We start from the raw sequence: 57,547 nt of genomic DNA on the forward strand, positions 1-57,547 counted from the left end.
CCGAGGCGTTAATAAGGTGCCCTTCCTTTCACTTCAGGGTGAGGGCCTGGAGGGCGACGTTGCCGCAGTGCGGGGTGAAGGTCTCCTCGACGGTCCAGGTGAGCGAGAGGCGGGTGCCGGCCGGCGCCTGGAAGCCGACCGTGACCGCGGTGGACTGGGTGGTGTGGCGTTCCTCGAGGCGCAGGGTGCGACTCGGGCCACCGTCGGAGAGCGCGACGTCCAGCCGGCCCCGGGCCATCCAGACGCCGAGGTAGACGGTGGCGGTACGCGGCTGGCCGTCGGCGACCACGGCGAGGGTGAAGCCGTTGCCCACGCCGCAGGTGAAGACGCCGTCGGGCGTGGGGTCGGCCGACTCGACCGGCGCGCCGTCGCGCCACCCGAAGAGTTCCTGGTTGCCGTCCCAGCCGCTGCGCTCGCCCCGGCCACCCAGATCGCGGATCTCGGCGGAACCGTCGCGTTTGCGCACCGTCGTCCCGGCGCCGCCCAGCCCCCAGTGCACCCAGTCACGCCCGCCCAGTTCGGTGAGGTCCACGGTGGCCGGAATGTCGGCTCGGCGCACGGTGAGCGTCACCGGCGCGGCCGGCGCGACCGGCACCATCGGCGCGGTACCGGGCGTCGAGCTGCTGGGGCTGGGGCTGGGACTCGGCGACCGGTCGCGGGGCCGCAGCCCGGGCACGGCCGGTGCCGTGGCAACCGGGCTCGGCAGGCTCGGTCGCCCGACCACAGCCGGCAGACCGTCGGACTCCGCCGGGGCCTCCGGGGCCGGCTCCGACCACCAGTTCACGAACCCGACCAGGGCCAGCAGACCGGTGAAGGCGGCGACCGCGTCGACCGCGTAGCGGCGGCGCTGACGGGCCCGGGCCAGCCGGCGGGCATCGGCGCGACTCTCGCCCGGTGCCCCGGGCGGCTGCCGGTGGGTCGCCGCCCGGCGGTGCAGGCGGTCCCGGAGGCCACCGAGACGTCTCGAGCGGTGCCGGGCGGATCCACCGTGGCGGGCGGCCCGGCCGGGGCGGGACGGCGAGCCACCCTTCGGCGCGGCATGCTTCTCGGCCACCGACTCTCCACTTCTGCCGGACCGGACTCGCACCGGCACATCTCGACCCGGATGCGGGGGCGACTCACATTGGCATCAAGGACGCCCTCCGCGCCAGTGCGCGGTGTCGCGTTCGAACTCGGGGAGGTCAGTCCCGGATGTCGAAGCCGAGCGCCCGGGCCAGCGTCCCGGCCTGAAAGACGTCGATGACCGTACCGGCCCGCTGCACCGCCGTCGGATCCAGCCCGGTCAGGTCGCTGCCGCGAAGGTCCGCACGGGACAGTCGGGTGCCCCGCCACTGCACGTCCGACAGGTCGGCACCGCGGAGTGTCGCCCCGGTCAGGTCCGCGCCGCTGAGGTCGGCCTCCCGCATGCGTACGTCGGTGAACCGCACCCCGCGCAGGTCGGCACCGGCCAGCGTGACGAAGGACCAGTCGCCGCCGGTGACCGTCAACGGCCGCAGGTCGCACCGGTCGAAGGTGCTGCCGATGACCTTGCACCCGGCGAACTCCGCCTCGAACAGGTTGCACCGGATGAAGGTGCAGCGGGTGAAGGCCGAGTCGGTGTGCCGGGAGACGTTGAACCGCACGTCGCCGAAGGTGCAGCTGGTGAAGATCGCGCCTCGGCTGGTCGCCTCGGTCAGGTCGACCCGGTGGAAGGCGCAGCCGACGTAGTGCCGGTCGGCCAGCTCTTCGGCGTACCAGTCCTCGTCGTGGAAGGTGACGTCCTCGATCGGCTCCGGCATGACCGCAGGCTAACCGGCGACACCGACACCGCACGTCTTCCCCGGTGCGCGTACCGGCCGGTAGGTTCGGTCGGGTGAGCACGATACGCAGCACCGACGCGGCCCAGCTCGGCTTCGACCCGGTTCGACTGGCCCGGATCGACGAGCACTTCGGCAGGTACGTCGACGACGGCCGGCTGCCCGGCTGGCAGCTCGTCGTCACCCGGCGCGGTGAGATCGCGCACGCCTCGACGTACGGGCTGCGCGACCGGGAGGCCGGCGCGCCGGTGGCGGACGACACCCTCTGGCGGATCTACTCGATGACCAAGCCGATCACCTCGGTGGCGGCGATGATCCTCTGGGAGGAGGGTCGGTTCGAGCTGACCGACGAGATCGGCCGCTGGCTGCCCGAGTTCGCCGACATGCGGGTCTACTCGAAGGGGTCGACGCTCAAGCCGTACACGGTGCCGGCGATCGAGCCGATCCGGGTCTGGCACCTGCTCACCCACACCGCCGGGCTGACCTACGGCTGGATGCAGACCTCAGTGGTCGACGGCCTCTACCGGGCCGCCGGCTACGACCTCTACCCACCGGCGGACGTCGACCTGGCCGAGGCCAGCCGGGCCTTCGGTGCCCTGCCGTTGCTCTTCCAGCCCGGCACCGCCTGGGGATACTCGGTCGCCACCGACGTGCTCGGTCGGCTGATCGAGGTGGTCTCCGGGCAGAGCCTGGACACCTTCCTAACCGAGCGCGTCCTGCGCCCGCTCGGCATGGACGACACCCGCTGGTACGTCGACGGCGCCGACACCGCCCGGCTCGCCGCGCTCTACGTGCCCGACCCGGCGACCGGCCGCGCGGTACGCCACGACGCGATCGGCGATCTGGCGTACGAGAAGCCGACCCTGCTCTCCGGCGGCGGTGGGCTGATCTCCTCGGCCGCGGACTACCACCGGTTCACCCAGGCGCTGCTGCGCGGCGGTGAACTGGACGGGGTACGCCTGCTCGCCCCCCGCACGGTGCGCTTCATGGCCCGCAACCACCTGCCCGGCGGGCAGGATCTGGGGACGCTCTCGACCGGCGGCTTCGCCGAGACGACCCTGGACGGGATCGGCTTCGGCCTCGGCTTCGCGGTGGTGGACGACCCGATTCCCGGCCGGCTGCCGAGCAGCGTCGGCGAGTACTACTGGGGCGGGGTGGCCAGCACCGCCTTCTGGGTCGACCCGACCGAGGAGATCACCGCCCTGTTCTTCACCCAGCTGATGCCGTCGAGCACCTGGCCGATCCGGCCGCAACTGCGGCAGTTGGTCTACTCCGCGCTGCTCGACTGAGGACCCGGCGCGGCCCGGTCAGGGTCCCGTGCGGCCCGGTCAGGGTCCCGTGCGGCCCGGTCAGGGTCCCGTGCGGCCCGGTCAGGGTCCCGTGCGGCCCGGTCAGGGTCCCGTGCGGCCCGGTCAGGGTCCCGTGCGGCTTGACCAGGCCCCGCGCTGTTCGACCGAAACCGCGCGGGATCGCCGTTCCGCCGACGCCCGCCCGCTGCGCTCCATAGCCTGGGACCGTGAGCGACATCGTCGTGTTCGGAGCGGGTGGCACCGCAGGCTCGCGGATCGCCGTCGAGGCGTTCAACCGGGGGCACCGGGTGGTTGCCGCGGTACGCCGGCCGGAGGCCACGTCGTACCTGCCGGCCGGCATCCGGGTGGTCACCGGGGATGCCACAAGCGAGCGCAGCGTGCGGGAGTTGGCGCCGGCGGCGGATGTGCTGGTGGTGGCGATCGGCGGCGGCGAGCGTACGCTCTGGTCCGACGCGGTCCGGGCGCTGCTCGGCGCGCTGCGCGACATGCCCGCCGCGCCCCGGATCATTCACGTCGGCGGTGGGTCCACCCTGCTCACGCCGGCCGGCACGCCGCTGCTGGACGAGCCGGACTTTCCCGCGGAGTACCGCGACGCGGCGCTGGGCCAGGCGGCTGCCCTGGAGCTCTACCGCTCCTCGGCCGACGGGGTGAGCTGGACGTACCTCTCACCCCCGCCGCTGGAGTTCCACCCGGGCGAACGCACCGGCCATTACCGCACCGGCACCGACCAGCCGGTTACCGACGCCGAGGGCCGCAGCGTCCTGAGCTACGAGGACCTGGCCGTCGCGGTGGTCGACGAGATCGAGCGGCCGCGCCACCGCAACATGCGCTTCACCGCAGCATACTGACCCTGCGATCTTGAGAAGCGGCAGCTCGCGGGTTAGATTCGAGCGGCTGTGACCCGGGCGACACACCCCTGAACACCGGGTCCGACCTCGAATCAGGAGGCGCCGTCTTGTCTTCGCTCGACGACACCGTGACACCCCCGCACGAATCGTCCCCCTCCGTCGGCTCCAGCTTCCTCAACCGGCGACGGATGCTTACCGTCGCCCTCGGTGGTGCCGCCACCGTGGCGCTCCCCGCGCCCGCCTGGGCCGCCGACGACCAGCGCCCGGGCGCGCACAAACCGCCGAAGCTCACGCCGGACGACCGGAAGGTAATCGCCCAGCTGTCGAGCCGGCGGGCGCTGGAGCACCTGAAGGTGCTCTCCGAGAACATCGGGCCGCGGATCGGCGGCACCGAGTCCGAGCGCCGGGCCGCCAACTACATCGCCGGCCAGCTCGACCACTTCGGCTACGACACCACCCTCCAGCCGTTCCCGGTGGCCGACAAGTTCCTCGCGCAGCTCAGCTCGCCGGCCGGCCTGCCCACGGACCTGAACTGGCAGGTCGGGGCGAGCGCCCACGCGGCGCTGGACACAAGCGTCACCGCCTCGGTGATCGACGTCGGCGCGGGTTCGGCGAGCGACTTCACCGCCGAGGTCAGCGGCAAGATCGCGCTGGTGGACTACGTCGCCGGCCAGCGTGAGCAGCTGGCGGCGCGGGCGCTGGCCGCCGGCGCGGTCGGGCTGGTCTTCCTCCCGGCCGACCTGGTGGAGCCCCGTCGGGCGTCGGCGTTCTCCCCCACCCTGCCCGGCTCGGCCGCCTCGCCGCTGCCGATCCCCGTGGTCGGGGTGGCCCAGGCGCAGAAGCACCGGCTCCGGGCGCTGCTCGCCGCCCGGCCGCTGACGCTCACCATCGCCACCACCGCGCACCGGGGGCTGACCTCGTACAACGTGCTGGCCGAGCGGCAGGGGCGGTCGGGTCCGAACGGCCCGGTGGTGATGGTCAGCGCCCACTACGACTCGGTGATCGGCGCGCCGGGTGCCAACGACGACGGCTCCGGCACCGTGCTCTGCCTGGAGCTGGCCCGGGTGCTGAAGGCGATCCCGGTCAACGCCACCGTGCGGTTCGGCCTCTGGGGTTCGGAGGAGCAGGGCCTGATCGGCTCGCGCTACTACGTCCGCGAGCTGCCGCAGGTCGAGCGCGACCGGATCCTCGCCGTCTACCAGAACGACATGGTCGCCACGAGCTGGGACCCGGCGACGCGGTACTGGCTGCTGTCGTTCACCGGCCAGAGCAACCGCGCCACCGACGAGGTCACCGCCGCCGCGCAGCGGCTCGGCTACCAGCCGCAGATCTCCCCGGTCACCCAGCGCGGGGCCAGCGACCACCAGTCGTTCCAGGAGGTCGGCATCGCCAGCGCCAACTTCTCCTGGCGGGGTGAGGAGTCGCCGGCGCTGCTGGAGCCGCCGTACCACAGCCCGGAGGACACCATCGCCAAGAACATCAGCCTGGAGCGGCTCCAGGTGTCGATGGAACTGATCGGCTGCGCCACCTACGCGACGGCCCGGTCCTGATTGACCGAATGGGGCGGGTTACGGCCGATCGCCGTAACCCGCCCCATTTTGGTACGCCGGCCCGTTCAGCCGCCCAGCCGGACCCGGACGACCTTGGCCGGGACGTACCGGGAAGCTCAGCTACCCAGCCGGACCCGGCAGTGGGCCAGCCGGACCCGGTTCAGTCGGCCAGCCGGGCCGGGAAGCCGCCGGTGGCGACGGGGCCCCAACCGGTGATGGTGACCCGGATCAGCGACTTGCCCTGCCGCACCATCGCCGCCCGGTACTCGTCCCAGTCCGGGTGCTCGCCGGAGATGCTGCGGAAGTACTCCACAAGCGGTTCCAGGGCGTCGGGCAGGTCGACCCGGGCGTTGCGTGCGATCGTGCGTGGCATCGTTCGTTTCTATCAGCCCTCAGCCGGACCGGCCGGCGGACGCCTGGCTGGGCACCCGGTGGCGGGCCGGCGGTCGCCACGCCCGGCCGTTCGCGTAGATCACCCGGAAGCCGAGGTACGAGGCGAGCGGCGCCCAGTGTGCCGATCCCATCCGCAACTCGGCGGCGTTGTGGCGCTGGCCGTTGGCGAGCACGTCGAGCAGCACGGTCTCGAACGCGGCCGACTCGACCCAGTCCACCTCGCGGGTGAAGCCGCAGATCAGCGCGGCGCCGGTGACGTCGAGGAAGTCGCGGAGCACCGATTCGGGGGCGCGCAGCACGGAACAGCTGCCGAAGTAGAGCCGCCGCCCCTCGCAGCGCCCGGCCATCCGCTCGGCCACCTCGGTGAGTTCCACCGAGTGCCAGTCGGTCAGGCACAACCGGTTCGGCTCGCCGTGCATCGCGAAGAAGCCGAGCCGGTGGTCCGCGTACTGCTTGAGCAGCCAGCGGTCGATGAAGTAGAACAGCTCGTCGCGGGTGGCCGCGTCCTTGTGGATGAACCGGACCCGGCCCAGCCGTTCGAGCAGTTCGAGGGTGGGCAGCACCGACCCCCGTTCGTTCAGGTCCCGGTGCCACTGGCCCTCGACGCAGAAAATTCCACCGCGCGCCACGCCCGCCTCCCCGTCGTCGCCCGCGCTGACGTTACCGGCCCGGGCTGACCCGGCAACATCACCCTCGGTAAGACTGAATGCGACTTTCGGCACAGTAATTGTCGGGTCGGCGCCCTCTGCGCTCGTACGGCGGTGGATGTCCGATTCGTAAATGCCGGCATTTCCCAGCCGACACTCAGGCACGACCAATTGTGAGGACAATTCTCGTTAATCGCCGCGAATCGGCTTGCCCGGTGCGAGGGTGAATCAGCGGGACGGCTCGGCCGAAGTCCCGGATGTCACCCCATTCGCTCTCTTATCGGGAGGACTACCTGTGCGCGTACACACCTTGAAGCGGGCCGTCGTCGCCCTCGCGCTGGCGCTTCCGGGCGCCGCGATCGCCTCGGTGGTCGCCGCGCCAGCCGCCCACGCCGACGGCTGTTACACCTGGAAACGCAGCCTCTACCAGGGCGCCTCCGGCAGCGACGTGCGCGAACTGCAACTGCGGGTGGCCGGCTGGGCCGGCCGACGCGACATCGTCGAACTGGACGGCAAGTACGGCCCGAAGACCGCCGCCGCGATCCGCCGGTTCCAGAAGGCGTACGGGCTCGGCGTCGACGGGATCGCCGGGCCGGATACCTTCGCGAAGCTGTACGACCTCCAGGACAACGACTGCACGCCCCGGCACTTCATCTACCCGGAGCTGGACAACGGCTGCGGTCAGGGCGGCTGGACGGGCGGCCCGTTGTCGGCCGACCAGACCCGGCAGAACGCCCTACGCACCATGTGGAAGCTGGAGGCGCTGCGCCGCAGCCTCGGCGACCAGCCGTTGATCGTCACCAGCGGTTTCCGTGACCGCAGCTGCAACAGCCGGGTGGGTGGCGCGACGAACAGCCAGCACCTCTACGGCAACGCCGCCGACGTCATCTCCAACGACCGGTCGCTGTGCCAGATCGCCCGTCAGGCCCGCGACCACGGCTTCAGCGGAATCGTCGGCCCCGGCGTGAGCGGGCACAACAACCACGTACACGTCGACTCCCGGCGGGAGAACAACCGGGACGGCGTCACCAACCGCACGTACTGGTCCGCGCCGAACTGCGGGATCTGAGCCGGGACGGTCGCGGGCGAGGTCGCGACGCCGGTCCGGGCGCGGGCGGGGGAACGACCGCGCGCTCCGGACCGGCGTCGTACCGCCGGCGGACGAGTCCCTCTCAGCTCGCCCGCGGCCAGCGCGGCGCGGTGGCGGGGGGTGCCACCGGCCGGCCGGTGCCGGGGGTGCGGGTGCCGGTCCGCGCCGCAGGAGCCGCCACCCGCGGGACCGGGCCCCGCGTCGGGTAGCCGGCGGCACGGTCCGGACGCGCCGGATAGCCGGGCGTACGCTCCGGCCGCGCCGGGTAACCGGCGGCACGATCGCCACGCGGCGGGTAGCCGGGCGTACGGTCACCCCGCGCCGGATAGCCGGTGGCGCCCTGCGGGCGGGCACCCGGGGTACGGCCCGGGTTCGGCCCGTTCACCAGGAACGGGAACGGCACGTGCACGAACGGGTTGCCGTGCCGGATGAGGGCGTCGAGCTGGCGCTCGTTCAACCCGTGGTTCAACAACACCCGCCGGCCCCACCGGTGCAACCGGCAGGGGAACCGGGCACCGTCGTTGCGGCACAGCGCCCCCGAGGGCCACTCCTCGGCCGCATGCACGACCACCGCCCGGACCGCCAGCCGGACGTCCTCGGGGGTCAGCGATGTCGGGACCGGCAACTCGCCCAGAATCTGATCGATGGGATCCGTCGACTGCTCATCAACTCGCACGGCAGGCCTCCCGAAGCTCCGGTAGCGGTGCGCTTGAGCACCGCACCTCGCGCATTGGTACGGCTCCCGGCGCGGGATAGTTCAACCGGGTTTCCGCGCCTGTTTTCGAGCCGGTCAGACCAGCCCGGCATCGTGCACGAGCAGCGCGATCTGCACCCGGTTGTTCAGCCCGAGTCGGGTCAGCAGCCGCGAGACGTACGCCTTGACGGTGGCCACGCTCATGAAAAGCTCACCGGCGATCTCGGCGTTGGTGCGGCCCTGGCCGACGGCGATCGCGACCGCGCGTTCCCGCTCGGCCAGTCCGGCCAGCAGCCCGAGGGCCCGCTCCCGGCGTGGGTCGGTCACCGTCGGCACGGTGACGTGCTCGATGAGGGTCCGGACGACCGTCGGGGAGAGTGTCGCCTCGCCCGCCGCCACCCGGCGTACCGCCCGCACGATCTCGGCCGGCGGGGTGTCCTTCAGCAGGAAGCCGCCCGCCCCGGCCCGCAACGCACGCAACACGTACTCGTCGGCGTCGAAGGTGGTAAGCACGAGCACCTCGGGCGGCCGGGGCGCCGCGCGCAGCGCCTCCGTCGCGGCCAGCCCGTCGACCCGGGGCATCCGGATGTCCATCAGCACCACGTCCGGCCGGCACGCGGCGACCGCGGCCGCGACCTCGCTGCCGTCCGCCGCCTCGCCGACCACCCGCAAATCGGGTGCGCCGCCGAGGATCATCGACAGCCCGGCCCGGACCAGCGCGTCGTCGTCCACGATCAGGATCCGCACGGGCTCGACGGCGTCGCCCGCCGGGCTGCCGGCCGCCGGATCGGGGCCGGTCACGACGCCGGCCAGGGCAGCCAGGCGGCCAGCCGGAAATCGCCGCTGCCGTCCCGACCGTGGGTCAGCCGCCCGCCGGCAAGGTGCACCCGCTCGGCCACGCCGATCAGGCCGGTACCGGAGCCGGGGATCTGTTCGGTCAGTTCACCCACCGGCCACCGGTTACGGATCTCCACGGTCAACCCGTCCGCCGGCGCCCCCCGGAGCCCGACCGTGACGGCGGCACCGGTGGCGTGCTTGCGGGCGTTGGTCAGCCCCTCCTGCACGATCCGGTACGCGGTCCGGCCGAGCGCGGCGGGCAGCGGGTCGACGCCCGACACCTCGTCACGCAGATCGACGCGGACCCCGGCGGCCCGGGACTCGGCGACCAGTGCGGGCAGGTCCGCGATGGTGGGCTGCGGAGGCTCCGGCTCCTCGGCGAGGGAGCCCTCGGCCCGCAGCACCCCGATCACCTCCCGCAGGTCCTGAAGGGCGGCGTGCGCGCTGCCCCGGATCACCCCGGCCGCCCGCGCCACCTCCTGCGGGGTCGCGTCGGGGCGGAACTCAAGCGCCCCGGCGTGCAGGCTGAGCAGCGAGATCCGATGGGCCAGCACGTCGTGCATCTCCCGGGCGATCCGGGTGCGCTCCAGGTGCCGGGCCTGGGCCACCCGCAGCTGCTGCTCGGCCTCGGCCCGCTCGGCCCGCTCGCGCAGCGACAGCACCAGCTGCCGGCGCGCCCGGACGAACATCCCCCAGGCCAGCACCAGCAGGGTGATGACGATGCCCCACACCGCAGCGGGCCAGTAGGAGATGCTGGGATCGGGGCGCAGCAGGGCCATGACCATGTTGGTGAGCAGGCCGGCCGCGGTGACCGCCAGGGCCACCGCCGTGCGCCGGTGCACCACCACCGTGAAGTAGATGACAAGCAGCGGAATCACCGCGGCCATCGAGAACATCCCGAGCGGCAGCGTGGCCAGCGCCAGCCCGAGCGGCCAGCGACGGCGTACCCAGAGCGCCGCCGCGCAGGCCAGGCCGAACAGCGCATCCGCGACGACCATCCAGTCGTACGGGAGCTGTTCGGCGAACGACGGATCCGGCGAGGCGGCGTCGAGCGTGGCCAGCAGCACCCAGCCGATGGAGACGAGAAAACAGAGGCTGTCGACCAGCCAGTCCCGCGTGGTACGGCGGAAGTGCTTGTGGCTCGTGCCGAGCGAGCCGGGCAGCAGGCCCGGGTGTTCGACGACGGCGCTGGTCACAGCCGCAATGGTAGGCAGCCCTCGGTGGCCGGACCAGCTACCAAAGTCGAGACCTCGGTGTCGACCTTGGTATACGGATCGCAGACCGTCGGCCGCTGTGGGCAGCCGGCTGGCTCCGGCAGCCTGGCCGGCATGATCGAGGTAGCTCAACTCACCAAACGGTACGGGCGGCACACCGCCGTCGAGGACGTGTCGTTCCGCTGCGAACCGGGCACGGTCACCGGTTTCCTCGGTCCCAACGGGGCCGGCAAGTCCACCACCATGCGGATGATCTGCGGACTCACGCCACCGACCGCCGGCAGCGCCACCGTCGCCGGGCGGCCCTACCGGCAACTGCCCAACCCGGGCCGGCTGGTCGGCGTGTTGCTGGACGCCTCCGCCCAGCATGCCGGGCGTACCGGCCGGGAGGTGCTGACCGTGGCCGCCGCCACGATGGGGGTGGACCGGCGGGTGGTGGGCGAGGCACTGGACCGGGTCGGGTTGGACGCGGTCGCGGCGAAGCGCCGGGTCCGGGCGTACTCGTTGGGGATGCGGCAGCGGCTCGGGCTGGCGCACGCGCTGCTCGGCGACCCCCGGGTGCTGATCCTGGACGAGCCGGCCAACGGCCTGGACCCGGAGGGGATCTTCTGGATGCGCGGCCTGCTGCGCGACTTCGCCGACCGGGGTGGCACCGTGCTGCTCTCCTCCCACCTGCTGCGCGAGGTGGAGGCGGTCGCGGACCGGCTGGTGGTGATCGGGGGCGGCCGGATCGTGGCCCAGGGCGACAAGGACGAGTTGCTTGCCGGCGGCGGCACGCTGGTGCGGGCCCGGGACCGGGCGGCGCTGCGCGGCGCGCTGGAGCGCGCCGGCCTGCCGGTGAGCGACGGCACCGAGGGGCTGCTGGTCCGCGCCGACAGCGAGGCGGTCGGGTTGGCCGCCACGGCGGCCGGGGTCGCCCTGACCGAACTGCGGCCGGCCGGTGCCGGTGGCCTGGAGCAGCTCTTCCTCACCCTCACCGCCGAGCCGGACGCCACCCACCCCGCCGAGACCGGCGCCATCAAGGAGGCCGCCCGATGACGACCATCACCACCAGCACGCCCGAGGCCACCCGGTCGGCGGAGCGCCAACCGTCGCTGGCCCGGCTGACCGTCGTGGAGGCGCGCAAGCTGGTCGACACCCGGGCCGGCCGCTGGCTGCTGATCACCATCGGGTTGGTCACCGCCGCCGTCGTCGCGCTCCAACTGGTGTACGCCCCCGACGCCGAGCAGACCTTCGTCAACTTCTTCCTGCCGTCGCTGCTCCCGGTCGGGCTGTTGCTGCCGGTGCTGGGCATCCTCTCGATCACCAGCGAGTGGTCGCAGCGCACCGCGTTGGCCACGTTCGCCCTGGTGCCCCGGCGGGAACGGGTGATCGCCGCCAAACTCACCGCGCTGGTCGCGGCGGCGCTGGCGGCGCTGCTGGCGAGCCTCGCCGTCGCCGCCGTCGGCACGCTTATCGCCGGGGCGACCGGCGGCGCGGGCAGCTGGCGGATCGAGGGCACGCTACTGCTGCACACGGCCGTGTTCCAGGTGTCCAACGTGTTGCTTGGCGCCGGCTTCGGCCTGCTGCTCCTGCACACCCCGCTGGCCATCGTGACCTACCTGGTGCTGCCGAACGCCTGGGCGATCGTGGGTGAACTGGTCCGGCCGCTGCGCCGGGCGGCCGAGTGGCTGGACGCCGGACGCACAATGGAGCCACTGTTCACCGCCGAGATGACCGCCGGGCAGTGGGGGCGGCTCGGGGTGTCACTGCTGGTGTGGCTGGTCGTGCCGCTGCTCGCGGGGCTGGTCCGCACGATGCGTCGGGAGGTGGCGTGACGGCGTACGGTACGCCGAGCGTGGTAAGCGGCGGGGCCGGCGAGCTGCTGGTGCTCTGGGCCGGCATTCCGCTCGCCGGTGGCCTGGCGGGTGGGCTGCTGGCGGCCGGCGCCGGTTGGGTGGCCGGCCTGCCCTGGGCACCGGCGCAGGGGCTGTTCCGCTGGGTCGACGGGCTGTCCGACCCGTACGCGCTGGCCGGTGGGGCGGCGGTCGGCCTGCTGGCCGGGCTGGTGATCGGTGCGATCGGCACCGCCGAGCGGGTGCGGGTCACCGTGGACGGCACCCGGGTGCGGCTGCGCTGCGGCAGCGCCGAACGGGAGGTCGGCCGGTCGGCGACCCGGATGGTCTTCGTCGACGGCAAGGACCTGGTGCTGCTCGACGCGGACGAGGGCGAGCTGGCCCGGCAGCCCTCCGACCTGCCGGCCGACCAGTTGGCCGGGGCGTTCCGGGAGCACGGCTGGCCGTGGGCGGAGGCGGACCCGCACCGGGACGCGTACCGACGCTGGGTGCCGGGGCTGCCCGGGCTGCCGGAGGGCGCGGACGCGCTGCTGCGGGCCCGGCAGGAGGCGCTGGAGAAGGATCGGGACGACGAGGCCCGGGAGTTGCGTACCGAACTGGGCCGCTACGGCGTGGTGCTGCGCGACGACGGCAAGCGCCAGTACTGGCGGCTGACCCGCTCGGCCCTCCCACCCGGCTGACCAGCCGGGCCGGGCCCCGAGGTGGGGCCCGGCCCGGTTCAGCGCGGCACCTGGATCATCTCCAGTGCTTGTGACCGTGCTTGTGGCCGTGCGGCTTGCCCTTACCCTTGCCCTTGCCCTTGCCCTTGCCGGGCGTCTTGCCCGGCACGCCGTTCACGGCCGAGGTGTCGTACGCGAACGTGAGCACCGCGGTGGCGATGGCGTCGGCGTTGACGTCGAGCGCGAAGACGTTGACGTTGCCCTTGAGCTTGTACTTCTTGCCCAGCGCCCGGTACAGCTCGGCGTCGGCACCGTCGGCGACCGGGGTACGGCTGTCACAGGCCTGGTGGTAGCAGGGGTCGTACGCCTCCCCGACCAGGCCGCCGAAGAGGGCAGCCTCCTCGGCCGTCTTGAGGCCCTCGGCACCGGTGAAGAGGCCACCGGCCGGGATGTCGACGCCGATGAACGCCCCGTAGTCCGAGCGGCCGGTGAAGTCCGACGGCACGGTGGGCAGCTTCCGGGAGGCGAAGAACTTCTCGAACACCTGCTCGATCTGCGCCGAACCCTCCGGACCCGGGCCGGAACCCTCCTGCGCGGAGTCGTCGCCGTCGTACACCCCGAAGACGTAGTTCGGCGAACCGATCATGTCGAAGTTCAGGTAAAGGGCGATGTCGGCGACCTGCTGCTCGGTAAGCGAGTCCACGTAGTACTGGCTGCCGATCAGGCCGGCCTCCTCCGCGCCCCACCAGGCGAAACGGACCGCGTTGTGCGGCTTCACCTTGGCCATCTGGAGCGCGACCTCGAGCAGCGCGGCGCTGCCGGTGCCGTTGTCGTTGTAGCCCGGACCGGCCGGGTCCGAGTCCAGGTGCGCCCCGGCCACGACCACGTTGTCGGTGCGACCCTGCCTGGTCTGCGCGAAGAGGTTCTCGGTGCTGCGGATCTCCGAGGTGGTGTCGGCCTCGATCCGCAGCGTCAGGCCCGACGTGGCGGCGAACTGCGCCCCGGTGTCGTACGACACGGCCACCGTCGGGATGCCGACCGGCGCGCTCAGCGTGCCAGCGAACAGCTCGTAGCGGTCCGGGTTGGCCTCCGGAGTGCCGTTGCCCTGGTTCATGATGATCGCGCCCGCCGCGCCGGCGGCCTCGGCGTTGGCCGCCTTCTCGCCGAAGCCGCAGGTGCCGCGCTGCATCAGGGCGATCTTGCCGGTCACGTCCACACCGGCGAAGTCGCTCGCCTCGCAGCCGGACGTCGAGTCGCGCGGCGGCGTGAGGGCGAGGTCGATCGGGACCACGGCCCCTTCGGCCACCCCGGCGCCCGAGTACGACATCAGCGCGTAGTCGACGCCGACGGTGTACGTGGTCGGGTTCGGTGCCACCTGCGCGAACGAGGAACCGAACTCCTCGTAGTACGCGAAGTCGAACTGCTGCCGGGTCACCTGGTAGCCGGCCTTCTTCAACAGCCCGGCCACATAGTCGACGCTGGCGTCGTAGCCCGGCGTCCCCGAGGCACGCGTGCCGTCGTTGGCGTTCGCGATGGCCTGGAACTTGTCGAGGTGCTTGAAGACCCCCTCGACGGTGACCGCCTTGGTCAGCTTCTTGACGGTGTTGTTGTTCGGGCTCGCCGACGCCGGGTTCACCAGCCCCACCGTGCCCAGAAGCGTGCCCGCCGCGATACCGGCGAGCACCCTTTTACCGGAGAAAGGCACCACGATGTGCCACGTCCTTCCTCTGCGGGTATCCGGCTCCCCTACCCCCGTGTGCCGGATGTTCGTGCCATCCTCATGCACATCCGAGCCGAAGCAAAGGGTCTGTTCGTCTGAGGACGAACAGCCGCTGAGCTGCTAAGGACCGCCGCCAGGGGCCGGCCGCCGCCTCGCCGGCGGGCGGGCCACCGCGGCCAGCAGTTCGTCGAGCGCGTCCATTTCGGCCCAGCCGTTCACCGCGACCCGCCCGGCGGCATCCACTGTGACCTCCACCCGGTCCGGGCGCTCCGGCAGACCGGTAAGCAGCTCGGGAAAACGGTCGCTGAGCAGTACGAACTCCTGATTGGTCGAGCCGACCCAGGGCCGCCGGGTGTCGATCCGGTCGGCCTCGAACGCGCCGGCCACCAGCAGATCTGTCCCGGCGAGCAACGCGGCGACGTCGTCCCGGCCGGCGTCGACCGCCGTCGCCAACTGGGCGCGGGTGTAGCCGGTGAAGGTCATCACCGAGCGTCCGGCGTCGCGTACCCCGGCGGCCACCTCGGCCAGCGGGGCCGCCTGGTCGAAGGGTTCACCACCGAGCAGGGTCAGCCCCTCGGTGCCGGCGTCGAGCACCCGGCCCACCAACTCGGCCGGGGTGACCTGCTCGCCGCCGCGGAAGCTCCACAGGTGCGGGTTGAAGCAACCGGGGCAGCGGATGGCGCAGCCCTGCACCCAGAGGGCGGTCCGCTCGCCCGGCCCCTCGGCCCGGGTCGCGGCGAGAAACCGGGCCAGCGCGACGGTTCCCGTCGCCCGGCGCGGTGCCGGGCCGGCGGTCCCGACCGCCTGCCGCCCGGCCGTCCCGGCATCCGCTGCCGTACCGGGCGGTGCCGGGCCGAGCAGCGCCGGCTGCTCAGACATCCAGGACGCGGCCGGATGGCGGGTGTTGCAGCGGTCCTGGCCGGGCCGGCGGCGAACACACCAGGTTGTCCCGCAGCCGCGCGTACTCGTGCGGGGCCAGGCCAGCTGCGGCGACGAACTCCGAGACGCTGCCGAACCCACCCCGCCGGTCCCGTTCGGCCAGCACCTGGCGTACCCGCTGCGGGTCGAGTCCGGGCAGCGCCGCGAACTCCTCCGGCCGCGCGGTGTTGACGTCCAGCTGGCCGGCGGTCATGTCCAACGGTCGCGGCCCGCCGCCGGGCGGCACGGGCGCGGCGGCCGGACCGGTGCCGTAGTAGCCGGGCGTCGAGAACTCCGGCGCGGGGCGGCCGGGCCCGACCGCGGAGCTCACACCGGGGCCTGCCGGGTCCACCCCGGAGACCGGCGGAGCGGTCGGGTTCGCGCCGGAGACCGGCGGAGCGGTCGGGTTCGCACCGGGGGGCGGTGCGAGGGTGCCGGGCACCTGTGGTTGGGCGTGCCAGGGACGGTAGCCCGCCCGCCAGCGCAGCCAGGAAGAGTTGATCATGACGGCGTGCGCGATGCTGGTGAACCAGACGGCCAGCACCACGCCGGTCATCCAGTCGGTGAGCGGGTCGCCCTGGCGGGACTCGCCGACCAGGATGAAGGCGGTCCAGCCGACCACGAGGTAGACGATCCCGGCGATCCACCAGGCCGGGCGCTTGGCGCGCAGCCCCACGTAGAGAAAGCCGAACCCACCGAGGCAGCTCATGCCGAGCGCCGGCAGCAGCAGCCACCAGCTGTGCATCAGCCGCCACTTGAGGCTCGCGGCCGGCGACGGCGGCTGCCCCGCCGAGGGATGGCCGGATGGCGACCATCGCGGGTCAGGCGCGTTCGACATCACGGTCCTCCTGTGGCGCGGTCTCGGCGATACGCGTGTGGTCGGCGGTGTAGGCGCTGTCGACCGCGCGGGCCGCCAGCAGGTCCTCCAGGACGGCGACGTAGTCCAGGCAGCGCTCGCCGAGGATGTCCCTGGTCTCGGCGCGCACCACGCCCTCGCTGCTGACCGTGACCACCACCCGTGGCCGGTCGCCCGTCACGACCGGCCCCCGACGGCGAAGACCAGGCGGACGCTGTCGTCCTCGGTGACCTCTTCGGACTCCAACCGCAGCCCGGCGGCGGGAGCCTGCTGCCGCAGCCGCTCCAGGACGGCCCGCTGCACCTGCCGCCCGTACGCGACGTCGATGGCCCGGACCACCTCGACCGCCCGCTCCTCGTCGACCTCGCCGGTGAAGTGCGCCGACCAGATGCCGTCCACGCCGCGCTGGAAACGCGCCCGTACGCCGGACCAGTCCGCGGTGATGGTGTCCCGCTCGACACCGACCACGGCGGCGGTGTCGTGCAGCGCGGCGGCGAGCAGCGTCTCGTCCCGCATCCGGGTCTGCACCTGGCAGACGACCTGGCCCTGCCGGTCGCGGGCCGCGCTGACGCCCTGTGTCGCCGCCACCGCGGCGACGGCCAGCGGCAGTAGTACCAGCGAGATACTCATGCTCGTCCTCCTCTCCCGACGGGTGCGGACATCAGAACTCCACCGCCCGCCCGCCCTGGGCCCGGTGCACGCCGCCACCCGGTCCCCGCTGCGGAAATCCGCTGTCGGCGTACCCCCGGGTGCCGTCGTCGCGGGGGCCGGGCCGCGTTCCCTTGTCCCAGTCCTCGGCGGCGGTGGCGGCGACCGCGCGGGCATCGGCCCACGAGCGGATGGCGTCGATCTTCTCGGCCTGGGTGACGCTCAGCGGCACCATGCTGACCACCGCCTGGGCCAGGTCGTCGCGGCGCAGCGGGCGGCGTTCGGAGAACGCGTCGAAGAGCCCGCCGATGACGGCCTGCTCGATCTCGGCACCCGAGTAGCCCTCGCTCAGTTCCGCCAGCTCGGCGAGGAGGGCGTCGTCGACGGTGAGGGAGCCGGCGACGGCGGGGTTACGCAGCCGTCGGGCGAGGTGGACCCGCCAGATCGAGGAGCGTTCGGCCCGGGTCGGCAGGTCGACGAAGAAGATCTCGTCGAACCGCCCCTTGCGCAGCAGCTCCGGCGGCAGCCCCTCGATGTCGTTTGCGGTGGCGATGACGAAGACGGGTCGGCTCTTCTCCTGCATCCAGGTCAGGAAGGAACCGAAGACCCGGGTGGAGGTGCCGGAGTCGCCGGCACCGCCGGAGAAGCCCTTCTCGATCTCGTCCACCCAGAGCACACAGGGCGCGCTCGCCTCGGCCGTGCGGATGGCGCTGCGCATGTTCTGCTCGCTCGACCCGACCAGCCCGGCGAAGACCCGGCCGATGTCCAGCCGGAGCAACGGCAGCTCCCAGGCCGCCGCGATCGCCTTCGCGGTCAGCGACTTGCCGCACCCCGGCACACCGGTGATCAGTACGCCCCGGGGCGCGGGCAGCCCGTACGCCGCCGCCTCGGCCAACCAGGAGCCGTCCCGCTTGGCCAGCCACCGTTTCAGGTTCTCCAGCCCGCCGACGTCGTCGAGGTTGACGTCGGCGTCGACGAACTCCAGCAGGCCGGACTTGCGGACGGTCTGCCGCTTCTCCTCGTGCACCACCTCGAGGTCGCGCTGGTCGAGCACCCCGTCGTTGACCATGGCTCGGGCGAAGGCGTTCTCCGCCTCGTGCAGGGTCAGGCCGAGAGCGGCCTTGGCGAACCGTTCCCGGCCGAGTTCGTCCAGCCGGATCTGGATCCGGCCACCGGCGCTGTTCGCCTCGATCATCGCGTCCAGCACCCGGCGGATCTCCGCCTCGCTGGGCAGCGGGAAGTCGACGATTGTGATGTCCTTCGTCAGCTCCGTCGGGATCTTAAGCACCGGGGAGACCAGGACGAGGGTGCGCGGCACCGAGCCGGACTTGAACGCCGCCGCCACGTCGCGCAGCCGGCGGATCACCCCGGCGTTGCCCGGCCGGTCGCCGTCGCCGTGCGCCGGATGCAGATCCTTGAAGATCAGCACACTCGGGTGGTCGATCCGCAGGGCGGCGTCCAGCGCGTCCGCCGCCTCGTTCGTGCCGTTGTGCGCGCCGCCCTCGGGGTGCACCAGTCCGGTGGTCGACGACCAGGTCCAGACGGCACGCGGCGTACGCACCAGCGCGGCGTCCTGGGCGACGGCGCTCACCTCGGCGATGACCCGTTGTTCCTCCGACGATTCGAGGTAGAGGATCGGGAAGCGCGCCTTGAGCATCTGCGCCAGCGTCTCCCGGAACGGGATTGCCATCGTCGTCCTCCCCCACCAGCCGTCCGACCTGGCCGACGACTCTAACAGCCATGATCGAGATCGCCGACCTGCATGATCGGCAGGAGATGATCGAAGTCGGCTACCGTTCCCGGTCTGGGGAGGTACGTCGATGTACGTCGTGTCAGTGATCAATTACAAGGGCGGGGTCGGCAAGACCACGGTGACCGCCAATCTCGGCGCCGAGCTGGCCAACCGTGGGATGAAGGTGCTGCTCATCGACCTTGACCCGCAGGCCAGCCTGACGTTCGGTTTCTACGACCCGGACGACTGGCGGGAACGGCTGCGCGACAGCCGGACCGTGAAACGCTGGTACGACGGCCTGCGCGAGGGCAACCCGGCGGTCACCCTGGGTGAGCTGGTGGTGTCGCCCGGTCCGGCGAATTCCCGGCTCTCCGGCGCCGGCCGGCTCGACCTGATCGCCTCGCACCTGCAACTTGTCGACATCGACCTGGCGTTGGCCCGCAGCGTCGCCGGTGGCGAGGAGTACGACGCCGAGCTGTTCCGGGTGCGCGGCTCGCTCGCCGACGGGCTGCTCGCCGACGGGCTCGACCCGTACGACATGGTGCTCATCGACTGCCCGCCGAACTTCAACGTGGTCACCCAGTCGGCCATCATCGCCAGCGACCACCTGGTCATTCCGGCCCGGGCCGACTACCTGTCCACCCTGGGCATCGACTACCTGCACGGCAACGTGCGGGAACTTGTCGACCAGTACAACGCCGACGCCCGCCGGTTCGCCACCGTACGCCGGCACCAGAAGGTCGCCCCCGGCGTGGCCGGCGTGGTCTTCACGATGATCCAGCTCTTGTCGCGGCAGCCCATCGCCACCCACCAGAGCTACATGGACCAGGTGCGCAACCTCGGCCTGCCGGTCTTCCCGACCGCGCTGCGGGAGAACGTCACCCTCTACGCCACGAACACCCCGCGCGGCGTACCGGTGGTGCTGCGCGACCGGGTCACCGTGCCCGCCGTCCGCGACGAGCTGCGCCAACTCACCACCGAGTTCCTCGACCACCTCCAACCGGTGGGACGGCCCACGTGACCGACCCGGAGCACGCCGTCAAGCCGCCCGCCGCCACCGGACCTGTCAGCGAGCCCGCCAGCGACCTGGCTGACGCCGCCGCGCGCCTCACCGCCCTGACCAGCCGGGTCGACGGTACGGCGTACCTGTCGGGCTGGTCGGTGCGCCAGCTGCGGGAGCTGGCGGCGAGCCTTGGGCTGCGCGGCGTCGGCGGGCTGCGCAAGGCGGAGCTGGTCGACCGGATCGTCGACCACACAATCGGCTACCGGCTCGCCTCCACCGCCCTGCGGCAACGCTGACGAACACGAGTGGCGTGAGAACGGGCCGGTCAGCGGGTATGCGGCCAGAATGGCAGGCATGATTCCGGACATCGCGTTGAATGACGGCAGCACCATCCCGCAACTGGGCTTCGGGGTGTTCCAGATCGCCCCGGCGGATACCACCGAGGCGGTCCGCCACGCGCTGAGCGTCGGCTACCGGCACATCGACACCGCCCAGGGATACGGCAACGAGGCCGAGGTCGGGCAGGGCGTACGCACGGCGGGGCTGGCCCGCGAGGACGTCTACATCACGAGCAAGCTCGACAACAAGTCCCACCGTCGCGACGACGCACGGGCCGCGTTCCAGGCGTCGCTGGACGCGCTGCGCACCGACTACCTGGACCTGTTCCTCATCCACTGGCCGCTGCCGACCCGCTACGACGGCGACTTCGTCTCCACCTGGAAGGTGCTGGAGGAGTTCAAGGCCGACGGCCGGGCCCGCTCGATCGGGGTGTCCAACTTCCAGGTGCCGCACCTGGAGCGGCTGGCCGCCGAGACGGACATGGTGCCCGCGGTCAACCAGATCGAGGCGCACCCGTACCTGACCAACGACGAGGTGCGGGCCTACGGCGCGAAGAACGGCATCGTCACCGAGGCGTGGTCGCCGATCGCGCAGGGCGCCGTGCTCGACGACCCGACCATCACCGACATCGCCGAGCAGTTCGGCCGTACGCCGGCCCAGGTGGTGCTGCGCTGGCACATCCAGCGCGGCGACGTGGTCTTCCCGAAGTCGAGCACGCCGAAGCGGATCGAGGAGAACTTCCAGCTCTTCGACTTCGAGCTGGACGAGGCGACGATGGAGCGGATCACCCTGCTGGACCGGGGCGAGGCCGGCCGGACCGGTCCCCACCCGGACACCTTCGGCTGACCGGGACCGATCCCCCGAACCGCTCGACCTCGCCCTGGACCGACGCCCGGAATCGCTCGACCTCGCCCGGGAACGATCCGTCGGAGCGCTTGACCTCGAGTGCGCTCGAAGACGCAGGCTGGTGCCGCGTCCAACGGCGCACGAGAGGAGTTCCCCATGCGGTACCGCACCATCGGCACCGACCCGCGTACCCGACGCGAGGTCAGCGTGCTCAGCCTCGGCGCGATGCTCTTCGGCACGAAAACCGACGAGGCCACGTCGTACGCCATCCTGGACCGGTTCGTCGAGGCGGGCGGCACCTTCATCGACACGTCGAACAACTACGCGTTCTTCATCACCGGTGGCCAGGGCGGTGACAGCGAGGAGTTGCTGGGCCGGTGGCGGCGCAGCCGAGGAGTGGGCGACGAGATCGTCATCGCCACCAAGCTCGGCGCGCGGCCACTGGCCCCCGGCACCAGCTACCTCGACAACCCGGAGGGGCTGTCGGCGAAGGTGATCCGGGAGTCCGCCGAGCGCAGCCGGGAGCGGCTCGGGGTGGCGAAGCTGGACCTGCTCTACGCCCACATCGAGGATCACCGGGTGCCAATCCAGGAGACCGTGGAGGGCTTCGCCGAGTTGGTCGCCGAGGACACGGTGGGACTGTTGGGTGTCAGCAACCACCGGGCCTGGCGGGTGGAGCGGGCCCGCGCGGTGGCCGCCGCGGCCGGCCTGCCCGGGTACGAGGTGCTCCAGTACCACCGCAGTTACCTGCCGAGCCGGCTGGACGGGCCGACCGACCTCGACCCCGACGGCAACGTGGGCGCCGTCGGTGGTGACCTGATGAGCTACCTGCGGGCCGAGCCCGACCTGACCCTGGTGTCGTACGCGTCGCTGCTCCGGGGTGCGTACACCCACCCGGACAAGCCGCTCGGCCCGGAGTACGACCTGCCGAGCGCGCCGGTGCGGCTTGCCGCGCTGCGGGAGGTGGCGAAGCAGACTGGGGCGACAGTCAACCAGGTGGTGCTGGCCTGGCTGATCGACGGGGAGGTGCCCACGATTCCGCTGGTGGGCGCCTCCTCCGTGGCCCAGCTGAACGAGAGCATCGACGCCGTCGACCTGGAGTTGACGCCCGAGCAGCGGCACCGGCTCGACACCGCCTGGTAACGGGGATCGGCAGCGGCCAGCCGGCCACTGCCGGACGGTGGTGCGGGCCCGGGTGTCCTTCCGGCAGCCGTCGCTAGATCTGATCTAGCGGCGGCTGCTCGCCGTCTCGCGCCTTGCCGGGGAAGCTGGCTACAACCACCGCCGGCCACCGTCGTTGAAGCAGGCGGTCGGGCACGCGTCGAAATTTGTGTCGTACGCGTGGGGTGGGCTGGGGCAGCCTGTGGCCCGGTGCCTTCCGGGCCACAGGCGCCACCGAGCGGAAGGACAAATCAAGATCATGAGTAGACGCACCAGCGGCCTCGCCATCGAGGCCGAGGGTCTTACCCGGTCGTTCGGCGACACACACGCGCTCGCCGGCCTCGACCTACAGGTGCCGGCCGGCGCCGTGTACGGCGTGCTCGGCCCGAACGGGGCCGGCAAGACCACTGCGGTACGGATCATGGCGACGTTGCTGCGTCCCGACGGCGGGCGGGCCCGGGTGTTCGGCCACGACGTGGTCACCGAGGCCGACGCGGTCCGCGCCCGGGTCAGCCTGACCGGCCAGTACGCCTCCGTCGACGAGGACCTGACCGGCACGGAGAACCTGGTCCTGCTGGGCCGGCTGCTCGGGCTGCGCAAGCCGGCCGCCCGGCAACGGGCAGAGCAGTTGCTTGCCGCGTTCGGGCTGACCGAGGCGGCCGGCCGGCAGGTCAAGAAATATTCGGGCGGCATGCGGCGGCGCATCGACATCGCGGCGAGCATCCTCAACACGCCTGACCTGTTGTTCCTCGACGAACCGACGACCGGGCTCGATCCACGCAGCCGCAACCAGGTGTGGGAGATCATCCGGGCGGTGGTGGCGCACGGCACGACCGTGCTGCTCACCACGCAGTACCTCGACGAGGCCGACAAGCTGGCCAGCCGGATCGCGGTGATCGACCACGGCCGGGTGATCGCGGAGGGCACCCCGGGCGAGTTGAAGTCGTCGGTCGGCTCCGGCACGGTCCACCTGCGGCTGCGGGACGCGGCCGCGCGGCCGGAGGCGGAGCGGCTGCTGCACACGGTGCTGGGTGTGCCGGTGCAGCTGGAGCCGGACCCGGTGGCGATCACCGCCCGGGTCGGCGGCGAAGGCAGCGACCTGGACGCCAGCTCCCAGGCGGCCCGCGCGCTCGGCGAACTGTCCCGCGCCGGGATCGTGGTGGACGACTTCTCGCTCGGCCAGCCGAGCCTGGACGAGGTTTTCCTGGCCCTGACCGACCACCCCGCCGCCCCGGTCGGGGACGGGCGGGACGAGGCGCTGGAGGCAGCCCGATGAGCAGCGACACCGCCACCTCGACCGGCCGCGCGCCGAACGTCTACGTCCCGTCGACCGAGGCGTTGGGCACGGTCCTCGCGCCGGGCGAGCGACCGCCGCGACCCAGCCCGCTGGCGGCGTCGCTCGCCTTCAGCTGGCGGGCTCTGTTGAAGATCAAGCACGTGCCGGAGCAGCTGTTCGACGTGACGGCGTTCCCGATCATCATGGTGCTGATGTTCACGTACCTGTTCGGCGGCGCACTCGCCGACAGCCCCCGTGACTACCTGCAGTTCTTCCTGCCGGGCATCATGGTGACAAGCGTCGTGATGATCACCATGTACACCGGTGTCGGCCTGAACAGCGACATCGAGAAGGGCGTCTTCGACCGGTTCCGGACGCTGCCGGTGTGGCGACCCGCCGCCCTGGTCGGCATGATCGTCGGGGACGTGCTGCGCTACGTGCTGGCGGCGCTGGTGATCCTCGCCGTCGGGCTGGTGCTCGGCTTCCGTCCGGACGGCGGCGTGCTCGGCGTGCTCGCCGCGATCGGCGTACTTGTGGTCTTCTCGTTCGCGTTCTCCTGGGTCTGGACCTTCTTCGGGATCATCCTGCGCAGCGAGAAGTCCGTGATGGGGGTCAGCATGATGGTGCTGTTCCCGCTCACCTTCCTCAGCAACGTCTTCGTCGACCCGTCCACCATGCCCGGCTGGCTCCAGGCGTTCGTCAAGGCCAACCCGATCACCCACCTGGTCTCCTCGGTACGCGCCGCGATGGCCGGCACCACCGACGGCGCCGCCATGACCTGGATGCTGGCCTGGAGCGTCTTCTTCCTGGTGGTCTTCGGCACCCTCACCATGTACCGCTACAACCGCCGATAGCCGCTCGATACGGGGAGCGTCCCACCCGGGGCGCTCCCCGTGCCGACAGCTGTCACAGCCGCCAGGGCACCGGGGCCGGCGGCAGATAGCGGCAGGAGGCGCCGGTCGAGACGGTGTGGCGCAGGTGGGCGGCGAGCGGCGGATGGCGCTGGTCGAGGCGACGCAGGGTGTCCCGGATGCGGGCGGTGACCGTCTTGCGCGCCCGTTCCGCCTCGTCCCCGAGGCGACGGCTCCGTCCGGCGAGCCCGGCGGCCGAGCGCAGTTGATCGACGAGCGCCTGGCGTTCGGCGTCGAGCGCGGCCACCTTGGCCCGGTCGTCGCGTCCGGCCGCCCGGTCGATCTCGTCGTCGAGCCGCGCCAGATGACGCCGGTAACGGTGCTTCGCCTCGTCATCGAGCACCTGGTCACCGCCCATCCGCCGGGCAGCGACGAGGGTCGGCCCAGCGCCCGGGTCGAGCAACTCGACCGCAGGCACGTCGACTCCCGGGCTGCCGAGCAACAGCCGCAGGTCGCGCAGCCCCTTGGCGTCCGGCAGATGCACGGTGCGCCCCTCGTACGTGAGCCGCCAGACCGCACCGTCCCGACGGAACTCGTAGACCAACCCCCGGTCCGGCACGGACCGCTGCCCCACAACCGACGACGACTCGGACCCGGCAGCCGACGACGACTCGGACGCCGCAGCTGCCGACGGCGCAGGCGCGGCGGACGGCGACGGCACGGCGGACGGCGACGGCGCGGCGGACGGCGACGGCGCGGCGGACGGCGACGGCACGGCGGACGGCGACGGCACGGCGGACGGCGACGGCACGGCGGACGGCGACGGCACGGCGGACGGCGACGGCACGGCGGACGGCGACGGCACGGCGGACGGCGACGGCACGGCGGACGGCGACGGCGCGGCGAGCCGGGCGAGTACCTGTGGCATGTCCAGGTCACGGGCCTCGCGCTCGACCTCGTCGCGCAGGCGGTCGGCGGTCGCCGCGTCGCCCGGGCGGCCCCGGGCGGTGAGGGCGTCTACGAGCGCCGCGCGGGCGATCAGCGACCAGGGGCGGGCGCCCATCCGTTCGGCGTTGTCGCGGGCGGCGGAGAAGCCGGCGACGGCCTCGTCCCAGCGTTGCTCGGCGGCGTCGATCACGGCCAGCCAGTGGTCGACCGGACCGCCGATGTCGCAGCCGAAGAGGGCGACCAGCCACCGGCCGCGATGCGCCGACAGCGCCTGCCGGGCCGCGGCGCAGCGGTCCGGGTCGCCGAGGGTCGCCTGGGCGAGCAGCCGCAGCCACAGCGGAGAGACCGGTCCGCGGTACCCGGGGCCGGCGGCCGCCAGTTCCGCGGTGAGCCGGGCGGCGGTCCGATGGTCGCCACGCTCGGCGGCGGTGATCGCGCGGAGCAGGTCCAGGTACGGGTGATCGGTCGCGCTGAGCCCGTCGAGCAGCGCCTGGGCCTCCGCCAACCGGCCCCGCAGCACCAACAACGACCAGCGCATCTGGTGCCAGAGGAAGCCGTGCTCGTCGTACTCCCAGCCGCCCGGTTCGCCCAGCTCGGTGAAGCAGGCCTCGGCGTCGGCGAAGTCACCCCGGAAGGCGTCGATGATGGCCTTGTCGGTGAGGGCGGCCATCCGGTGCCGGGACCGCTCGGTCCGCCGGGCGGCGGTCACGAAGGCGGTGAGCTCGTCCAGGTAACGCGGGTCGCCGAGTTCCAGCAACGCCACCCAGCGCAGCGAGGTGGACCACAACTCGGTCTCCTGGTCGCCGCTGCGGCGGGCCAGGTCGCGCAGCTCGGCGGTGAGGGCGGCCCGGTCGGCCGCCGTGCCGAGCCCCCAGGTGGAGTCGTGCCGGGCCCAGAGGCTGAAGCTCAGCGCCTCGTCGTCCTGGCCCTGCCGGGCGAGGGCCTCGGTGGCGTTGATCAGGCCGGCTTCGAGCGTGTCGATCTCCGCGTCGTCCCCGGGCTCGCCGATGAGCCGCCGGTACGCCTCCCGCACCAGCGCCGCGCTGTCGATGGCGGTCAGCGGGTTGACCTGGCAGTGTCGATGGACGGTGAGCGCGAAGCAGGCCAGCAGGCCCGGCTCGTCGATCGCCAGGACCGCCACCGTGGTGTCGGTGAGCAGTTGCGCCGCCTTTGCCCGGTCGCCCGTGTGGTAGAGCCGGTCGGCCAGCTCCATCATGACCTTCACCCGCTGCACGTCGTCCCGGACCAGGATCAGCGCCCGCCGCAGGTGCAGGGTCGACTCCTCCAACGCCAGCCGGCAGTTGGCCTCCCGAGCTGCGGCGAACAGCAGCTCGACGGCACGGTACGGGTCGAGCCGGTCACCGGACAGCCAGGCGTGCCGGGCCAGGTCGGCCGGGATCAGCCACTCGGCGAGCGGGGCGTGTTCGTCGACCGCGCGGACCACGGCCCGGTGGTGCTCCCGGCGGTCGTCGGCGGCGAGGCCGTCGTAGAGCGTCTCGCGGACCAGATCGTGGGCGAAGGCGTACCGGCCGTCGCCGAGGGCGAGCATCAGCCGCGCGCTCGTCGCCACGTCGAGCGCCCGGTCGAGCCGGGCCGGTGCGAGGCCGGCGCTGGCGGCGAGCACCTGCTTGTGGAACTCCCGCCCCAGGACGGACGCGACGGTGAGCACGTCGATCACCCGCGCGGGGAGCTGGTCCAGCCGCTGGCGCACCACCTCCCGTACGCCCGGGGCGATCGCGCTCACCACCCCACCGCTGTGCCACAACCGGGCGGTCTGCTCCACGAAGAAGGGGTTGCCGCCGGTGCGCCGGTGGACGTCGTCGACGCAGTCCGGAGCCGGTTCCCGGCCGGCGGTACGGGCCATCAGCGCGCCGACCTCGTCTCGCCCGAGGCCGGTCAGGGTGATTGTGGTGGCCTTGGCCACCAGCGACATCAGCAGCGCGCGCAGCGGATGGTGCTCGCCCGACTCGACCTCCGCGTCCCGGTACGTGCCGACGAGGAGCAGCCGCTCGAACCAGGTGTGCTGGACGGCGAACTGCAACAGCCGCATCGAGGCCGGGTCGGCCCAGTGCAGGTCGTCCAGGACCACCACGACCGGCCGCCGCTGGGAGACCGTCACCAGGGCGGTGGTGACCGCGTCGTAGAGGACGAAGGCCTCCTGCTCGGCGGTGTCCGGGGAAGGCTCGGTCACCTCGCCGAGCAGCAACGCGAGCGCCGGCTCGGCGGACTCCCGGGCCACCGCCCAGTCCTCGGGTGACCGGCGCAACCCGCGCAGCACCTGCACCCAGGGCCAGTAGCCGGGGGCGCTGGCCGAATCCCAGCAGGCCGCGCCGAGCACCAGCGCTCCACCCTGGCGGGCCTCGTCGGCGGCGGCGGTGACCAGGGTGGTCTTGCCGATGCCGGGCTCGCCGGTGACCAGCACAAGGCCGCCGTGACTGGCCGCAGCCCGGTCGACCTCGGCCCGCAGCAGGCCGGCGGGATGCTCCCGCCCGATCATCGATTCGCCGGGCCGCGCCTTCATGACCACCGACGGTAGCCGAAGCCGCCGACACCCGGGCCGCCTCGACGAGTACGAGCTACCGGCGGACCGCCCGCTCGGTCAGGTGGCTGAGGATCGCCTGGTTGGCCTCCCAGCCGTCGGGGAACTTCACCGGCACGTCCAGCTGCGGCGCCTCGGTCGACGGGTACGCGTCCAGCAGCTCGCCGATGCCGGCCCGGGCCACCACGACGCAGGCCTGCCGGTGCCGGGAGGCGAGCACGCAGAGCCGCCCCGACTCCAGGTGGAACGCGGTCGCGTCGCGCCGGCCGGAGAGCGGGTGCAGCACGATGGTCACGTCGTACTCCCGGCCCTGGAGCCGGTTGGCGGTGTCGACTGTGACGTCCGCGCCGGCCGCGCCCAGGTGCGCCCGAATGGCCGCGACCTGGTCGCGGTGCGCCGCCCCGACGGCGATCCGGTCCGCGCCGACCGGCGCACCGTCGGGCGCCTGCTCGCAGCAGGCGACCGCGCCGCGCGCCAGCACCCGCAGGGCGAGCGCGGCGCACGCGGCGGCGGCCTCGGCATCGGTACGCAGCGTGTGCCGGGCCGGCAGCTCGTAGAGCGCCCAGCCGGTCTCCACCGCCAGCTCCACCGCCCGGTCGACGGCGTCACCCGCACCCGCCCCGGTCAGCCGCAACGCCCGCTCGGCGGGGGCGGTGCCGGCCCGGAAGCCGGTGAACGGGTAGAACGCCCGCGACACCACAGGTGCCGCCGAGGCGGGCAACCGCCAGGAGACCGGCAGCCGGTGCACCGGCAGCTGCGGGTTGTGCCGCAGCAGCACGGCCACCGCCGACTGCATCGGATCCCAGGTCAGCCCCGCCCAGCGACCGACGTCCACAGTGGAGAACGGGTCGAGCTGCCCCGGATCACCCACGAAGAGCGCCCGCTCGAACCTGCCGGCCACGCGCAGCAGGGCGTCCGAACGCATCTGGTACGCCTCGTCCACGATCGCCCACGGCCAGCGCCCCTCGGTGACCGTGGCCCATTTGGCGGCCGTACCGATCACCACGGCCGAGGCGGCGAGGTCGGTGACCTTCGCGGCGACCCGGACCTGTTCGTGCGCCCGCACCCGGGACGACGGCCGGTAGTCGCCCGCGGAGAGCCGACCGACCCGCAGCTCGGGCGCCTTCCGGGCGAGCCGGTCGATCAGGTCGTCGACCTGCTCGTTGGTCTGCGCGATGATCATGAGCGGCTCGCCGGTGCCGGCCAGCTCGACGGCGGCCCGCACCACAAGCGTCGACTTGCCCGCTCCCGGCGGCGAATCGACCACCACGCCCCGATGTGCACCGGAGCGCAGGTCGGCCAGCACCGCCGTGATCACCCGCTCCGCCGCAACACCCGGCGGCACGTCCAGCTCGGTCTGCATCTCGCCCACCTCCCAGCCACGATCCCCGCACCCTACTCAGCTGCCTTCCTCAGCTGGACCGACGAGGGACGCTCCCGCACCAGGATCCCGGCTCATGATCGGCCCGTGACCGGGTACGTCACCAGGTTCGGCAGCTGCCGGCTGCGGGTCGCCGCTCAGGACGGCACTGATCCCCCGGCGGGGGTGACCGGCCGGGCGTCCTGGAGCAGCTGGCTGAGGGTGGTCATGGCGGCGTGGAAGTCCTGCCGGTCCGTCGCGTGGAAGCGCCGGAAGAACCAGTCGGGTACCCGGGACTGCCGTTGCCGGCTGCGGAAGATCAGATCCTGGACCTGCCGGGCCAGGGTGAGCAGCTCGGTCGAGACGTCCTCCCCGGGCCGCTGGAGCGTGCCGGCGATCCGTGACTGCATGACGCCGAGCGCCCGCTCCCGCTCGGCCGCCACGTCCCGCTGGCTGCGGTAGATCTCCAGGCCGAGCAGGAGCGCGCCGAGCGACGGGACGTACCACTGGAGCAGCAGCTGCGACACGGTCAGCCCGGCGGTCACGCCGAACACCACCCCGAGCACTGCCCAGACCGCCGTCCCGCCGAGCACCACGTGGGCGTAGCGGCGGCGGACCCGGGCACCCCAGCCGAGGTTCTGCTGCTGGCAGGCGAGTACGTCGTACGGTGCCCGCAGCGACGGTACCTCGTAGTAGTCGCGCAGGTACCGCTCGTCGCCCCGGTACGCCCGGTGCAGCCGGCTCACCTCGGCCGCGCCCACCTCGTCCCCGACGGCCACGGTGTTCCACGGCAGACCGAAGAGCCGGACGTCGAACATCTCCTGGAGCACCGCCGCCCGACCGAGCTGGCCGCGTGACCAGGTGCCCAACCCGACCACGTTGGCCAGCGCCCAGAGCGCCCCGACTGCGGTGACCACGGTGGACGACACGCCGGTGAGCGCCACCACCGCACCGGCCGCGCCGAGCAGCACGGAGAGGACCATCCGCAGGTTGTCGAGGCGTTGCGCCCGGGAATGGCAGACGGACATGGCCCGCAACAGGGCCATCATCTCGGGCTCGGTCTGGCGGCTGAGCAGGGACTTAGCGGGATCGGTCACGGCAGCCTCCCGGGTCCGGTAACCGATTCTAAATCCAGATCGCTGGATGTCACCGCTGCCTCGCCCGCACACCGGAAGCGGCAGGCGATCTTGTCGTTCAGTAGGGTTTGCGACTATTTGCGTTAAATACCCTGAGTGTCCCGACAGTTCGGCTACCTTGAGTCGTCACGCAGGCATGCGTGCCGCCCTCTGGACGGGGCACCCCCCGCGTCGCGCCGTCCACGCGCTTCCCCTCTGAGAGGTCAAACGACCGAAATGGGCAACGGACTCGACGACACCATGCAGGGACTCTCCGATCCCCGCCTCGACCAGGCGCTGCAGAGCTTCGCAGCCGGTCAGGGTGGCCAGGTTGAGCTGGTGCCGGGCTTCCAGCACGCCCCGCACTACACCGACGCGGTGCTGCGCTGCATCGCGTTGACCCGGCCGAGCGGCAACGGGCGGAGCAGGAGCCAGAAGCTGCTTCTCAAGGTGCTGCCCCCGACCGCCCGGGAGCCCGCCCGCCATGAACTCGCCCGGCAGCCCAACCCGGACTTCGCCGAGCGACACATGGTGCGGCAGCCGTATCCGTGGTTTCCGGTCGGCGATGGCCGCCACCTGATGTTCCAGGAGGTGGCCAACGGCGGCGACCGGGTGATGACCCTGCACGACCTGCACGGTCGCAACCTGGTGGCAGCCGTCGGAACGATCACCCGGGCACTCCTGTTCGACTGGAACAAGGTGGACTGCAACGGCGTGTCGACCGACACCACCACCATCAGCGAATACGTTCGGCGGGAGCTGGCGAAGTCGGCCGACGTCCGTTCGGTCAGCTGGGCGGCCCGCCGTTTCGGCCTCCCGGACGTCACCACCACCTGGTTTCGCTTCGACGGCAAACCGAGGCTGAACCCGCTGCACCTGCTCGGTTCCGGGTCGGCGCTGGCCACGCATCGGATGCGCTACGTCGCTGGCTTCACGCACGGGGACGCGCACGGGGGAAATCTGCTGGTGCCCTGCGAACCAGCGAACCAGCCCCGCCCGGAGCGGTTCCAACTCGTCGACCTCAACGGTTTCGAGGACCACGCCCCACTGACCCGGGACCTGGTGGACCTGGTGCACGACACGGTGCTGCGCACGGTGGCACCCCCGGTCACCGCCGGTCGCGCTGGTCACGGGTTACCGCCGGACCAGGCCGACGACTTGCTCGACTACCTCATCAACCCCGACGCCGACCGTCCCGAGATGCTGTCGCCCGCCCTCGCCGAGGTGGTCGAGGCCACGCGCAACGGCACCTCGTACGCCCGCAGGGCGGGCTGGGGGCAGGAGTGGCGGGGCCAGTACCTCCTCTCGCTTGTCAGCCGGGCGCTGGTCTGCCTCACCTTCGACAACATCCCCGACGCCGGCCGGCAGTGGTGCCTGCGGCTGGCGGTGGAGGCGCTGGAGACGTACCGCCAGGAACTGGCGAGGTCCTCCCGGCGGCTGGCGCAGCTGCTTGCCCCACCGGGATCCCCCGATCTGCCGACCCTTCCGCCTCGCCCCAGAGGGATCAGCTCGTTCGCCGGCCGGGTGGACCAGCGATGGTTCACCGACAACTCGCGGCAGCCCCGCTACCAGCCATGGCAGGAGCTACCGGCGCCGCCTGAGCCCGGGAACTTCCGCCTTCGGCCCCCCGTCGACACCAGGCGCAACGCTCCACCCCGGCGGCAACAAGGATTCCTTCGGCGGTTCCTCGTCGTCACCGCGGTGCTCGGGGTCGGCGGAGTGGCATCGGCGTACGCCACGACGGGCGATGGAGGGGGCGACACCAAAGCCCTTCCCGAGCTGACCATCACGGTGACGCCCACCCGGGAAGACGCCTCCGCCCCCACCCGGCACGGCGGACCGCGCAGCCCCTCCACCGAGCGCCGGTTCGAGAACCTCGCGCAGGAGGTGGCGGCACTTCGGGAGGAGCCGCTGGCGGGGCGCTACTCCTTCACCTGCTACCAGACCTGGGCGCGGGACACCACCGGCAGCGATGACGTGAGCCGCATCGAGTACCGGCTCTGGTTCACGACCCGACTCTCCGGCCTCCGGGAAGTCACGAACCTGGACGCGGCCGGACCGGCACGCCCCCGGCGCTTCTCGTACCAGGCGGGAGACCTGGCGGAGGTGCTCCCGCTGCCGCCGGACGACCCGGGTGAGCTGCGCGACCAGCTACGGGAGCGGTGGGAGGGTCAACCACCCGAGTTGCAGAACGGCGTCGGGATGCTGCGGCTGGTCGCCGAAGTGCACCGCTACCACCCACTCACCCCGAAACAACGGGCCGCGCTCTTTCAGGAACTGGCCAAGTTCCCCGAGATCGAGTACGGCGAGGGATACCACGACCGGGCGCAACGGCCGGGCACCGCCTTCCAGGCCGAGAACCGGGAGGGATGGCGGGACACGCTGCTGTTCGGTGACGACGGCCGGCTGCTCAGCCACGAACTGCTCGACGCCAAGGGGACCGTCCTCAGCTATCACCTCTACCTGCGCAACACCCGCACCGCCACCACCGACACCCGCTGCAAATGACCGACCCACCGACGATCACGGGCAGTACCGGTAGACGTGGGTCGCCCAGTTGCGGTTGGGGGCGGCGTCGCTGCGTACCCGGTTGACCGTGCTGACCCGGAACAGTTCCTGGCTCTGCTGGTAGTAGAAGGCGACGTAACCGCTGTCCAGGTTGTAGTGCGCCGACTCCACCCGGAACTGCCAGCTCCAGTTGGCGAGGTTCTGCCAGCCACAGGAGGAGAGCTTGCCGCGCGGGTAGCCGTAGTTCGGCAGGTCGTAGAAGCAGAACCAGCCGTACGGGCAGTCCGCAGCGGCATAGCTGCCGACCGGGGCCTCAAGCGTGACGACCAGGGCGCCCCCGAGGTAGCTGATCTCGTTGTCGTTGAGCACCGTCCCGCCGGGATGCGCGGCAAGATATCGCGCCAGCTCCGTGGCCCGCCCGGACGGTGCGGCCTGCGCCGGCACCGTCGGGATCAGAACGAGTACGGCGACAATCGCGGCGAATAGCGTACGAAAATGTAGGACCACCGGCATCAGGAACCCCCCGAAACGCAGCGTTCGACGCCGGACCACAATCTGGCCCGACGGGCCGACCCCCCTTGGTCGAGGGCGTCGACACCCCGACTCAGCCTAGGAAAATCCCAGCTCAGATCACCAGGCGCTGACACAAGTGCAGCTCCTCACCATTCTCGAATTGCGTCAATTGCCGGCACGCAAGCAATTGCCCAATGCAATTTCTCATTCGCCGATGCAGCGCACCGCCGGCAACCCGGCGGCTGGTGCCCGACCGGGGATCCAACGGGGTTCGGCGTCGCAGACCTTCGGATCAACTTCCGAAACAACCGCATACCCTCGGCTTCCTGGCGGCCACCGGGAAGCCGTCCGGCCGGGCCCACGCGCCAACCGATCGGCCGACCGGGGCCGCAAACGCCTGACGGGGAGGGCGGACGAGGCGACGCGCCAATTCCCCCGAAACCAGACAATCAGCCACGATGCCGCGAGATTCGAGCCGCCATCGCGGCCGACGAAAGGGTCCGCCCCGACCCCCCGCACCACCCCTTACGGACAGTGCCCGAGTCGCGACAAAGTTGACCAAACTCCTTCGGTGTCGTTCGATTCTGCGGGGAATCAGGGGCGGCTAAGGGGACCGGGCACATAATGGCGGCTACCATCATCGTGGCAATATCGATAGCCCTCTTCGTCTTCGCAGTCGTGACACTGTGGTGGACGATGCACGCGTGGCGGACACCGGAGACTCTCGCCGGCACCCGCTTCTCAGCGCACGACGGCACACACTCGCTCTCCTTTTCGCTGCTCCTGCCGGCGCGACACGAGCAGCAGGTGCTGGAACACACCGTGCAGCGGCTGATGGAGTCCACCCACACCAGATTCGAGATCATCATCATCGTCGGGCACGACGATCCGGAGACGACCGCGGTGGCCGAGCGACTGGCCAGCACGCACCCGTACCACGTCCGGGTGGTCACCGACACCAACCCGGTCAAGAACAAGCCCCGCGCGCTCAACACCGCGCTGCCCTACTGCCGGGGCGCGGTCGTCGGGGTCTTCGACGCCGAGGACCAGGTGCACCCGCACCTGCTGGAGCACGTGGACCACGCGTTCCGGCTCACCGACGCCGACGTGGTCCAGGGCGGCGTCCAACTGATCAACTACCACTCCAGCTGGTACAGCCTGCACAACTGCCTGGAGTACTACTTCTGGTTCCGCAGCCGGTTGCACCTGCACGCGCAGCGCGGATTCATCCCGCTGGGCGGCAACACCGTCTTCGTGCGTACCGCCGCGCTGCGCGCCGTCGGCGCATGGGACGGCGACTGTCTCGCCGAGGACTGCGACCTCGGCGTACGACTCTCCAGCCGGGGCGCGAAGGTCGTCGTCGCGTACGACTCGACCCTGGTCACCCGGGAGGAGACGCCCTCCACCCTGGGCGCCCTGATCCGCCAGCGCACCCGGTGGAACCAGGGCTTCCTCCAGGTGCTGTTCAAGGGCGAGTGGCGCCGTCTGCCGTCGGCCTGGCAACGGATGCTGGCCCGCTACACCCTCGTCGGCCCCTTCATCCAGGCCTTCGCCGGGCTGGCCGTGCCGCTGGGTATCTTGATCGCGCTCTTCTTCGACGTCGGTACCCTCGCCGCCCTGGTGAGCTTCCTGCCGCTCGCCCCGATGATCGCCGCCCTGCTGTTCCAGATCGTCGGACTTCGTGACTTCGGCCGGCAGTACAACCTGCGGATCGGGCCGGTGCACTACGCCCGGCTGATCCTCGGCGCGTTCCCGTACATGTTGGTGTTGGCCGTCGCCGCGCTCCGGGCGGTCTGGCGCTTCCTGCGTAAGCGCAACAACTGGGAACTGACAAGCCACGTCGGCGCACACCTGACCGTCGGCCAGGACGAGACGGCCGCTGTCGCAAGGAGCCGGGCATGACCAGCGTCGTCGGACCCCCGGCCGCGCCCGGCACCGGACCGTCGCCGGCGGACCCGAGCCGCCAGCCGGGCATTTCGACGCCGGCGGACCCGAGCCGCCAGCCGGGCATCTCGACGCCGGCGGACCCGAGCCGCCAGCCGGACCTCTCGAAGACCGTCCTCATCCCGAAGATGGGCAGTGGACCGGTCGGCGACCGCGACGCCACCGAGTTGCTTCCCCGGATCCTCGGCCACGGCCCGAAGCCAGCCGCGGATCCCGACCGCGGACTGCGCCGGCTGCGGCCGGACTTCCTCCTCGTCGGCCTGCTGCTGCTGGTCGTGACGACCGTGCAGGCGTGGAACATCGGCGGCTTCCCGAACCTCACCGACGACGAGGGGACCTACCTGGCCCAGGCGTGGGCGGTCCGGGAGGGCCTCGGCCTCGCCCACTACACCTACTGGTACGACCATCCACCGGTGGGCTGGATTCAACTCGCCGGGCTCTCCTGGCTGCCCGCGATGCTGATGCCGGACCAGCTCGCGGTGGTCACCGGCCGGGTGGCGATGCTGCCGGTCATCGCGGCCGGGGTGGTCCTGCTCTACGTGCTCTGCCGCCGGCTCGGCATGGCTCGGTGGGCCGCCGCACTCGCCCTGCTCGCTTACGGGCTCTCGCCGCTCTCGGTGACGATGCAGCGGCAGATCTACCTGGACAGCTTCGCGGTGACCTGGATGCTCGCCGCCTTCGTCCTGGCGCTCTCGCCGCGCCGCCACCTCTGGCACCACGTCGCCGCGGGCGCCGCCGCCGGTATCGCGGTGCTGTCCAAGGAGACCATCCTGGTGGTGCTGCCGGCGCTGGTCGTGGCGCTCTGGCACGGCACCGAGCGCAACGGGGTGCGGTCCTTCTCGTTCGCCGGCTTCTTCTCCGGGCTGGTCTTCGTCGGGATCACCTATCCGCTCTACGCGCTGCTCAAGGGCGAACTCTTCCCCGGCGACGGGCACGTGTCGTTGATCGGCGCGGTGCAGTTCCAGCTCCAGGACCGGGCCGGTTCGGGCAGCGTCTTCACCGCCGGCAGCAGCGCCCGTGAGGTTTTCGACTCCTGGCTCTTCTACGACCCGGTGCTGATCTACGCGGGAATCGTCTGCGGGCTGCTCGCCTTAGCGGTGCGCCGGCTCCGCCCGGTGGCGGTGGCGGTGGCGCTGCTGCTGGTGGTGGCGCTGCGCCCCGGCGGCTACCTGCCGGCGATGTACGTCATCCAGGCGCTGCCCTTCCTGGCCGCCGCGATCGCCGGAATCATCGAGGTCGGCGCCCAGCGGATAATGGCGAGGCGTCCGACGGACCCGGCCCCGATGGCGGACCGCCACCACCCCGCCACTGTGGTGCGGGCCGGTGTCGTCGCAGTATGCGCCACCGTCGCCCTGGTCCTTGTCGTTCCCGGCTGGTACGACGGCAACCGCCGGGCGATGTCCGTCGACGACAACTTCCGCTACGTGGCGGCCATGCAGTGGCTCAGCAACGAGATACCGGACCGCGCGGGAACCACGGTGGTCACCGACGACGTGCTCTGGCTGGACCTGGTCGACGCCGGTTACCGCCCGGAGCGGGTGATCTGGTTCTACAAGCTCGACCTGGACGTCGAGGTCGCCGAGCGGCTGGAGAACGGCTGGCGCGACGTGGACCTGATCATCTCGACGCCGGCGATGCGCGGGGACGACAACGAACTGCCGACCGTCGACCTGCTGTTGGCCAACTCCGAGCCGGTGAAGACCTTCGGCGACGGCCCGGATCGCATCGAGATCCGACAGGTCGCCAAGGAGACCGGATGACCAGCTCCTGACCGTGATCGATAGGCATTCTCCGCTCGCCCCGCCGACCCCCTCGACCGCCTCGGAGACATCTTGAACATCGCCCAATGGACACCTGAGAGACGACGCCTCAGCCAGCTGACCCTTCTCGTCCTGCTGGCCAGCGTGGCGCTTATCGCTCCACCGGCGCAGGCCGCCCCCGCCAACCTGATTCGCAACCCCGGCGTGGAGACGCTCAGCAACGGCTTCCCGACCTGCTGGGAGCGGTCCGGCTGGGGCGACCAGAACTACACCTTCGACGTGTCGAACGCGGCGCGCACCGGCAGTCACGCCATGGAGATCACCATCGAGTCGACAAGCGGCGCTGGTGACCGCAAGGCGATGATGCTGGAGAGCCCGGAGTGCGCGCCGCAGGTCACCCCGGGCCATCAGTACGACCTGTCGGTCTGGTACCGCTCCACCACCCCGTCGACCGCGGTCACCGTGTTCCGCCACGACACCACCGCCGGGTGGCAGTACTGGACCGATCTGGCGACCCTGCCGGTGGCCGGGGCGTACACCCAGGCCACCGTGCGTACTCCGCCGGTGCCGGCCGACACCGACCAGATCACCTGGGGAGTCAGCATCCACGGGGTCGGCACGCTGCTCACCGACGACTACTCGATGGTCGACGTCACCCAGCCCACCCCCGAACCGGTGTGCACCTTCGGCGAGGAGTGCGTCAAGGGCGAGTGGGAGGTGATGCCGTTCGAGTCACCGGTACGCGCCATCCACTCGGTGGTGCTGCACAACGGCAAGGTGCTGCTCATCGCCGGCTCCGGCAACGACCCCGACATGTTCGCCGCCGGCACCTTCACCACCGCCGTCTACGACCCGGCCGACGGCAGCTTCACCAACGTGACGACTCCGGAGGACCTGTTCTGCGCCGGTCACGTCCAGCTCGCCGACGGGCGGGTGCTGGTGATGGGCGGAAACAAGGACTACCCGACGGCCGACGGCACGGTCGGCTACAAGGGGCTGCGGGACTCGTTCCTGTTCGACCCCGCCACGAACAGCTACACCCGGACCAACGACATGTCCGGCGGGCACTGGTACCCGTCGGCGACGATCCTCGGCAACGGTGACGTGATCTCCCTCGGCGGCCTCGGCGAGGACTCGCACGGCACCGTAGCCACCGAGTACTGGGACGCCGACCAGGAGCGCTGGCTGGAGCTGTGGGAGGCCAACCAGACCTGGTCGTTCTGGGGCCTCTACCCGGCGATGGTGCTGATGCAGGACGGTCGGCTGTTCTACACCGGCAGCCACACCTTCGGCAACGCGCTGCCCGGCACCGGCGCCTCGATCTACGACTACCACGCCGGCACCATCGTCGACGTGCCCGGCCTGCGGAAGAAGGACGAGCGCGACCAGTCGGCAAGCGTGCTGCTGCCACCGGCCCAGGACCAACGGGTGCTGACCCTCGGCGGCGGCAACGTGGACTCGAACCCGGAGGCCAACCGGCTGGTCGACATCATCGACCTGAAGGAGGCCGACCCCACGTACCGGCCCGGCCCCGACATCCCGCTCGGCACCCTCACCGGCGGCGTGCCGCAGACCGGCGACCAGGGCAAGATGTACGTCTCCGCGGTGATCCTGCCGGACGGCACCGTCTTCGAGACCGGTGGCGCCCTGCACAACCGCTCCGACCCGGTCTTTGAGGCGTCCATCTTCGACCCGCAGACGGACACCTTCACCCCGGGAATGGCGACCGACCCGGTACCGCGCGGCTACCACTCGTCGTCGTTCCTGCTCCCCGACGGTCGGGTGATGTCGGTAGGCGACAACCCCGGTGACGGCTCCTTCGACATGCGCATCTCGGTCTACTCGCCGCCGTACCTGTTCCAGGGCACCCGGCCGGAGATCGTGACCGTGGCGGACACCGAATGGAGCTACGGCGCGACCGAGCAGATCACCGTCGACTCCGAGGTGACCCGGGCGTCGCTGATCCGGCCGGCGGCCGTCACCCACTCCTCGGACCCGAACCAGCGGTTCGTGGAACTGCCGATGACGGTCGACGGCAACACCATCGGGCTGAACGTCACGAGCAACCCGAACATCGCCCCGCCGGGCTGGTACATGCTCTTCGTACACAACGCCCAGGGCGTACCCTCGGTTGCCAAGTGGATCAAGCTCGGATGATCGACAAACTCCGCGCGACCCCCCGGCGGCGGCTGCTGGCCGCCGCCGGGGCGGTTGCCCTGATCCTGCTGGCTGGTGCCGGGATCGGCTGGTCCCAGCTGGGCGGGGACGACACCGCCCCCGGCTGGTCGGCCGGATCCGCCAGCCCGGACCCGGCTGCTACTTCCGGCCCGACCGGATCCGACCCGACACCGTCGGTGTCGGCCGAGTCCCGCCCGAAGCCACCGCCGGGCGGTTCCGCCACCGGCACACCGGCACCCCGCATCCACCCGTTCGCCAACGAGCTGAGCGGCGCCACCCGCACCGCAGCCCCGTCCCCGACCGCCCCCCTCAAGATGGCCGAGGGGATCGACGGCTGCGACCACGGGTACGGCGAGCAGGGTGTCTGCGTACCGTGGACCCTGCCGGCCGGGGTGACCGACGCCTGCGCCTGGCTACGGGAACGCGACTACCTGCCGCTGCCGGTGAAGAACCCACGCGACCGGCACGGACTGGACCGCAACAAAGACGGCATCGCCTGCGGCCCCGGCGACTGAGCTGACTCGCGCCGGCCGGAGCACGCTGGGAGGGCTCAGGGTGTCGGTGGGACTGGTTCGAGGACGAAGACCGGAATCTGGCGGTCGGTTTTGCGCTGATAGTCGGCGTAGTCCGGGTACGCCTCGACCGCCCGGCGCCACCAGACGGCCTTCTCGTCCCCGAACACCTCCCGGGCCTGATACTTCCCGGTCACCGTCCCGTCCTGAAGCTCGATGATCGGCTCGGCCACCAGGCTGGCGTACCACTGCGGATTCTTCGGCGCGCCGCCCATCGACGCGACAGCGGCATAATGCCCCTCGTGCTCGACCCGCATCACCGGCGTCTTGCGCACCTTGCCGGTCTTGGCACCCCGGTAGGTCATCAGCACGATGGGCCGATCTTTGATCGTCACACCGTCAGTCGTTCCGGTACGGACGATCTGCTCGACCTGCTCGCGGACCCACTGCGACGCGCTCGGCTCGTAAACACCGGTCAATCCCATGCCCCCCAACCTACGCGACCGAGCGCGATCGGCACGGCGCGCCGGAGTCGCCACGCTTCCTGCCGGGCTGACTGGCTGGCTGGCCTGGAGTTCGGAGCTCCTCCGGGCCAGCTACCGGCCGTCAGCTGATTCGGCCGAGCACCCGGTCCGCGAGTTGGTAGTTGTGGTGCCGGGCGTGGTTGGTCGTGCCGGCCAGCAGCGAGACAGCGAGTTCGCGAGCCGCGGTGGCAAACGACTCCTGCGCCAGTGCGTCGATCAGATCGTCGTACCAGCCCCAGATCCGTACCTGGTCGGCACCGGCGTCCTGGTAAGGCCGGCGCCGGTCGAACTCCAGATGGGGATGCTGTTCCTCCATGCCCGGCCCCGAGTCGGCGTAACCGCGCAGTACCGACTCACGGACGATCACAAAGCCGCCGATGTCATCGTTGCCGTCTGGACCATCGGGCCGGAACAACACGAACGTCTCCATACGCTTCATGTTGACCGTCGACAGCCGATGCCCAGATCCGGTCCCGGGGAGGCAGGAGAGCGCCCAGTGGTCGCGTTCGCTCACGGAAGGCTCGGGTACGGCAGCGATCAGATAAGCCCGATTCGCCGCGACCACCCGATCAAGCCAAGGGCTGTCCGCCAACGCCGCGAATCTCGCCTGCTTCTCCGGGTCAGCGCGCATCTCCGCCTCCCGGTCGGCGGCCGGCCCGCTCTTGGTTCTGCTCATCAGTCGTCCTAGCTCTGTCGGGGGATCTGCCGGTTGAACTTCGGCTTGAGGGCCAGGACCAGGGCCTCCTTCGTACTCTTCGGGTTGTCGGTTTCCAGCCAGCGAACCTCGCAGCGGCCCAGCGCGGCGGCGATGTCCTCCGCCGTGGCCGCCGGCCCCTGCCGGTCGATCTCCTCCCCGACATACTTGTGCAGCACCGACGACTCGCGATTGCCGGTCAGATGCTGCCGGAGACGGTTACGCAGGTTCCCGGTCCACCCGACGTAGCTGACCGTGCCACCATCGAGCACCACGTGCACGCCGGACGTGGGCGGAGCATCATCGGCAGTCTCCCTGGTGAACCGCCGAGGCGCGGTGAAGCCGCCCAGCAGGTCGTCGACTGTGGAGTCAGGCATGCCCGGCAGGCTACTACTCCTCCGAGGCCCCGCACGGCCCGTCGTGGTCGTCGAGACGCCGGCAGCGGCCGGCACCGTCGCCCCGGGCGTCACACCACACTCGGGTACGCAGAAACTGCTTGTCCTCCTCGCTGAGCGTGGTCTCGCCGAAGTCGATGGCGGTGACGTGGCCGAGCCAGTCACGCAACGCGACCGCGAGCGCGGTCGCCTCTTCGAGGCTGGTCAGCGTGGTCGGCAGGTGAAGGACCCAGTGCGGCGACTCCGTCATCTCGACCACCTGTTGTTCGGTGCGCCAAACCTCCCAAAACCAGGGCGGGCCTGCCGGGACTGCCACTGCCGCAACGCCTGCCGGATCCGCTCGGCCTCGGTGTTCGCGGTGATCAGCTCCCGCTGAAGCCGGTCCAGTTCGTCGGCGACCAGATCCAGGTAACCGTGCACCTGAGCGGGGTCGAGCCCGCGCCAGCGGGTGTCGAAGACGACCGCCCGGACATTCCGCGGACGGAGATGCTCCCGGCTCACATAGATCATCGCCACCGCACCTCCCACTCGGTCACGTGCGGCGGCAACGGCACCTCGCCGCACGCTTGGTCGATCGCGTCCATGTCCCTCCCTGGCTCGATCTTGCGGCTCCGAGACGGGCGGGGACGGCAGTACGTCTCACCGGTCGACGCCCCACCGGAGCCCAGCACCCGCCCCGGGCCTCGCCCAAAGCCTCGTCGCGGCACCGACCAGGGACCACAGCGTTCACGGAGCCGCCATGACGCAGGAATGACGCATCTGCGTACTCACCCGATCGACGGACCGTGACTAAAGTGGCAGCCAGCGCTCAGGGAGGTCGATTGTGGCACTCAAACGGCACCGACTCTGTCAGCGGCGCAAGGCCCTCGGCTACAGCCAGGAACGGTTGGCCGAGATCCTCGGCGTGGAGCGATCAACCGTTGTGCGCTGGGAAAATGCCGAGACAGATCCACAGCCGTGGCATCGAACCCGAATCGCTTCCACTCTCGGCGTTACCCTCGAAGCACTCGATGGCATGTTCGCCGACGTGTCAGTGGCTAAGTATCGAGGACAGGCCATGCGAGATGACCGCGATGACCGGGCTTCCGGCGCCGCCCGACCCGAACTACTCACCAGCCTCCGGACCTTCCTCGCCGGTTACCTGACTCCATCCGCTCCGTCAGCGCTGTCAGCCGTCGAGATCCGGCGGGCTGTGGGCAAGGTTCATAACCACTATCAGCGCGCGAGCTACACGTCCGCCGCGCGGCTGCTGCCAGATGTACTCGGTCAGGCGTCAGCCTTCGCCGAGACCGCCACAGGAATGCACCGTACGAGGGCCTTCCGGCTGTTGGCCGCCGCCTACGTCGCCGCGTCGAAGCTGGCCGCTAAGGTGGGCGATGGAGACACCGCACTCCTCAGCGCCGACCGGGCTTCCACCGCTGCCCGGATCGCGAACGACCAAGCGCTGATGGCGGTCGCCGCCTACCAGGTAGCGTGCGGGTTGATACGGATGCCGGCACGGGCAGACGAAGCCGAAGAGATCGTTCGAGCCAGCACCGACCGCTTGGCCTCAGCCGGACCCGTAGTCGACCCTGATCTTCTCTCCGCGCACGGTTCCCTGCTGCTCCTGGCTGCGGTCATTACCTCCGGACATGGACACCCGAAGGAGACGGCCAACTTTCTGGCTCGGGCCGAAGCGCTGGCGAGCGCACTCGGATCGGATCGGAACCGGCTCTGGACCGGCTTCGGCCCCACGAACGTCGCCATCCACGCAGTATCTGCCGCAGTCCGGGCCGGCAACACAGACCGTGCCCTGGAAATCGGAGCACGGCTCGACACGTCCCGCCTGCCGACAGTGCTGGTCGGCCGAAGGGCGCAGGTTCACATCGACATGGCGGAGGCGATGATGCGATCAGCCGGAGACCGGGCGACCTCGGTGCTGCATCTACTCGAAGCGGAACGGGTCGCCGCCGAATGCGTTCACACGAACGCTCAAGCCCGGATGCTGCTGATCGACCTGTTGACAAAGGATCGACGGGCCGCGACACCGGGACTGCGGCCCCTGGCCGAACGAGCCGGACTGCTGGCGTGACTCGACGCGGCGTGCTGGCCCTGGTCGTCTGCGCGGCCCCACCGGTGCTGCGGATCGGAGAGCTGATCAATCTTCTGCAAGATGACGGTTGGACGGTCTGCCTGACCGCCACACCGACCGCCGCCACCTGGATAGATCGAAAAGAACTTGTGCAGCAGACCGGCTATCCGGTGCGGGTGGAGTGGCGCAAGCCCGGCGAACCGGAGCCGCACCCGCTGGCCACCGCCGTCGCGGTGGTGCCAGCGACGTTCAACGTCATCAACAAGTGGGCGCAGGGCATCAACGACACCCTCGCGCTGGGCATCCTCAACGAGGCACTCGGCACCGAACTCCCGATCTACGCCTTTCCGAACGTCAAGGAGCAACTGGCCGCCCACCCAAGCTACGACCGACACCTGCGGATGCTCCAGACCGCCAACGTAGTCGTTGCACCGCTGCCCGCAGAGTTGGACTGGCGCATAGTCACCAATCAGCTACACATTTCTTCTACCAGTACCGGGTTGACCGGGCCCGACGCCCTCTTCGGCACATCGACAACCAGGTCGCCAAGGCCGAGAACGCCGTCGCCGGCAAGACAGCGGTCAAGCGGAACCGGTACGTGCACTTGACCAGAGCGACCAAAAGCATCAGCCACGCCCTGGCGGCCACGAACCAGCTGGACACGGCCAGGACGGCGAACAGCGCTTCATCACCCCCCCCGACCCCCTACCCGACGACCTCCAAGCCGCCCTCGACGCCATCCAAGACACGCACTAGATGCACTGCCCAGGGACGTTGATCAACGTCGAGTGGATGTCCCCTCTCTCTCCGGCACGAGAAGGAGAAGATTGTTCATCATTCCTAAGATAGCGGACCGCTGTTCGGGATCCGCCAGGCGATCCGCGAATTCTTCAAGCATCTGGCTCACTTCGTCGCCCTCCCGCCTCCCGTCACCAGTGGAAGGAGAGTCGGTCTGGGATTCCAGCTGCGCCAGCACCTTTCCAATCCCTACGGGTACGTAAGCCCTGCCCACTGCACCTCTCGGCACGGTCCAATGGGCTTAGTTTGTCAGAGAAATGACAGATCGCAGGAGCTGCCCAACAGGTACTGTCACCAAGCGAGGGATCTTGAGCAGGGGGCGATGAGCCGTTCCGGACGCGGAGGCCGAAACCGCCCGGGACTGCCCGTGCAGCCGCTCAGCAGGTCGTGACATATCCTCACCGTCCACCCTGCGACATACCGCGCCGACCACCTACTACGCAGCCGACTTCATGCACACTCGTGCGACAGCCTGGTCAGGCGGCGTCCGCCCTCCGCGTGAACTTCACATCCAGCCTTCGATCAAGGGCTCGCGCTAGCCGTTCGAGGACAGCAAGGGTCGGCACGGTGCCCCCAGCTTCGAAGCGGGCAACCGCAGACTGAGTCATGCCGGCAGCCCGTGCGAGCTGACTCTGACTCCAACCGTTTCGCTCCCGAAGCTCTCGCACCTCCCGACCGAGCTCAAAGGCAAGCCGTGCCGCCTCGTACGCCTCAGCTGCACCCGGTTCGGCCATCCGGCGTTCCCGCAGTTCATTCCAGTCGACGCGATCACTCATTACTCTGCCCCCTCGATCACGGTATGCCGTTCAGCCGCGCAGCGCTCAAGCGCCCGGCGAGCCCGCTCGACCTCTCGGTCCTCCCGCATCCGCGTCTTACGAAAGACTGTCAACAGGATGATCCTGCGGCGGGAGGCTATCCAGTACGTCATACGCACCGCGTCGCGGTCCAGGTAAAAGCGCAGCTCCCGCAGCTTGCCATCGAGCTGCTTGGTGTACGGCTCCCCTAGCAATACGCCCTGAGCAGCAAGCAGATCGATGTAGAAAGCGGCTCTCGCGAAGTACTCGGCCGACAATCCCTCCAGCCAGTCTCGGACCTCTGGTTCCAGCTCGACACTACCCCAGTCCATAGCACCGATGCTATGGACTTTCAGGCTTCCGCTACTGCTTTCCGACCTGCGTGTCGAGACCGATAGGGGACAGCGCTGGAGAACAGAGATCGTTAGCCTGCCTCGGTGGCCGATCATGACACCGGGCTCTACGAGCACATAATCACCCAGGAGCTTGCTGGACGGCTTCAAGGCGTGGACCCGGCCCTGATACAGCGGGCCAAGCTTGATCCCGCCGACGCGCACGACATTTTTGCCAAGCACATCGCGATGTTGGCCCAACGGGCGCTGCTCGCGGTCGGCGGTGGCGATGACGAACTCGCCCGCCAGGTCGACCTGGTCAATCGCATCGCCCAAAGCATCGCCCTGCTGGAGCCACGGGCAGTCAGCGCCGATGACCAGGTCGCCGATGCCGAGCGTCTGCTGCACGCCATCGCAGCCCCGCCGCCTCCGCCCGCGCAGCCCAGCTTTCCGCCCCGGCCCACTACTCCGCTCTCCACCGGCGCGCTACTGGTCAATGGTCGGAACCAGCCGCGCATCGGGCACGAGGTCGCCTACGAGATGGCCTCGGCGGATTCCGTCGACCTGCTCTGCGCGTTCATCAAGTGGGGTGGCCTGCTTCAGGTGCAGGGCGCCATCCGGGAGCTGATCGAGCGGGGCGGGCGGCTGCGGGTCATCACCACGACGTACCTCGGCGCGACCGATCAGCGGGCCCTCAACCGACTTGCCGAGTTGGGCGCCGAGATCAAGGTCTCCTACGAGACCCGGACCACCCGGCTGCACGCCAAGGCGTGGCTGTTCCGCCGCCGCACCGGCACCACCACCGCGTACATCGGCTCGTCCAACCTGTCGAAGACCGCGCTGCTCGACGGCCTGGAGTGGAACGTACGGATCTCCAACCTGGAGCAGCCGTACGTAATCGATACGTTCGCCGCCACGTTCGAGGACTACTGGAACGATCCGGCGTTTGAGGAGTACGACCCGACCAGGGACGGCGATCGGCTCCGGGGCGCGCTGCGCGGGGAGCGCCGCGACGGCGATGCGCCAATCGAGATCGCCAACCTGGATGTGCGGCCCTACCCGTACCAGGCCGAGATTCTGGCCGACCTGGACGCCGAGCGGCAGGTGCACGGGCGGCACCGGAACCTCGTGGTGATGGCGACCGGCACCGGCAAGACCGTCGTGGCCGCGCTGGACTACCGGCGGTTACATCGCCGAGGGCAGGTTGACTCGCTGCTCTTCGTCGCTCATCAGGAGCAGATCCTGCGGCAGAGTCTGGCGACGTTCCGGCAGGTCATGGGAGACGGCAGCTTCGGCGAGATCCTCGTCGGGGGCCAAGAGCCGCAGCACTGGCGGCACGTCTTCGCCTCGATCCAGTCGCTGCACCGGCGGGAGGTTGACCCCGAGGCGTACGACATGGTGATCGTCGACGAGTTCCACCACGCCGAAGCGCCGACGTACGCCCGTTTGCTGGAGCGGCTGAAGCCGCGCGTACTCCTGGGATTGACCGCGACTCCTGACCGCAGCGACGGCGGCGACGTGCGGCGGTGGTTCGCTGGCCGCGCCGCCGTTGAGCTGCACCTCTGGGACGCGCTGGAGCGGCAGTTGCTGGCGCCGTTCCAGTATTTCGGCCTGCACGACGATGTTGACCTGTCGCAGCTGCGGTGGAAGCGCGGGCAGGGATACGACCCGACGGAGCTGGACGGCGTCTACACCGGCAATGATGCTCGGGCGCGGATGGTGCTGCGGGCGGTAGGCGACATGGTCGACGTGCAGCGGATGCGGGCGCTCGGGTTCTGCGTGAGCATCGGGCATGCCGAGTTCATGGCGGAGTGGTTCGGCAGGCACGGTGTGCCCTCGGCCGCGGTGACCAGTCAAAGCGCCGATCGGCACGCCCTGCTCAGGGACTTCAAGAACGGCACGCTGCGGGTACTTTTCACCGTCGACCTGTTCAACGAGGGGGTCGACCTGCCGATGGTCGACACGATCCTGATGCTGCGGCCCACCGAAAGCGCCACGATCTTCCTTCAGCAGCTCGGCCGTGGACTGCGCCTGGCCGACGAGAAGCCTTGCCTGACCGTGCTCGACTTCATCGGCGGGCAACACGCCAACTTCCGCTTCGACCTACGCTGGCGCGCTTTGACCGGGGTCAGCCGCCGCGCGATAACCGATGCCGTACGCGAAGACTTCCCGTCCCTGCCCAGCGGCTGCCACATCCAGCTCGACCGGGTGGCCAAGGAGATCGTGCTTCGCAATCTCAAGTCAGCCGTGCCGACCTCGAAGACCGGGCTGGCGAAGGAGTTGCGCCTGCTCGGGGAGGGCAGCCTTGGCGAGTTCCTGCACGAGGCGGGCGTGGAGATCGAGGACGTCTACCGGTCGGCGAGCATCGGCGGGTGGACCGGGCTGCGGCGGCTCGCCGGGCTGGAAGCCTCACCGGGCGGGGCGCACGATCGCGGGTTGGGCCGGGCGATCGGGCGGATGCTGCACCTGGACGACCCGGACCGGCTCGACCTGCTGGCCCGGGTGGCGGCCGGCGAGGCTCCGGAGGTCGGGCGGCTCTGGGACATGCTGCACTTCGACCTCTGGGGGCCGGACGCGCCACTCACCGAACGGGAAGATCGCCTGGCGTGGCTGCTCGCCGAGCCGGCGCGCTGCCGGGAGATTCAGCAGGTGGTGGAGGTGCTGCGGGACCGCATCCACCGGGTCACCGCGCCGGTCGACGGGCTGCCGCTGCGGGTGCACGCCCGGTACAGCCGCAACGAGGCGTGCGCCGCTTTCGGCATGTCGAAGCCGGGTTCGCTGCGCGAGGGTGTGAAGTGGCTGGAGTCCGAGCGGGCCGACATCTTCTTTGTCACTCTGGTCAAATCGGAGCAGCACTACTCCCCCACCACGATGTACGCCGACCGGGCCATCACCGAGACCCTGTTCCAATGGGAGTCGCAGAGCACCACCTCGTCGGCATCGCCGACCGGGCAGCGCTACATCCACCACGCCGAGCGGGGCTCGACGGTGCACCTTTTCGTCCGGGAGACCCGGATTCCGGACCGCGACCTGGGCGCACCGGCCTACCTGTACGCCGGCCCAATGACCTACCAGGAACACACCGGCGACCGCCCGATGCGCATCGTCTGGCGGCTGCACCACCCACTGCCCGCCGACATGTACGCCGCCGCCCGCACCATCGCCGCCTGACGGCGGCCGGCAGATGACGCTAAGCGGCCCGCCCGTCACACGGCCGCCGTCCAGACCGAAGATTCCGCCACCCAGGTCCGTCCGGCGGCAGCCCCGGTCAAAGCCGGATCGGCGAACGCGGACACCCGTTGCAGCACCTCGCCGAAGTCCTGCGGAAGGCGGTCATCAAGCAGGTGTTTGCGCCGCCAGGCCGCCCACCGTGACTGCGCGAACGCGGCGTAGCCGTCGAGAGCATGGCTCAGCGGCTCGATCGTCACCTCACGATATTCGGCTACCCGCTGCACAGCTGTCGTCAGCTTGTTGCCGTCGACATTGTGCCGGCCCGCCAGCAGATAAACGTCGGCGAAGTCGCGCCAGCGGGTATTCGCCTCGCCCCGTTGCAACGCCGTCACCAACTTCTCCGCGTACACCATCGGAAGCGAATATCCGGTCACCACCAACTCGTCATCAAGCAACCGTGGCAGCTTGATCGGCTGCGGTTCAGGCCAGATCGGGTCGCCGACGTTGATGTCGACGTGAAAGGTCAGCCGCGCCGCGGCGAGACGGCCGGTGAGGCTGACGCGTACCCCCGCGTAGACGTCATCGTCCCGGATCGTTCCGCAGTTGCGGCCGGCGCGTCGAAGACCAGGCCGTCGTCGAGTTGCTGGCTCGCAATGCTTCGGACGATGCCGAGTACCTGGTCACTGTCATTCGAGATCCAACGCCCCTGAAGGTCTACATCACGGGCCGGCCGTCGGGCGGCATAGGCGGCCAGCAGCACCCCACCTTTGAGTACGAGGTTGTCCGCGTACGGGGATCGGGCCAGGCGAGCGAGGAAGCCTTCCAGCGCGTAGACCTGGTGCAGCTCGTCAGTGGGACGTCCGGTGCGCCGGGCGAGGTTCTGGAGGTCGAGGTAGGCGCGGCCGGCGGCGGTGGCGCGGGTCGGACGTACAGTCACAGCAGGATCTCCAGTGCTTCTCGGAGCGGCCGCTCAGCCTTGGGAAACCGCCGAACCATGGCCAGCAGCTTTGATGGTGATGCGTCGCGGCGCCTCAGCCATCGCCGCAGCGCCACGTACGCCAGTTCCGACCCCTCCCGATGGCGCAGGCGAACGGCGTCGATGATGCTTCGTTCGGGGCTGTATAGCCCGATCGAAGTCTCCGGATCGAGTGGCAACTCAGTGCGGCCGACCTCGAACGTAGCTGGGTCGAACAGATGCCAGACGACGGGGGCTGAGGTGATGGGCCGGTGCCGCCCACGGGGCAGAGCGACATCGATGCGGGAGGGAATCTCGTCAGTGAGGCCGTGCCGGGCCAGGGCGGTGGTCAGGCACAGCGTGGCCGATGGCGCACGGCGGGTGATCTCGATGAGATCGATATCCGCCATCTCGGCGTCATGGCGCCGGTAAAGACCCCTCCCAACAGCTGCGATGAGTCCTTGATCCCGCAGCCGGTAGAGCTGCCACTCAGAGAGACCAGCCTCCAGAGCCTCGGAGTAACTGAAAGTGGCTGGAAGCATGCCAAGCGGCATGCTCCCGGCCTCCGATCCGTCCCCCACCCGCACAGGGAAATTCTATACAGGTTGCCATCACCTGTAGTGGATTTCCTTGGCAGGGCCGGGAGGAGCCCGAATCCCCGCTCAAGCTGGATCGCGCCAGACAGACGCTGATATGAGCATCACCCAGCTTTATCCCCTGTTCAAGGGTGGTCTCAGCCGTTCAGGTAGGCGATGACGGCGAGCACCCGGCGGTTGTCGTCATCCGACGGGGGCATGCCGAGCTTGCTGAAGATGTTGTTTATGTGCTTGCTTACCGCCTTCTCGGTGACGAAGAGCCGGCCGGCGATCGCCGCGTTCGAGCGGCCCTCGGCCATCAGGCCGAGCACCTCCCGCTCCCGTGCCGTAAGCCCGCCCAGCCGGTCGCCGCCCGCGTTGCGGGCCAGCAGTTGGGAGACCACCTCGGGGTCCATCACCATGCCGCCCGCGGCGACCCGTTGGATCGCGTCGATGAACTGGCCGACGTTCGAGACCCGGTCCTTGAGCAGGTAGCCGACGCCGCCGTTGCGGTCGGCGAGCAGTTCGCGGGCGTAGAGCTGCTCGACGTGCTGGGAGAGCACCAGGATGGGCAGGCCGGGCAGCTCGGTGCGGGCGGCGAGCGCGGCTTGCAGGCCCTCGTCGGTGAAGGTGGGCGGCAGGCGTACGTCGAGGACTGCGACGTCGGGCTTGTGTCGGGTGAGGGCGGGCAGCACGCTCGGCCCGTCGGCGACCGCCTCGACCACCTCGTAACCGTATGCGTCGAGGATGCGGATCAGGCCGTCCCGGAGGAGGGCGAGATCCTCCGCGATGACAACTCGCACGGCAGCTCCATGGTCACGATTGTGGGTCCGCCGGGCGGACTCGTCACGGTCATCGTGCCATCGAAGGCGGCCAGCCGGCGGCGCACTCCCGCCAGGCCGCTGCCTGCCTGCGGCGAGGCGCCGCCGCGCCCGTCGTCGCCGACCAGGATGTGCAGCGCGCCCTCGCGGTAGGCGAGGTTTACCCAGGCTCGCTCGGCTCCACTGTGCTTGGCCATGTTGGCCAGCAGTTCGGCCACCGCGAAGTAGGCCGCGGACTCGACCGCCGCCGGCGGGCTGCCGGGCAGCTCCAGGTCGAGCTCCACGGGCGTGGTGATGGTGAGGGCGAGGGCGCGTACCGCCCCGTCCAGGCCGCGTTCGGCGAGCACCGGCGGATAGATTCCGCGTACGAGATCACGCAGCTCGACAAGCGCCTGGCCGCTGGCCTCCTGGGCCTCGCTGAGCAGCCGCGCCGCCTTGGCCGGGTTTCGGGTCAGCAGTTCCTCGGCGAGTCCGATGCTCATCCGCAGCGCGACGAGCCGGGCCTGCGCGCCGTCGTGCAGGTCGCGTTCGATGCGGCGCAGCTCGGCGGCCTGGGTGTCGATGGTGTCGGCGCGGGTGGCGGCGAGGTGCCGGACCTGGAGCGCCAACTGCTGGGCCCGGGTCGGGGCGAGGAAGAGACCGGCGAATCTGAAATGCAGCCGGATCACCCAGGGGGCGGCGGCCAGCCCGCCGCCGAGGATCAGCCAGCCCTGGAGTACCGAGAGGTACGCCTTGACGAAGGTGTCCATCGGCCAGAAGACGCCGTAGCCGTACCAGTCGGCGACGAAGTAGAGCACCAGCGGCACCAGCAGGACGCCTTCGAGGCCGTAGAACGGCAGCACGAGCGCCAGCAGGCAGAGCGCGCCGGTGATCGCGCCGGGCAGCAGCCAGGCGAAGTCCCGCCAGGTGGCCGGGTCCGTCACGGTCCAGCGGAACCGCTTCCAGATGCCCAGCCGGCCGTCGGTCGGCACGGGCCGGTACGGCGACGGGATCGCTGCCCCGCTCCACCGGCTCAGCCGGCGTTGCAGGGTCAGCGCCCGGCGCACCAGCGCGGTCACCGCCGGGAAGAGGACCAGCCCGATGCCGAGCGCCGGGATCAGCGCGAGCGACACCACCGACAGCGCGAAGAGCACCAGGTTGACGGGCAGGCAGAGCAGCGCGACCACCAGGCCCTGCCCAGCGGCGGTCACGCCGGGCCGCGCCCAGCGCCACACCACGGCAGGTACGGAGCCGTCCACGGCACTCATTCTGCGTCATCGGCGGACCAGCGATCGGTAGTGCTAACACCACCGCCGGACACGCCCTGACACTCCTGTCCTCCCCGCGCCGCCCGCGAAGGATCGAACCATGACCGTGACCGTGGAAAGCAGGCTCGTCGGCCGCCGTGGCAAGTACCTGGTGCTCGTCTTCTGGCTCGCCCTGATCGCGGCGGCCGGGCCGCTGGCGCTGAAGGTGACCGAGGTGCAGGACAACAATGCCCTCGGCGCGCTGCCGGCCAGCGCCGAGACCACCCGGGCGGTGCAGCGGGCGGAGGCGGCGTTCCCCGACTCGCAGGAGTCGCTCGCGGTGGCCGTCGCCGTCTACGCCCGGGAGAGCGGGCTCACCGACGCCGACCACGCCAAGGTCGAGGCGGACCGGGCGGTCTTCGGCCGGTACGTGAACGGCGGGCAGGTGCCGCCGGCGGTGCCCAGCGAGGACGGGCGGGCCCTGCTGCTCTCCTTCCCGGTCGCCGGTGACTCCGATCAGCGGACCGAGTCGGTCGTGCAGATCAAGGAACGGCTGGCTGACGACCCTCCGGGCGGGTTGCAGACCGCCCTGACCGGGCCGGCCGCCGCCGACGACGATCTCCTTGAGGCGTTCGACGGGATGGACGCGACGCTGCTGCTGGCGACCGCCGGCACCGTCGCGCTGCTGCTGCTCATCACGTACCGCAGCCCGGTGCTCTGGTTGATTCCGCTGGCCACGGTGGCGATGGCCAGCCAGCTCGCCAACGCGGTGGTCTACCTGCTCGGCAAGCACGCCGGGCTGGCGGTGGACCTCCAGGGTCAGAGCATCCTGACCGTGCTGGTCTTCGGTGTCGGGGTGGACTACGCGCTGCTGCTGATCGCCAGGTACCGGGAGGAGCTGCGCCGGCACGCCGACCGGCACGCGGCGATGGCCGTCGCGTTGCGCCGGTCGTACGGTGCGATCGCCGCCTCGGCGGCCACCGTCTCGCTCGGCCTGCTCTGCCTGCTCGCCGCGGACCTGCCCTCCACCCGGAGCCTCGGGCCGGTCGGTGCGGTCGGCATCATCACGGCGTTCCTCGCCATGACCACGCTGCTGCCGGCGGTCCTTGTCATCTTCGGGCGGTGGCTGTTCTGGCCGTTCGTGCCGAAGTTCTCGCCGGAGGCGGCCGAGTCGGAGGCGGCCACCCAGCGCGGGGTGTGGCACCGCATCGCCAACTTCGTCGGGCGGCGGCCGCGCGGGGTGTGGCTGGGCACGGCAGCCGCGCTTGTCGCGCTCACCTTCGGCATCGGCAACCTGAGCATCGGCCTGCCCAGCGACGAGACCTTCACCACCGAGGTCGGCTCGATCACCGGCCAGCGGATGATCGAGGCGCACTACCCGAGCGGTACGGTCGCACCCGCCGAGATCCTGGCCGCCGCCGGCTCGGCCGACCAGGTGGTCGCCGCCGCGCGTACCGTGCCGGGGGTGGCCGAGGTCGGTACGCCGGAGACCTCGCCGGACGGCCGGTGGGTACGCGTCGAGGCGGTGATGGCCCACGCGCCGGACAGTGACGGGGCGCAGGCCACGGTCGAGAAGCTGCGCGCGGCGGTGCACGCCGTGCCGGGTGCGCAGGCGCTTGTCGGCGGGGACAGCGCGCACCTGCTCGACGAGGACCGCACGATCAGCCGGGACAACAAGCTGGTGGCGCCGCTGGTGCTGGCGGTGGTCTTCTTCGTCCTGGTGCTGCTGCTGCGTGCCCTGGTCGCGCCGCTGCTCCTGCTGGCCAGCGTGGTGCTCTCCTACCTGGCCGCGTTGGGTGCGGCCGGGCTGATCCTCGACGCGCTGGGCTACCCGAAGCTCTTCGTCGGGCTTCCGTTGCAGACGTTCCTGTTCCTGGTCGCCCTCGGCGTGGACTACACCATCTTCCTCGTCACCCGCGCCCGGGAGGAGGCGACGCGGCTCGGGCACCGGCAGGGCGTGCTGCACGCGCTGAGCGCCACCGGCGGGGTGATCACCAGCGCGGGCATCGTGCTGGCCGCCACCTTCGGCGCGCTGAGCGTGCTGCCGCTGGTCCCGTCGGTGCAGACGGCGATCATCATCAGCGTCGGCGTCCTGCTCGACACCTTCCTGGTCCGCAGCCTGCTCGTCCCGGCGCTGGCCCTGGACGTCGGGCCGCGTACCTGGTGGCCGGGTGTTCTGGCCCGGCGCAGCGCCCGGCCGTCGGTCACCCCGTCGGCCGAGCGGGTGCCGGTGGGATCGCAGTAGTCGGCACCGCCCCAGCAGGCGCCGGCCGTACCTGATCGCAGGTGCGACCGGCGCCCGTCTGTCCGGTCAGAGCCAGTACGTGTCGTGGCGGATGAAGAACTCGGTGCGCTCCTCCTCGCTCATTTCCGCCAACCCGGCCAGCCCCTCGAAGTAGCCTTCCCGAGGCGCTCCCGGCGCGAAGTGCAACAGCATGGAGGCGGGCTCTCCCGACTCGTTGCGGAATGCGTGCACGCCGCCCTCGGGCACGTGGACGAAATCGCCCGGGACCGTGTCGATCCACCGGTTGCCGTCGAAAATCCGCACCGAGCCGGCGAGGATGAAGAACGATTCCGAGATGGAGCGGTGGAAGTGCGGCGCCGGGCCGCTCGGGGTCGGGCCCATGTCCCAGCGGTAGAGGCCGAACTGCCCGTTGGTGGCGGCACCGGTCGCCAGATAGTGCGCGCCGCCGCCGTTGGCGAAGGTCAGTTCGGGCGCGGTCCCGGCCGGCCGGTACGTCGCGTTGATTTCGCCGCCGTCGCCGAGGTATCGGGGTTCCGGATAGGACATTTGACCACCTTCGCATTCGGCACGGCACGCGGCAGGGCGCATCCAGGGGGACGTACCTCTTGCCTGATCGATGTCTGCGTGCACAGGATACGGAGACGCTCGATCAGCGCGCGTAGATCGGTCGGCGCCGGTTCGTCCGGTGGTCGGCCGGGTCTTCCATCGACGAGGAGGTTCCATGGCACGTCGCCGCATTGCGGGGATTGCAGCCAGCGCCATTGTCCTACCCTTGCTCTCCGTCGTCGCCCAACCGGCCACGGCGTCGGCCGCTCCGAGCACGGAGGCGGCGAAGCCCGCTCCCGCGCCGGCCACCGGGCTCGCCAACGACGTCCGCGAGCTCACCCGGAAAGACTTCACCTTCAACGGCAAGCCCATCGAGACGGTCACCCAGTATCAGCCCCGCGCCCAGGCACGCTCGCAGGCAAAGGCCGCCGCGGAGACCCCGCCGGTCGGGACCGTACGCCAGTGGATGGCGCTCGACGACTACCAGGGCATCGTCTACCTGAAGGATTTCACGCTGCGTGGCGTGGGCGACAACATCGAGGTGTGGGTCGCCAACGACACCGAGTTCCCGGTGGGCGACTGCCGCCGGCAGGTCGCGAACTCCACGACGGTCACCGACCAGCAGGTCGCGGACCTGGTCCACGAGTTCGACACGAACATGTACCCGAAGTCGGTGGCCGCGTTCAGCACCCCGCCGGACCGGGACGGCAGCAACGCGATCCTGTCGGGTGACTTCACCGGCGCCGGCAACCGCACCGTCACGCTTGTCGACAACGTCCGGGACGACAACTTCTACGAGTTCCCGGCGTTCCCGAGCTACATCGCCGGGTTCCACTTCTCGTACTTCAACGAGATGCTCGACCGCAACATCATGACGATCGACGCGTACGACTGGGCGCACCGCACCGGCGCCAACCCGCCGAACGAGCCGACCGACGACCTGTGCACCAGCCGCCCGGCCCGCCCGCAGCTGTACGAGGGCACGTTCATCCACGAGTGGCAGCACCTGGCGCACTACTACGCCGACCCGTTCGAGACGGTCTGGCTCAACGAGGGTCTCGCCGACTTCGCCCAGACGCTCGCCGGCTACGTCGACGCGCGGGCCCGGGTCGACCAGCCCGGCGCGGACGGCCACATCTACTGCTTCCAGGGCTTCGGCATCGTGCAGACGGACTACAACACCAATCCACGGGACTGTGGTGGTCCGGAAAACTCGATAAACCTCTGGAACGAGGGAAGCAACGCAAGCGGCGTGCTGGCCGACTACGGCAACGTCTACTCGTTCGTACTCTTCCTCTACGACCGCTACGGCCTGGACTTCATCTCCCGGCTGCACCGCGACGGCGACCTCCAGGGGTTGGCCAGCCTTGAGGCGGCGCTGAAGGCCGAGGGCGTCAAGGACATGTACGACGTGATCCACGACTACCAGACGATGAACCTGGTCGACCGGGTCGTCGGCAACTCCAAGCTCGGCATCATGCTCGGCAAGGACAAGCGCAAGGTCACCACGGCCAGCCTGAACGCCACCGTCAACCTGGACAACCCGGCCTCGTACGCGACCCCGGGCGCGGCACCCAACGGCGCCGACTACGTCCAGCTGCGCAAGGCCAACGGCAAGCCGCTCGGCCGGGGCGACCTGCGCTCGATCAAGTTCCAGGGCGCCAAGACGCTGCCGGCGATCCCGCTGGCCTGGACGACGGTGGGCAACGACCCGGACCGTCCGGGCAACTCGGTGCTCTGGTCCGGCAACGCCAGCAGCACCGACGCCGCCGCGGTCACCGAGGTGACGGTACCGGCCAGCGACCCGACGCTTACCTTCCTCGCGAAGTACGGCGCCGAGGCCGGCTACGACTACGGCTATGTAAGCGTCTCCACCGACGGCGGCGAGACCTACACCCCGATCGCCGGTGACAGGACGGTCACCGGTCCGCTCGGCCCGGCGCTCAACGGCACCACCAACGGCTTCGAGCCGCACTCGTTCGACCTGTCCGCGTACGCGGGTCAGCAGATCCTGCTCAGCTTCCGGTACGTAAGCGACGGTGGCGTCAACGAGGGTGGCCTGCTGATCGACGACATCGCCGTGGGCGGCACGCTGGTCAGTGACGGGTCGAGCCTGGCGCCGTTCGACTCGCCGTCGGAGATCTCCCCGGTCCCGGTGGCGAACTGGAACGTCCGGTTCGTCGGCCTGGACGAGAAGAACAAGATCGCCTACCAGTACGAGGTCGACGGCAAGTCGAGCTTCACCCTCGGTGCGGCCCCGACGCTGGCGCTGCTGGCCTTCCCGAAGGTGGTCGCCATCGTCGCCTACGACGAGCCGACCGAGCAGCAGTCGCAGTACGCCCCGTACACCCTGAAGGTCAACAACGTCCTCCAGCCCGGCGGTGCTCCGCTGAGCTGACCGACGCCCGACCCGGGACTCCCGGCACCGCACCCGCGGTGCCGGGAGTCCTCGTCTGCGGACCTGTCGGCGCGGACGGTGAGCACGTTGCGCTGCACGGTGCAGTCGATGCTGTCGGGGCCGACGCCGCTCTGGCGGGACCGGGGCTGCGAAGGCTCCCGTCTGCTCGGCTCCTTTCGGGGAAGGTGCGGCGAAGGGACGCCGTACGCCTGCCCAGCTGCATAACCTGGCGAAGGGAGATGACCGCGGATCCGTCGGAGGACGCCGTGACCAACGAGATCGGTGCCGCCCTGGCGGGCGTGCAGGAGGTCGAGCTGACCGTGACCGGCCGCCGGACCGGGCGGCAGATCTCCCGTCCGGTGTGGTTCGTGCAGGAGAACGACAACATCTTCCTGGTGCCGG

At 70.7% G+C, this 57,547-nt stretch carries 52 protein-coding genes and 3 pseudogenes (1 of these 55 cut by a window edge); 25 read left to right on the top strand and 30 right to left on the bottom strand.

All coding sequences use genetic code 11. The annotated features are described in order from the left end of the window. Positions 1-28: 28 nt before the first annotated feature. Positions 29-1,054 (bottom strand): hypothetical protein, encoded by a 1,026-nt coding sequence (locus AC507J_RS24555; protein ID WP_496291554.1) that lies wholly within the window; start codon positions 1,052-1,054, stop codon positions 29-31. Positions 1,055-1,181: 127 nt separating this feature from the next. Continuing rightward, on the bottom strand, positions 1,182-1,778 hold the full coding sequence (locus AC507J_RS24560) for a pentapeptide repeat-containing protein (protein ID WP_496291555.1): 597 nt from the start codon (positions 1,776-1,778) through the stop codon (positions 1,182-1,184). Between the two features lie 74 nt (positions 1,779-1,852). On the opposite strand from AC507J_RS24560, the gene AC507J_RS24565 reads away from it, so the two are divergent. From AC507J_RS24565 to AC507J_RS24575, 3 genes are all read left to right on the top strand, one after another. Next, complete coding sequence (locus AC507J_RS24565; RefSeq protein ID WP_496291556.1) at positions 1,853-3,085, top strand: serine hydrolase domain-containing protein; 1,233 nt, start codon at positions 1,853-1,855, stop codon at positions 3,083-3,085. Between the two features lie 227 nt (positions 3,086-3,312). After that, positions 3,313-3,954, top strand: coding sequence for an NAD(P)-dependent oxidoreductase (locus AC507J_RS24570; protein WP_496291557.1), 642 nt, complete (start codon positions 3,313-3,315; stop codon positions 3,952-3,954). A 107-nt stretch (positions 3,955-4,061) separates the two neighbouring features. Next, a complete protein-coding gene (locus AC507J_RS24575) occupies positions 4,062-5,504 on the top strand; it encodes a M28 family peptidase (RefSeq protein ID WP_496291558.1) in 1,443 nt (480 codons plus the stop codon). A gap of 160 nt (positions 5,505-5,664) precedes the next feature. Here the strand turns inward: AC507J_RS24575 and AC507J_RS24580 are convergent. Both AC507J_RS24580 and AC507J_RS24585 read right to left on the bottom strand, forming a co-directional pair. Continuing rightward, positions 5,665-5,847, bottom strand: a pseudogene (locus tag AC507J_RS24580) (PPOX class F420-dependent oxidoreductase); the annotation flags it as partial. Positions 5,848-5,896: 49 nt separating this feature from the next. Then, the gene (locus tag AC507J_RS24585) at positions 5,897-6,526 is read right to left on the bottom strand and encodes a DUF6642 family protein (protein WP_496291559.1); all 630 of its coding nucleotides are present in this window, start codon (positions 6,524-6,526) and stop codon (positions 5,897-5,899) included. Positions 6,527-6,839: 313 nt separating this feature from the next. Between AC507J_RS24585 and AC507J_RS24590 the strand changes: the two genes are divergently transcribed. Continuing rightward, entirely contained in the window at positions 6,840-7,613 is a 774-nt protein-coding gene (locus AC507J_RS24590; RefSeq protein WP_496291560.1) for a D-Ala-D-Ala carboxypeptidase family metallohydrolase, read from the top strand. A gap of 103 nt (positions 7,614-7,716) precedes the next feature. On the opposite strand, the gene AC507J_RS24595 is transcribed toward AC507J_RS24590, so the two are convergent. The 3 genes from AC507J_RS24595 to AC507J_RS24605 form a co-directional block, all read right to left on the bottom strand. After that, the gene (locus AC507J_RS24595) at positions 7,717-8,310 is read right to left on the bottom strand and encodes a hypothetical protein (protein ID WP_496291561.1); all 594 of its coding nucleotides are present in this window, start codon (positions 8,308-8,310) and stop codon (positions 7,717-7,719) included. A 114-nt stretch (positions 8,311-8,424) separates the two neighbouring features. Beyond that, a complete protein-coding gene (locus AC507J_RS24600; RefSeq protein WP_496291621.1) occupies positions 8,425-9,150 on the bottom strand; it encodes a response regulator in 726 nt (241 codons plus the stop codon). Continuing rightward, the gene (locus AC507J_RS24605; RefSeq protein WP_496291562.1) at positions 9,126-10,361 is read right to left on the bottom strand and encodes a sensor histidine kinase; all 1,236 of its coding nucleotides are present in this window, start codon (positions 10,359-10,361) and stop codon (positions 9,126-9,128) included. Before AC507J_RS24605 ends, AC507J_RS24600 begins: the two co-directional genes overlap by 25 nt. A 132-nt stretch (positions 10,362-10,493) precedes the next feature. On the opposite strand from AC507J_RS24605, the gene AC507J_RS24610 reads away from it, so the two are divergent. The 3 genes from AC507J_RS24610 to AC507J_RS24620 are packed head-to-tail and all read left to right on the top strand — an operon-like array spanning position 10,494 to position 12,894. Then, positions 10,494-11,417 (top strand): ABC transporter ATP-binding protein, encoded by a 924-nt coding sequence (locus tag AC507J_RS24610; protein WP_496291563.1) that lies wholly within the window; start codon positions 10,494-10,496, stop codon positions 11,415-11,417. Beyond that, positions 11,414-12,196 carry an ABC transporter permease gene (locus tag AC507J_RS24615; RefSeq protein WP_496291564.1) on the top strand — a complete coding sequence of 261 codons (783 nt, stop codon included), beginning with the start codon at positions 11,414-11,416 and terminating at the stop codon, positions 12,194-12,196. The genes AC507J_RS24610 and AC507J_RS24615 overlap by 4 nt, the downstream gene beginning before the upstream one ends. Further along, positions 12,193-12,894, top strand: a complete 702-nt coding sequence (locus tag AC507J_RS24620) for a YqeB family protein (RefSeq protein ID WP_496291565.1) — start codon at positions 12,193-12,195, stop codon at positions 12,892-12,894. The genes AC507J_RS24615 and AC507J_RS24620 overlap by 4 nt, the downstream gene beginning before the upstream one ends. Positions 12,895-12,949: 55 nt before the next feature. Here AC507J_RS24620 and AC507J_RS24625 read toward each other — a convergent pair whose 3' ends face one another. From AC507J_RS24625 to AC507J_RS24650, 6 genes are all read right to left on the bottom strand, one after another. Continuing rightward, complete coding sequence (locus AC507J_RS24625) at positions 12,950-14,581, bottom strand: M28 family peptidase (protein WP_496291566.1); 1,632 nt, start codon at positions 14,579-14,581, stop codon at positions 12,950-12,952. Between the two features lie 132 nt (positions 14,582-14,713). Then, positions 14,714-15,472 carry a 4Fe-4S single cluster domain-containing protein gene (locus AC507J_RS24630; RefSeq protein ID WP_496291567.1) on the bottom strand — a complete coding sequence of 253 codons (759 nt, stop codon included), beginning with the start codon at positions 15,470-15,472 and terminating at the stop codon, positions 14,714-14,716. After that, complete coding sequence (locus tag AC507J_RS24635; protein ID WP_496291568.1) at positions 15,465-16,349, bottom strand: ComEA family DNA-binding protein; 885 nt, start codon at positions 16,347-16,349, stop codon at positions 15,465-15,467. Before AC507J_RS24635 ends, AC507J_RS24630 begins: the two co-directional genes overlap by 8 nt. Further along, a complete protein-coding gene (locus AC507J_RS24640; protein WP_496291569.1) occupies positions 16,333-16,548 on the bottom strand; it encodes a DUF2997 domain-containing protein in 216 nt (71 codons plus the stop codon). Before AC507J_RS24640 ends, AC507J_RS24635 begins: the two co-directional genes overlap by 17 nt. Next, positions 16,545-16,997, bottom strand: coding sequence for a hypothetical protein (locus tag AC507J_RS24645; protein WP_496291570.1), 453 nt, complete (start codon positions 16,995-16,997; stop codon positions 16,545-16,547). The genes AC507J_RS24640 and AC507J_RS24645 overlap by 4 nt, the downstream gene beginning before the upstream one ends. Positions 16,998-17,028: 31 nt before the next feature. Further along, positions 17,029-18,705 carry a Ycf46 family AAA ATPase gene (locus AC507J_RS24650; RefSeq protein WP_496291571.1) on the bottom strand — a complete coding sequence of 559 codons (1,677 nt, stop codon included), beginning with the start codon at positions 18,703-18,705 and terminating at the stop codon, positions 17,029-17,031. Positions 18,706-18,835: 130 nt separating this feature from the next. Here AC507J_RS24650 and AC507J_RS24655 point away from each other — a divergent pair, with 130 nt between their 5' ends. The 6 genes from AC507J_RS24655 (at position 18,836) to AC507J_RS24680 (ending at position 24,226) form a co-directional block, all read left to right on the top strand. After that, a complete protein-coding gene (locus AC507J_RS24655) occupies positions 18,836-19,768 on the top strand; it encodes a ParA family protein (protein WP_496291572.1) in 933 nt (310 codons plus the stop codon). Then, positions 19,765-20,046 carry an SAP domain-containing protein gene (locus AC507J_RS24660; protein WP_496291573.1) on the top strand — a complete coding sequence of 94 codons (282 nt, stop codon included), beginning with the start codon at positions 19,765-19,767 and terminating at the stop codon, positions 20,044-20,046. The genes AC507J_RS24655 and AC507J_RS24660 overlap by 4 nt, the downstream gene beginning before the upstream one ends. A 49-nt stretch (positions 20,047-20,095) precedes the next feature. Then, entirely contained in the window at positions 20,096-20,935 is an 840-nt protein-coding gene (locus AC507J_RS24665) for an aldo/keto reductase (protein WP_496291574.1), read from the top strand. A gap of 156 nt (positions 20,936-21,091) precedes the next feature. Then, the gene (locus AC507J_RS24670; protein WP_496291575.1) at positions 21,092-22,078 is read left to right on the top strand and encodes an aldo/keto reductase; all 987 of its coding nucleotides are present in this window, start codon (positions 21,092-21,094) and stop codon (positions 22,076-22,078) included. 277 nt (positions 22,079-22,355) lie between these two features. Continuing rightward, a complete protein-coding gene (locus tag AC507J_RS24675) occupies positions 22,356-23,372 on the top strand; it encodes an ATP-binding cassette domain-containing protein (protein WP_496291576.1) in 1,017 nt (338 codons plus the stop codon). After that, positions 23,369-24,226: an ABC transporter permease gene (locus tag AC507J_RS24680; RefSeq protein ID WP_496291577.1), complete on the top strand. Its 858-nt coding sequence runs from the start codon at positions 23,369-23,371 to the stop codon at positions 24,224-24,226. The genes AC507J_RS24675 and AC507J_RS24680 overlap by 4 nt, the downstream gene beginning before the upstream one ends. Before the next feature lie 52 nt (positions 24,227-24,278). Here AC507J_RS24680 and AC507J_RS24685 read toward each other — a convergent pair whose 3' ends face one another. From AC507J_RS24685 to AC507J_RS24695, 3 genes are all read right to left on the bottom strand, one after another. Then, positions 24,279-27,692: an ATP-binding protein gene (locus tag AC507J_RS24685; protein ID WP_496291578.1), complete on the bottom strand. Its 3,414-nt coding sequence runs from the start codon at positions 27,690-27,692 to the stop codon at positions 24,279-24,281. 55 nt (positions 27,693-27,747) lie between these two features. Beyond that, the gene (locus tag AC507J_RS24690; RefSeq protein ID WP_496291579.1) at positions 27,748-29,073 is read right to left on the bottom strand and encodes an AAA domain-containing protein; all 1,326 of its coding nucleotides are present in this window, start codon (positions 29,071-29,073) and stop codon (positions 27,748-27,750) included. A gap of 155 nt (positions 29,074-29,228) precedes the next feature. Next, positions 29,229-30,167, bottom strand: a complete 939-nt coding sequence (locus AC507J_RS24695) for an S-4TM family putative pore-forming effector (RefSeq protein WP_496291580.1) — start codon at positions 30,165-30,167, stop codon at positions 29,229-29,231. 255 nt (positions 30,168-30,422) lie between these two features. Between AC507J_RS24695 and AC507J_RS24700 the strand changes: the two genes are divergently transcribed. Continuing rightward, positions 30,423-32,693, top strand: a complete 2,271-nt coding sequence (locus tag AC507J_RS24700; protein ID WP_496291581.1) for a hypothetical protein — start codon at positions 30,423-30,425, stop codon at positions 32,691-32,693. Positions 32,694-32,708: 15 nt separating this feature from the next. Here the strand turns inward: AC507J_RS24700 and AC507J_RS24705 are convergent, their stop codons facing one another. Beyond that, entirely contained in the window at positions 32,709-33,206 is a 498-nt protein-coding gene (locus tag AC507J_RS24705) for a hypothetical protein (protein WP_496291582.1), read from the bottom strand. A 642-nt stretch (positions 33,207-33,848) separates the two neighbouring features. On the opposite strand from AC507J_RS24705, the gene AC507J_RS24710 reads away from it, so the two are divergent. From AC507J_RS24710 to AC507J_RS24725, 4 genes are all read left to right on the top strand, one after another. Then, positions 33,849-35,108 (top strand): glycosyltransferase, encoded by a 1,260-nt coding sequence (locus AC507J_RS24710; protein WP_496291583.1) that lies wholly within the window; start codon positions 33,849-33,851, stop codon positions 35,106-35,108. Further along, positions 35,105-36,910, top strand: a complete 1,806-nt coding sequence (locus tag AC507J_RS24715; RefSeq protein ID WP_496291584.1) for an ArnT family glycosyltransferase — start codon at positions 35,105-35,107, stop codon at positions 36,908-36,910. The genes AC507J_RS24710 and AC507J_RS24715 overlap by 4 nt, the downstream gene beginning before the upstream one ends. Before the next feature lie 72 nt (positions 36,911-36,982). Further along, a complete protein-coding gene (locus AC507J_RS24720) occupies positions 36,983-39,067 on the top strand; it encodes a galactose oxidase early set domain-containing protein (RefSeq protein WP_496291585.1) in 2,085 nt (694 codons plus the stop codon). Then, complete coding sequence (locus AC507J_RS24725) at positions 39,064-39,603, top strand: hypothetical protein (RefSeq protein ID WP_496291586.1); 540 nt, start codon at positions 39,064-39,066, stop codon at positions 39,601-39,603. Before AC507J_RS24720 ends, AC507J_RS24725 begins: the two co-directional genes overlap by 4 nt. Before the next feature lie 35 nt (positions 39,604-39,638). On the opposite strand, the gene AC507J_RS24730 is transcribed toward AC507J_RS24725, so the two are convergent. The 5 genes from AC507J_RS24730 to AC507J_RS24750 form a co-directional block, all read right to left on the bottom strand. Next, entirely contained in the window at positions 39,639-40,085 is a 447-nt protein-coding gene (locus tag AC507J_RS24730; RefSeq protein WP_496291587.1) for a nitroreductase family deazaflavin-dependent oxidoreductase, read from the bottom strand. A 121-nt stretch (positions 40,086-40,206) separates the two neighbouring features. Further along, positions 40,207-40,800, bottom strand: a complete 594-nt coding sequence (locus AC507J_RS24735) for a hypothetical protein (protein ID WP_496291588.1) — start codon at positions 40,798-40,800, stop codon at positions 40,207-40,209. 8 nt (positions 40,801-40,808) lie between these two features. Beyond that, positions 40,809-41,195, bottom strand: coding sequence for a GIY-YIG nuclease family protein (locus AC507J_RS24740; protein ID WP_496291589.1), 387 nt, complete (start codon positions 41,193-41,195; stop codon positions 40,809-40,811). A 13-nt stretch (positions 41,196-41,208) separates the two neighbouring features. Continuing rightward, positions 41,209-41,463 carry a hypothetical protein gene (locus AC507J_RS24745; RefSeq protein WP_496291590.1) on the bottom strand — a complete coding sequence of 85 codons (255 nt, stop codon included), beginning with the start codon at positions 41,461-41,463 and terminating at the stop codon, positions 41,209-41,211. Beyond that, positions 41,460-41,723 (bottom strand): DivIVA domain-containing protein, encoded by a 264-nt coding sequence (locus AC507J_RS24750; RefSeq protein ID WP_496291622.1) that lies wholly within the window; start codon positions 41,721-41,723, stop codon positions 41,460-41,462. The genes AC507J_RS24745 and AC507J_RS24750 overlap by 4 nt, the downstream gene beginning before the upstream one ends. A gap of 313 nt (positions 41,724-42,036) precedes the next feature. Here AC507J_RS24750 and AC507J_RS24755 point away from each other — a divergent pair, with 313 nt between their 5' ends. The 3 genes and pseudogenes from AC507J_RS24755 to AC507J_RS24765 form a co-directional block, all read left to right on the top strand. Further along, a complete protein-coding gene (locus AC507J_RS24755; RefSeq protein WP_496291591.1) occupies positions 42,037-43,284 on the top strand; it encodes a helix-turn-helix transcriptional regulator in 1,248 nt (415 codons plus the stop codon). Beyond that, positions 43,167-43,658 (top strand): annotated as a pseudogene (locus AC507J_RS24760) (flavoprotein); the annotation flags it as partial. The gene AC507J_RS24755 and the pseudogene AC507J_RS24760, both read left to right, overlap by 118 nt. Positions 43,659-43,771: 113 nt before the next feature. Further along, a pseudogene (locus AC507J_RS24765) lies at positions 43,772-43,930 on the top strand (IS1634 family transposase); the annotation flags it as partial. A gap of 628 nt (positions 43,931-44,558) precedes the next feature. Here AC507J_RS24765 and AC507J_RS24770 read toward each other — a convergent pair. Together AC507J_RS24770 and AC507J_RS24775 are read right to left on the bottom strand one after the other, a co-directional pair. Further along, positions 44,559-44,858 carry a helix-turn-helix domain-containing protein gene (locus AC507J_RS24770; RefSeq protein ID WP_496291592.1) on the bottom strand — a complete coding sequence of 100 codons (300 nt, stop codon included), beginning with the start codon at positions 44,856-44,858 and terminating at the stop codon, positions 44,559-44,561. Beyond that, positions 44,858-45,208 (bottom strand): type II toxin-antitoxin system RelE/ParE family toxin, encoded by a 351-nt coding sequence (locus tag AC507J_RS24775; RefSeq protein ID WP_496291593.1) that lies wholly within the window; start codon positions 45,206-45,208, stop codon positions 44,858-44,860. The genes AC507J_RS24770 and AC507J_RS24775 overlap by 1 nt, the downstream gene beginning before the upstream one ends. A 105-nt stretch (positions 45,209-45,313) precedes the next feature. Here AC507J_RS24775 and AC507J_RS24780 point away from each other — a divergent pair, with 105 nt between their 5' ends. After that, positions 45,314-48,379 (top strand): DEAD/DEAH box helicase, encoded by a 3,066-nt coding sequence (locus AC507J_RS24780; RefSeq protein WP_496291594.1) that lies wholly within the window; start codon positions 45,314-45,316, stop codon positions 48,377-48,379. Between the two features lie 35 nt (positions 48,380-48,414). Here AC507J_RS24780 and AC507J_RS24785 read toward each other — a convergent pair whose 3' ends face one another. The 5 genes from AC507J_RS24785 to AC507J_RS24805 all read right to left on the bottom strand — a co-directional run bounded on the left by AC507J_RS24785 (position 48,415) and on the right by AC507J_RS24805 (position 51,977). Beyond that, the gene (locus tag AC507J_RS24785) at positions 48,415-48,972 is read right to left on the bottom strand and encodes a nucleotidyl transferase AbiEii/AbiGii toxin family protein (protein ID WP_496291623.1); all 558 of its coding nucleotides are present in this window, start codon (positions 48,970-48,972) and stop codon (positions 48,415-48,417) included. Further along, positions 48,903-49,316 (bottom strand): nucleotidyl transferase AbiEii/AbiGii toxin family protein, encoded by a 414-nt coding sequence (locus AC507J_RS24790; RefSeq protein ID WP_496291595.1) that lies wholly within the window; start codon positions 49,314-49,316, stop codon positions 48,903-48,905. Before AC507J_RS24790 ends, AC507J_RS24785 begins: the two co-directional genes overlap by 70 nt. After that, positions 49,313-49,921 carry a type IV toxin-antitoxin system AbiEi family antitoxin domain-containing protein gene (locus AC507J_RS24795; protein ID WP_496291596.1) on the bottom strand — a complete coding sequence of 203 codons (609 nt, stop codon included), beginning with the start codon at positions 49,919-49,921 and terminating at the stop codon, positions 49,313-49,315. The genes AC507J_RS24790 and AC507J_RS24795 overlap by 4 nt, the downstream gene beginning before the upstream one ends. A 146-nt stretch (positions 49,922-50,067) precedes the next feature. After that, positions 50,068-50,712: a LuxR C-terminal-related transcriptional regulator gene (locus tag AC507J_RS24800; protein WP_496291597.1), complete on the bottom strand. Its 645-nt coding sequence runs from the start codon at positions 50,710-50,712 to the stop codon at positions 50,068-50,070. After that, the gene (locus AC507J_RS24805; protein WP_496291598.1) at positions 50,664-51,977 is read right to left on the bottom strand and encodes a sensor histidine kinase; all 1,314 of its coding nucleotides are present in this window, start codon (positions 51,975-51,977) and stop codon (positions 50,664-50,666) included. Before AC507J_RS24805 ends, AC507J_RS24800 begins: the two co-directional genes overlap by 49 nt. A gap of 100 nt (positions 51,978-52,077) precedes the next feature. On the opposite strand from AC507J_RS24805, the gene AC507J_RS24810 reads away from it, so the two are divergent. Then, positions 52,078-54,201 (top strand): MMPL family transporter, encoded by a 2,124-nt coding sequence (locus AC507J_RS24810; protein ID WP_496291599.1) that lies wholly within the window; start codon positions 52,078-52,080, stop codon positions 54,199-54,201. Positions 54,202-54,267: 66 nt separating this feature from the next. On the opposite strand, the gene AC507J_RS24815 is transcribed toward AC507J_RS24810, so the two are convergent. Then, the gene (locus tag AC507J_RS24815) at positions 54,268-54,747 is read right to left on the bottom strand and encodes a cupin domain-containing protein (RefSeq protein WP_496291600.1); all 480 of its coding nucleotides are present in this window, start codon (positions 54,745-54,747) and stop codon (positions 54,268-54,270) included. A gap of 226 nt (positions 54,748-54,973) precedes the next feature. Here AC507J_RS24815 and AC507J_RS24820 point away from each other — a divergent pair, with 226 nt between their 5' ends. Further along, entirely contained in the window at positions 54,974-57,145 is a 2,172-nt protein-coding gene (locus AC507J_RS24820; RefSeq protein WP_496291601.1) for a peptidase M6 immune inhibitor A, read from the top strand. A gap of 266 nt (positions 57,146-57,411) precedes the next feature. Then, positions 57,412-57,547: the beginning of a nitroreductase/quinone reductase family protein gene (locus AC507J_RS24825; protein ID WP_496291602.1), read on the top strand. 218 nt of this gene lie beyond the right edge of the window; 136 of the gene's 354 nt are visible here — the first part of the coding sequence; its start codon is at positions 57,412-57,414; its stop codon lies beyond the right edge, outside the window.

It is taken from the genome of Micromonospora sp. PRAS1, from assembly GCF_059553435.1.

Bases quoted from the DNA above. Each gene is read 5' to 3' on its own strand.
- AC507J_RS24560 (WP_496291555.1), bottom strand. From the start codon at position 1,778: ATGCCGGAGCCGATCGAGGACGTCACCTTCCACGACGAGGACTGGTAC.
- AC507J_RS24610 (WP_496291563.1), top strand. From the start codon at position 10,494: ATGATCGAGGTAGCTCAACTCACCAAACGGTACGGGCGGCACACCGCC.
- AC507J_RS24615 (WP_496291564.1), top strand. From the start codon at position 11,414: ATGACGACCATCACCACCAGCACGCCCGAGGCCACCCGGTCGGCGGAG.
- AC507J_RS24630 (WP_496291567.1), bottom strand. From the start codon at position 15,472: ATGTCTGAGCAGCCGGCGCTGCTCGGCCCGGCACCGCCCGGTACGGCA.
- AC507J_RS24635 (WP_496291568.1), bottom strand. From the start codon at position 16,349: ATGTCGAACGCGCCTGACCCGCGATGGTCGCCATCCGGCCATCCCTCG.
- AC507J_RS24645 (WP_496291570.1), bottom strand. From the start codon at position 16,997: ATGAGTATCTCGCTGGTACTACTGCCGCTGGCCGTCGCCGCGGTGGCG.
- AC507J_RS24650 (WP_496291571.1), bottom strand. From the start codon at position 18,705: ATGGCAATCCCGTTCCGGGAGACGCTGGCGCAGATGCTCAAGGCGCGC.
- AC507J_RS24655 (WP_496291572.1), top strand. From the start codon at position 18,836: ATGTACGTCGTGTCAGTGATCAATTACAAGGGCGGGGTCGGCAAGACC.
- AC507J_RS24665 (WP_496291574.1), top strand. From the start codon at position 20,096: ATGGCAGGCATGATTCCGGACATCGCGTTGAATGACGGCAGCACCATC.
- AC507J_RS24670 (WP_496291575.1), top strand. From the start codon at position 21,092: ATGCGGTACCGCACCATCGGCACCGACCCGCGTACCCGACGCGAGGTC.
- AC507J_RS24675 (WP_496291576.1), top strand. From the start codon at position 22,356: ATGAGTAGACGCACCAGCGGCCTCGCCATCGAGGCCGAGGGTCTTACC.
- AC507J_RS24680 (WP_496291577.1), top strand. From the start codon at position 23,369: ATGAGCAGCGACACCGCCACCTCGACCGGCCGCGCGCCGAACGTCTAC.
- AC507J_RS24685 (WP_496291578.1), bottom strand. From the start codon at position 27,692: ATGAAGGCGCGGCCCGGCGAATCGATGATCGGGCGGGAGCATCCCGCC.
- AC507J_RS24690 (WP_496291579.1), bottom strand. From the start codon at position 29,073: ATGCAGACCGAGCTGGACGTGCCGCCGGGTGTTGCGGCGGAGCGGGTG.
- AC507J_RS24700 (WP_496291581.1), top strand. From the start codon at position 30,423: ATGGGCAACGGACTCGACGACACCATGCAGGGACTCTCCGATCCCCGC.
- AC507J_RS24705 (WP_496291582.1), bottom strand. From the start codon at position 33,206: ATGCCGGTGGTCCTACATTTTCGTACGCTATTCGCCGCGATTGTCGCC.
- AC507J_RS24715 (WP_496291584.1), top strand. From the start codon at position 35,105: ATGACCAGCGTCGTCGGACCCCCGGCCGCGCCCGGCACCGGACCGTCG.
- AC507J_RS24725 (WP_496291586.1), top strand. From the start codon at position 39,064: ATGATCGACAAACTCCGCGCGACCCCCCGGCGGCGGCTGCTGGCCGCC.
- AC507J_RS24730 (WP_496291587.1), bottom strand. From the start codon at position 40,085: ATGGGATTGACCGGTGTTTACGAGCCGAGCGCGTCGCAGTGGGTCCGC.
- AC507J_RS24735 (WP_496291588.1), bottom strand. From the start codon at position 40,800: ATGAGCAGAACCAAGAGCGGGCCGGCCGCCGACCGGGAGGCGGAGATG.
- AC507J_RS24740 (WP_496291589.1), bottom strand. From the start codon at position 41,195: ATGCCTGACTCCACAGTCGACGACCTGCTGGGCGGCTTCACCGCGCCT.
- AC507J_RS24745 (WP_496291590.1), bottom strand. From the start codon at position 41,463: ATGACGGAGTCGCCGCACTGGGTCCTTCACCTGCCGACCACGCTGACC.
- AC507J_RS24750 (WP_496291622.1), bottom strand. From the start codon at position 41,723: ATGATCTATGTGAGCCGGGAGCATCTCCGTCCGCGGAATGTCCGGGCG.
- AC507J_RS24770 (WP_496291592.1), bottom strand. From the start codon at position 44,858: ATGAGTGATCGCGTCGACTGGAATGAACTGCGGGAACGCCGGATGGCC.
- AC507J_RS24775 (WP_496291593.1), bottom strand. From the start codon at position 45,208: ATGGACTGGGGTAGTGTCGAGCTGGAACCAGAGGTCCGAGACTGGCTG.
- AC507J_RS24805 (WP_496291598.1), bottom strand. From the start codon at position 51,977: ATGAGTGCCGTGGACGGCTCCGTACCTGCCGTGGTGTGGCGCTGGGCG.
- AC507J_RS24810 (WP_496291599.1), top strand. From the start codon at position 52,078: ATGACCGTGACCGTGGAAAGCAGGCTCGTCGGCCGCCGTGGCAAGTAC.
- AC507J_RS24815 (WP_496291600.1), bottom strand. From the start codon at position 54,747: ATGTCCTATCCGGAACCCCGATACCTCGGCGACGGCGGCGAAATCAAC.